This is a genomic window from Tenacibaculum adriaticum, from assembly GCF_008124875.1.
In the GTDB taxonomy this organism is placed as follows: domain Bacteria; phylum Bacteroidota; class Bacteroidia; order Flavobacteriales; family Flavobacteriaceae; genus Polaribacter; species Polaribacter adriaticus.
In genome coordinates this window covers 1-57,671 of sequence record NZ_VNIA01000004.1, presented here as the reverse complement: position 1 = coordinate 57,671, position 57,671 = coordinate 1, and the positions used below count along the sequence as shown (strand labels likewise).

Annotated in this window: 49 protein-coding genes and 2 tRNA genes (1 of these 51 running past the window's edge); 15 read left to right on the top strand and 36 right to left on the bottom strand. The window is 30.1% G+C overall.

The annotated features are described in order from the left end of the window. Nucleotides 1-243 carry the 5' portion of a tyrosine-protein phosphatase gene (locus tag C7447_RS11780; protein ID WP_148870721.1) on the bottom strand. 498 nt of this gene lie to the left of the window's left edge, so 243 of the gene's 741 nt are visible here — the first part of the coding sequence; its start codon is at nucleotides 241-243; its stop codon lies off the left edge, out of view. Between the two features lie 150 nt (nucleotides 244-393). Here C7447_RS11780 and C7447_RS11775 point away from each other — a divergent pair, with 150 nt between their 5' ends. Beyond that, nucleotides 394-1,245, top strand: a complete 852-nt coding sequence (locus C7447_RS11775) for an N-acetylglucosamine kinase (protein ID WP_148870720.1) — start codon at nucleotides 394-396, stop codon at nucleotides 1,243-1,245. Here C7447_RS11775 and C7447_RS11770 read toward each other — a convergent pair. Together C7447_RS11770 and gldJ are read right to left on the bottom strand one after the other, a co-directional pair. Then, nucleotides 1,238-2,494 (bottom strand): UDP-N-acetylmuramoyl-tripeptide--D-alanyl-D-alanine ligase, encoded by a 1,257-nt coding sequence (locus C7447_RS11770; protein WP_148870719.1) that lies wholly within the window; start codon nucleotides 2,492-2,494, stop codon nucleotides 1,238-1,240. The genes C7447_RS11775 and C7447_RS11770 overlap by 8 nt on opposite strands. Before the next feature lie 66 nt (nucleotides 2,495-2,560). Then, complete coding sequence (gldJ, locus tag C7447_RS11765) at nucleotides 2,561-4,264, bottom strand: gliding motility lipoprotein GldJ (RefSeq protein ID WP_148870718.1); 1,704 nt, start codon at nucleotides 4,262-4,264, stop codon at nucleotides 2,561-2,563. 190 nt (nucleotides 4,265-4,454) lie between these two features. On the opposite strand from gldJ, the gene porU reads away from it, so the two are divergent. The 7 genes from porU (at nucleotide 4,455) to C7447_RS11730 (ending at nucleotide 14,570) form a co-directional block, all read left to right on the top strand. Beyond that, entirely contained in the window at nucleotides 4,455-7,838 is a 3,384-nt protein-coding gene (gene porU / locus C7447_RS11760) for a type IX secretion system sortase PorU (protein WP_148870717.1), read from the top strand. A 39-nt stretch (nucleotides 7,839-7,877) separates the two neighbouring features. Next, a complete protein-coding gene (gene porV, locus C7447_RS11755) occupies nucleotides 7,878-8,957 on the top strand; it encodes a type IX secretion system outer membrane channel protein PorV (protein WP_148870716.1) in 1,080 nt (359 codons plus the stop codon). Between the two features lie 79 nt (nucleotides 8,958-9,036). Next, nucleotides 9,037-9,519, top strand: coding sequence for a cytidine deaminase (cdd, locus tag C7447_RS11750; protein ID WP_148870715.1), 483 nt, complete (start codon nucleotides 9,037-9,039; stop codon nucleotides 9,517-9,519). Beyond that, on the top strand, nucleotides 9,520-9,900 hold the full coding sequence (locus C7447_RS11745; protein WP_148870714.1) for a group III truncated hemoglobin: 381 nt from the start codon (nucleotides 9,520-9,522) through the stop codon (nucleotides 9,898-9,900). Between the two features lie 167 nt (nucleotides 9,901-10,067). Beyond that, complete coding sequence (locus C7447_RS11740; RefSeq protein WP_148870713.1) at nucleotides 10,068-11,132, top strand: 3-oxoacyl-ACP synthase III family protein; 1,065 nt, start codon at nucleotides 10,068-10,070, stop codon at nucleotides 11,130-11,132. Between the two features lie 52 nt (nucleotides 11,133-11,184). After that, nucleotides 11,185-12,720, top strand: a complete 1,536-nt coding sequence (gene guaA, locus C7447_RS11735; RefSeq protein WP_148870712.1) for a glutamine-hydrolyzing GMP synthase — start codon at nucleotides 11,185-11,187, stop codon at nucleotides 12,718-12,720. A 5-nt stretch (nucleotides 12,721-12,725) separates the two neighbouring features. Next, nucleotides 12,726-14,570, top strand: coding sequence for a LysM peptidoglycan-binding domain-containing protein (locus C7447_RS11730; RefSeq protein ID WP_170246013.1), 1,845 nt, complete (start codon nucleotides 12,726-12,728; stop codon nucleotides 14,568-14,570). 54 nt (nucleotides 14,571-14,624) lie between these two features. Here C7447_RS11730 and rfbB read toward each other — a convergent pair whose 3' ends face one another. The 31 genes from rfbB to C7447_RS11580 all read right to left on the bottom strand — a co-directional run bounded on the left by rfbB (nucleotide 14,625) and on the right by C7447_RS11580 (nucleotide 42,223). Further along, nucleotides 14,625-15,674 carry a dTDP-glucose 4,6-dehydratase gene (rfbB, locus tag C7447_RS11725; protein WP_148870710.1) on the bottom strand — a complete coding sequence of 350 codons (1,050 nt, stop codon included), beginning with the start codon at nucleotides 15,672-15,674 and terminating at the stop codon, nucleotides 14,625-14,627. A 22-nt stretch (nucleotides 15,675-15,696) separates the two neighbouring features. Next, the gene (gene rfbA, locus C7447_RS11720; RefSeq protein ID WP_148870709.1) at nucleotides 15,697-16,572 is read right to left on the bottom strand and encodes a glucose-1-phosphate thymidylyltransferase RfbA; all 876 of its coding nucleotides are present in this window, start codon (nucleotides 16,570-16,572) and stop codon (nucleotides 15,697-15,699) included. Nucleotides 16,573-16,625: 53 nt separating this feature from the next. After that, nucleotides 16,626-17,216 carry a PglD-related sugar-binding protein gene (locus C7447_RS11715; protein WP_148870708.1) on the bottom strand — a complete coding sequence of 197 codons (591 nt, stop codon included), beginning with the start codon at nucleotides 17,214-17,216 and terminating at the stop codon, nucleotides 16,626-16,628. Continuing rightward, a complete protein-coding gene (locus tag C7447_RS11710) occupies nucleotides 17,213-18,151 on the bottom strand; it encodes an MraY family glycosyltransferase (protein WP_170246011.1) in 939 nt (312 codons plus the stop codon). The genes C7447_RS11715 and C7447_RS11710 overlap by 4 nt, the downstream gene beginning before the upstream one ends. A gap of 22 nt (nucleotides 18,152-18,173) precedes the next feature. Beyond that, nucleotides 18,174-18,992 carry a glycosyltransferase gene (locus C7447_RS11705; RefSeq protein WP_148870706.1) on the bottom strand — a complete coding sequence of 273 codons (819 nt, stop codon included), beginning with the start codon at nucleotides 18,990-18,992 and terminating at the stop codon, nucleotides 18,174-18,176. Between the two features lie 21 nt (nucleotides 18,993-19,013). Beyond that, nucleotides 19,014-19,880, bottom strand: a complete 867-nt coding sequence (locus C7447_RS11700) for an alpha-1,2-fucosyltransferase (RefSeq protein ID WP_148870705.1) — start codon at nucleotides 19,878-19,880, stop codon at nucleotides 19,014-19,016. A gap of 11 nt (nucleotides 19,881-19,891) precedes the next feature. After that, on the bottom strand, nucleotides 19,892-20,671 hold the full coding sequence (locus tag C7447_RS11695; RefSeq protein ID WP_148870704.1) for a family 6 glucosyltransferase: 780 nt from the start codon (nucleotides 20,669-20,671) through the stop codon (nucleotides 19,892-19,894). A 12-nt stretch (nucleotides 20,672-20,683) separates the two neighbouring features. Further along, nucleotides 20,684-21,766 (bottom strand): EpsG family protein, encoded by a 1,083-nt coding sequence (locus C7447_RS11690; protein WP_148870703.1) that lies wholly within the window; start codon nucleotides 21,764-21,766, stop codon nucleotides 20,684-20,686. Nucleotides 21,767-21,771: 5 nt separating this feature from the next. Continuing rightward, nucleotides 21,772-23,310, bottom strand: coding sequence for a glucosamine inositolphosphorylceramide transferase family protein (locus tag C7447_RS11685; RefSeq protein ID WP_148870702.1), 1,539 nt, complete (start codon nucleotides 23,308-23,310; stop codon nucleotides 21,772-21,774). 1 nt (nucleotide 23,311) lies between these two features. Continuing rightward, nucleotides 23,312-23,824: an acyltransferase gene (locus C7447_RS11680; protein ID WP_148870701.1), complete on the bottom strand. Its 513-nt coding sequence runs from the start codon at nucleotides 23,822-23,824 to the stop codon at nucleotides 23,312-23,314. A 15-nt stretch (nucleotides 23,825-23,839) separates the two neighbouring features. Further along, the gene (locus C7447_RS11675) at nucleotides 23,840-24,127 is read right to left on the bottom strand and encodes a hypothetical protein (protein ID WP_211354925.1); all 288 of its coding nucleotides are present in this window, start codon (nucleotides 24,125-24,127) and stop codon (nucleotides 23,840-23,842) included. Next, the gene (locus C7447_RS15105) at nucleotides 24,118-24,243 is read right to left on the bottom strand and encodes an LbetaH domain-containing protein (RefSeq protein ID WP_394343763.1); all 126 of its coding nucleotides are present in this window, start codon (nucleotides 24,241-24,243) and stop codon (nucleotides 24,118-24,120) included. Before C7447_RS15105 ends, C7447_RS11675 begins: the two co-directional genes overlap by 10 nt. A 290-nt stretch (nucleotides 24,244-24,533) precedes the next feature. Then, a complete protein-coding gene (locus C7447_RS11670) occupies nucleotides 24,534-25,991 on the bottom strand; it encodes an O-antigen translocase (RefSeq protein ID WP_148870700.1) in 1,458 nt (485 codons plus the stop codon). A gap of 35 nt (nucleotides 25,992-26,026) precedes the next feature. Further along, nucleotides 26,027-27,139 carry a GDP-mannose 4,6-dehydratase gene (gene gmd, locus C7447_RS11665; RefSeq protein ID WP_148870699.1) on the bottom strand — a complete coding sequence of 371 codons (1,113 nt, stop codon included), beginning with the start codon at nucleotides 27,137-27,139 and terminating at the stop codon, nucleotides 26,027-26,029. 4 nt (nucleotides 27,140-27,143) lie between these two features. Further along, complete coding sequence (locus tag C7447_RS11660) at nucleotides 27,144-28,094, bottom strand: GDP-L-fucose synthase family protein (RefSeq protein ID WP_148870698.1); 951 nt, start codon at nucleotides 28,092-28,094, stop codon at nucleotides 27,144-27,146. Nucleotides 28,095-28,104: 10 nt separating this feature from the next. Beyond that, complete coding sequence (locus C7447_RS11655; protein WP_148870697.1) at nucleotides 28,105-29,121, bottom strand: mannose-1-phosphate guanylyltransferase; 1,017 nt, start codon at nucleotides 29,119-29,121, stop codon at nucleotides 28,105-28,107. A gap of 50 nt (nucleotides 29,122-29,171) precedes the next feature. Next, nucleotides 29,172-29,564 carry a hypothetical protein gene (locus C7447_RS11650; RefSeq protein ID WP_148870696.1) on the bottom strand — a complete coding sequence of 131 codons (393 nt, stop codon included), beginning with the start codon at nucleotides 29,562-29,564 and terminating at the stop codon, nucleotides 29,172-29,174. Between the two features lie 2 nt (nucleotides 29,565-29,566). Continuing rightward, entirely contained in the window at nucleotides 29,567-30,889 is a 1,323-nt protein-coding gene (locus tag C7447_RS11645; RefSeq protein ID WP_148870695.1) for a UDP-glucose dehydrogenase family protein, read from the bottom strand. Continuing rightward, nucleotides 30,889-31,320: an adenylyltransferase/cytidyltransferase family protein gene (locus C7447_RS11640; RefSeq protein WP_148870694.1), complete on the bottom strand. Its 432-nt coding sequence runs from the start codon at nucleotides 31,318-31,320 to the stop codon at nucleotides 30,889-30,891. Before C7447_RS11640 ends, C7447_RS11645 begins: the two co-directional genes overlap by 1 nt. Before the next feature lie 46 nt (nucleotides 31,321-31,366). Then, nucleotides 31,367-32,299 (bottom strand): Gfo/Idh/MocA family oxidoreductase, encoded by a 933-nt coding sequence (locus C7447_RS11635; protein ID WP_148870693.1) that lies wholly within the window; start codon nucleotides 32,297-32,299, stop codon nucleotides 31,367-31,369. Then, nucleotides 32,299-33,582, bottom strand: coding sequence for a nucleotide sugar dehydrogenase (locus tag C7447_RS11630; protein WP_148870692.1), 1,284 nt, complete (start codon nucleotides 33,580-33,582; stop codon nucleotides 32,299-32,301). The genes C7447_RS11635 and C7447_RS11630 overlap by 1 nt, the downstream gene beginning before the upstream one ends. Before the next feature lie 102 nt (nucleotides 33,583-33,684). Further along, a tRNA-Val gene (locus tag C7447_RS11625) sits at nucleotides 33,685-33,759 on the bottom strand. Nucleotides 33,760-33,789: 30 nt separating this feature from the next. Beyond that, nucleotides 33,790-33,864: transfer RNA gene (locus C7447_RS11620), tRNA-Val, on the bottom strand. A 70-nt stretch (nucleotides 33,865-33,934) separates the two neighbouring features. Beyond that, complete coding sequence (locus C7447_RS11615) at nucleotides 33,935-35,143, bottom strand: bifunctional folylpolyglutamate synthase/dihydrofolate synthase (RefSeq protein WP_148870691.1); 1,209 nt, start codon at nucleotides 35,141-35,143, stop codon at nucleotides 33,935-33,937. 7 nt (nucleotides 35,144-35,150) lie between these two features. Further along, a complete protein-coding gene (locus C7447_RS11610; protein WP_148870690.1) occupies nucleotides 35,151-36,161 on the bottom strand; it encodes an NAD-dependent epimerase in 1,011 nt (336 codons plus the stop codon). A gap of 24 nt (nucleotides 36,162-36,185) precedes the next feature. Next, nucleotides 36,186-37,049 carry an energy transducer TonB gene (locus C7447_RS11605; protein WP_148870689.1) on the bottom strand — a complete coding sequence of 288 codons (864 nt, stop codon included), beginning with the start codon at nucleotides 37,047-37,049 and terminating at the stop codon, nucleotides 36,186-36,188. Nucleotides 37,050-37,090: 41 nt separating this feature from the next. Further along, complete coding sequence (locus C7447_RS11600; RefSeq protein WP_148870688.1) at nucleotides 37,091-37,483, bottom strand: ExbD/TolR family protein; 393 nt, start codon at nucleotides 37,481-37,483, stop codon at nucleotides 37,091-37,093. Beyond that, nucleotides 37,483-38,169, bottom strand: coding sequence for a MotA/TolQ/ExbB proton channel family protein (locus C7447_RS11595; RefSeq protein WP_148870687.1), 687 nt, complete (start codon nucleotides 38,167-38,169; stop codon nucleotides 37,483-37,485). Before C7447_RS11595 ends, C7447_RS11600 begins: the two co-directional genes overlap by 1 nt. Nucleotides 38,170-38,275: 106 nt before the next feature. After that, entirely contained in the window at nucleotides 38,276-39,748 is a 1,473-nt protein-coding gene (gene nhaB / locus C7447_RS11590) for a sodium/proton antiporter NhaB (protein WP_148870686.1), read from the bottom strand. A gap of 30 nt (nucleotides 39,749-39,778) precedes the next feature. Further along, nucleotides 39,779-41,005: a Glu/Leu/Phe/Val dehydrogenase dimerization domain-containing protein gene (locus C7447_RS11585; protein ID WP_148870685.1), complete on the bottom strand. Its 1,227-nt coding sequence runs from the start codon at nucleotides 41,003-41,005 to the stop codon at nucleotides 39,779-39,781. 144 nt (nucleotides 41,006-41,149) lie between these two features. Beyond that, entirely contained in the window at nucleotides 41,150-42,223 is a 1,074-nt protein-coding gene (locus C7447_RS11580; protein ID WP_148870684.1) for an anhydro-N-acetylmuramic acid kinase, read from the bottom strand. 90 nt (nucleotides 42,224-42,313) lie between these two features. Between C7447_RS11580 and C7447_RS11575 the strand changes: the two genes are divergently transcribed. The 4 genes from C7447_RS11575 (at nucleotide 42,314) to C7447_RS11560 (ending at nucleotide 47,038) form a co-directional block, all read left to right on the top strand. Then, nucleotides 42,314-43,456, top strand: a complete 1,143-nt coding sequence (locus C7447_RS11575; protein ID WP_148870683.1) for an acyl-CoA dehydrogenase — start codon at nucleotides 42,314-42,316, stop codon at nucleotides 43,454-43,456. Between the two features lie 118 nt (nucleotides 43,457-43,574). Next, complete coding sequence (locus C7447_RS11570; RefSeq protein ID WP_148870682.1) at nucleotides 43,575-44,528, top strand: glycosyltransferase family 2 protein; 954 nt, start codon at nucleotides 43,575-43,577, stop codon at nucleotides 44,526-44,528. Next, nucleotides 44,521-45,381 (top strand): lysylphosphatidylglycerol synthase transmembrane domain-containing protein, encoded by an 861-nt coding sequence (locus tag C7447_RS11565; protein ID WP_148870681.1) that lies wholly within the window; start codon nucleotides 44,521-44,523, stop codon nucleotides 45,379-45,381. Before C7447_RS11570 ends, C7447_RS11565 begins: the two co-directional genes overlap by 8 nt. A 10-nt stretch (nucleotides 45,382-45,391) precedes the next feature. Then, nucleotides 45,392-47,038 carry an ArnT family glycosyltransferase gene (locus C7447_RS11560; RefSeq protein WP_148870680.1) on the top strand — a complete coding sequence of 549 codons (1,647 nt, stop codon included), beginning with the start codon at nucleotides 45,392-45,394 and terminating at the stop codon, nucleotides 47,036-47,038. Here the strand turns inward: C7447_RS11560 and C7447_RS11555 are convergent. Both C7447_RS11555 and C7447_RS11550 read right to left on the bottom strand, forming a co-directional pair. After that, complete coding sequence (locus C7447_RS11555) at nucleotides 47,035-47,823, bottom strand: tRNA pseudouridine synthase A (protein ID WP_148870679.1); 789 nt, start codon at nucleotides 47,821-47,823, stop codon at nucleotides 47,035-47,037. The genes C7447_RS11560 and C7447_RS11555 overlap by 4 nt on opposite strands. 18 nt (nucleotides 47,824-47,841) lie before the next feature. Then, entirely contained in the window at nucleotides 47,842-48,777 is a 936-nt protein-coding gene (locus C7447_RS11550) for a hydrogen peroxide-inducible genes activator (protein ID WP_148870678.1), read from the bottom strand. 189 nt (nucleotides 48,778-48,966) lie between these two features. On the opposite strand from C7447_RS11550, the gene katG reads away from it, so the two are divergent. The 3 genes from katG (at nucleotide 48,967) to C7447_RS11535 (ending at nucleotide 57,511) form a co-directional block, all read left to right on the top strand. Continuing rightward, nucleotides 48,967-51,168, top strand: a complete 2,202-nt coding sequence (gene katG / locus C7447_RS11545; protein WP_394343762.1) for a catalase/peroxidase HPI — start codon at nucleotides 48,967-48,969, stop codon at nucleotides 51,166-51,168. A gap of 370 nt (nucleotides 51,169-51,538) precedes the next feature. Then, nucleotides 51,539-56,047: a glutamate synthase large subunit gene (gene gltB / locus C7447_RS11540; protein ID WP_148870676.1), complete on the top strand. Its 4,509-nt coding sequence runs from the start codon at nucleotides 51,539-51,541 to the stop codon at nucleotides 56,045-56,047. Nucleotides 56,048-56,050: 3 nt separating this feature from the next. Next, nucleotides 56,051-57,511 (top strand): glutamate synthase subunit beta, encoded by a 1,461-nt coding sequence (locus tag C7447_RS11535; protein ID WP_148870675.1) that lies wholly within the window; start codon nucleotides 56,051-56,053, stop codon nucleotides 57,509-57,511. Nucleotides 57,512-57,671: the final 160 nt, after the last annotated feature.

The window sequence follows — 57,671 nt, the reverse complement described above, 5'->3', positions numbered from 1 at the left end:
CTGTACTTCTTTTACTTTGTTTTTAATTGTTTCAGAAGAATTTGGGTAAACATCTCCTAAAACATGCGGTGTCGTAATAAAATTTTTAATCCCATAAGATCTCATTTTAGAAATTAACTCTATAGAATGTTGTATGTCTTTCGCCCCATCATCAATTCCAGGTAATAAATGAGAATGTATATCAACGAAATCATCAGAAAAGATATCTGTTAACGGAATTTCTTTCTTTTTTAAAAAAATCATATATAAATTTAATTAATACAAATTTAAAATATTAAGTACAATAGTAATACAAAATACATACCAAAACAAGCACGAAATCGATTGAGTTTTACCTTGCTATTGTGTAATAATATTTGAAAACATATATTTGGTATACTTAATAAATTAAAGATGATATTAATTGCAGATGGTGGCTCAACAAAAGCTGATTGGATTGCCTTAGATAACAATAAAAATGAAATTTTTAGAGTAAGAACTTTGGGGCTAAATCCTGCTGTAATTCCTCAAGAAGAACTTACAAATAGGATTGTAAACATGTTTCAACTCATCAATGTAAAAGATGAAGTTACTGAGGTTCATTTTTACGGAGCAGGTTGCGGTACACCAAAGCCTGTTGAAATTCTTCATGAGGTAATGCAAGAAATATTTAGTAACGCAGAAATTAATATTGCAGAAGACATGTTAGCAGCAGTCTATGCAGCAACCGGTAAGAACCCTGCAATTGTTTGTATTTTGGGTACTGGATCAAACAGTTGTTATTTTAATGGAAATGAAATAGAAATGTTAGTCCCTTCTCTAGGATATACTGTAATGGACGAGGCTAGTGGTAATTACTTTGGTAAACAACTACTACGTGATTATTTTTACAAAAAAATGCCTAAGAAAATTTCTAAAAGCTTTGAAGAACAATATAACTTAGATGCTGATTTTATTAAAATGAATTTATATAGGCAACCTAACCCTAATATGTATTTAGCTTCATTTGCCAAGTTTATGTTTGATTTTAAAGATGAAAAATATATTAAAAAGGTAATTAAAAAAGGATTTCAAGAATTTTTTAGCTGCCGTATCTTACCATACAATAAAACTGCTGAAACTCCAATATACTTTATTGGTTCAATAGCTTACTATTTTAAAGATATTCTAGAAAAAGTAGCCAATAAACATAATTTAGAAGTTACAGGCATCATTCAAAGACCTATAGATAATTTACTCGATTACCATAAAGAAAATATTAATTAATAAATTCTAAAGTTCGTTCTAAGGCCATTCCTCTAGATCCTTTAATCAGGATAAAATTATTTTCAATGGGATTTCCTTTAAGATGCTCTTTCAACTCATCAAATGTTCTAAATTGAAGATGATTTGTAATAGATTTAAAGAAGTTTTCTCCAACAAAAATAACTTTATCTAATTGATATTGACTTGTAAAGTCTACAATGCTTTGATGTTCTTCTTTGCTATCACGACCTAACTCAAACATATCTCCCAAGATTAAGGTTTTATGTTTTGCTGTAAGTAAACTAAAATTTTCAATAGCAACCTTCATACTTGTAGGGTTTGCATTGTAAGCATCTAAAATAATTTCATTCTGGTTTGTTTTAATAATCTGAGAACGATTATTATCAGGTACATAATTCTCAATAGCTTCTTTAATTATTTCATCTGACACTCCAAAATACTTCCCTATAGTAATAGCTGCTGCAATATTATTAAAATTATACTTTCCTATAAGGTTACTTTGCATTTCAATTCCATTATATAAAAGTTTTACAAAAGGGTTTATTTCAATAAACTCAATGGTATCGTTAAATAATATTCTATTAGCTTCTTTTGTTTTTTCTACCTGAATTTCATCACCTGGATTCACAAAAATCTTTTTATTATTTGAAATCAAGAAGTCGTACAATTCGGATTTAGCTTTAATAACTCCTTCAACTGATCCAAAACCTTCTAAATGTGCTTTTCCAAAATTCGTAATGTAACCATAATCGGGTTTTGCAATATTTGATAAAAAAGCTATTTCATTAAGGTGATTTGCTCCCATTTCTACAATACCAATTTCAGTACTTTTATCCATAGATAGAAGTGTTAATGGAACACCAATATGGTTGTTTAAATTACCTTTTGTTGCGGTAGTTTTATATTTCTTTGAAATAACAGCATTAATCAGTTCTTTTGTCGTTGTTTTCCCATTACTACCAGTCAATCCAATTATTGGGATATTAAGTTGCTCTCTATGATAACTTGCTAAGTTCTGTAATGTTTTTAATACATCATCTACTAAAATTATATTAGAATTGGTTTGATATTTCTCTTCATCTACCACACAATAAGAAGCCCCTTTAGCAAGTGCTTCTACAGCAAACTTATTTCCATTAAAATTATCTCCTTTTAAAGCGAAAAAAATTGTGTTTTGACGTATTCTTCTAGTATCAGAATCTACTAGATAATACTTAATATATAATTGATATAACTCTTCTATATTCATAAAGTAAAAATAAAAAACCTCGCTAATAATAACGAGGTTTAATTTATATAATGTAAACTATTTTAGTTATTTTCTAACATATTTAGGTGTAGCAGTCTTTTTTTCATTCATCATCATCGGTCCTACTTTATCGGTAGCACATCTAAATCCAATAAAATTTGTAGCTATATATTGTGGAAAATATCTTCTTTGAGCTGGATCTAACCAATACTCTCTATCTGCCCAAGAACCTCCTTTATACACTCTCGTTTTATCACTAATTAAAGTTGTTCTTCTTTTACTATCGTACTCTAATTTATTTATTACATTCCCTAGTGAATCTAGTTCTTCTTGAGGTTTTGTAGGCGAATTATACATTCTTGGTCTTCCAATTAATTGGTCTTTCTCCAATTCAAAATCTTTCGAAGAATTTTTATCACCATCATTCAGAGAAGAATTATCTGCTAATAAATAATTTCTTCTCATAAAGGTGTCATCTTTGGTAATAGGAATATACTTAACACTACCAGGTAAATCTTTAGGTACAACTATACCATTAACAAGTGTATCATATTCTACTTCTCCATCTCCAACAATAACAACTTTACCATCTTGATTAATTAATTTTTTAGTGAATATATTTCCTCTAAAATAATTAAAGTCATTTGCTTCAGAATCTATAATTGGGCGGTAAACATCCGAAACCCACTCAGCTACGTTACCAGACATATCAAATAAACCAAAGGCATTTGGAGGGTAACTTTTTACAGCGTTAGGAATATCAGAACCATCACTACTCCATCCTGCTATACCACTATAGTTACCTGTCCCTTGTTTGAAGTTAGCTAACTGATCTCCTCTTTTTGCTCTACTCTTATTTCTAGTGTATTTACCTGACCAAGCATATTTTTTTCTACCACGAATATTATTATACTCTCTATTTTCAAAAACTGCTTTTGCTGCATATTCCCATTCAGCTTCAGTTGGTAATCTAAATTTTTGAGACAAAATACCATCTGATGACGTTACTTGTCTTCCTGAAAAAGCATCTTTGGGTGGTTTGGGGTCACCTTTTTTACGTGGTACAGGTAATCCTTTTTTGTATATAGTAGAATCTCCATCAAATAATGCATAAGGGTTTGTTAAATATGCATCTGTGTCAAAGTTATTCTTCCCTTTGAAACTTAAAGAATCTTCTTTAAAGATGTTTTTAATAACACCTTTATCCATTAATATTTTTAAATTAACTGCATTTGTTCTCCATTTACAGTACTTATTTGCTTGAATCCAACTAACACCTACAACAGGATAATCTGCATACGCCGGGTGTCTTAAGTAATTTTCAGATAATAAATTTGTATTCCCCAAACCTTTTCTCCACACCAAAGTATCTGGTAATATTGATGGATAAATATGTTTAAATTGAGGGTCTTCTGGTGGAAATACATCTTTAGTGTATTGTAAAAATAAACCATATTCTGCATTAGTGACCTCAGATTCATCCATATAAAATGAACGAACATGCATTTGTTTTGGAGTCGTATTCCAATCAAACATTACGTCATCTTGTACTAACCCCATAGTATAGGTTCCTCCTTCAATATGTACCATTCCTGGAGGAACGTTACCATCTTTAAATTTTCCTTTCAAATACCCACCATAACTAGGATCGTTAAAATTCCATCCGGTTAAATTAGATTTACTAGAACCACTACTTCTTGAACTTTTACAAGAAGTAAAAAGTATGCTAGCGAGGATAAAAAAACTAAATAACTTTAATGTACTTTTCATCTATTATTTACTATTTAAGGGAGCGGCAATTTACAATATTTATGATTTATTACAAGACATTTATAATAAATTATTTCTTTTTGCCGTTCAATAACAAAATTAAAAACGATTGTTTTTTTTCTTTATTATAATTAATCTTGCAAAAGATTAAAATAACACCTTTATTTAAACGTTATTGTATCTAAAATTTATGAAAAAAAAGATACTATATATTTTTCTATTAACTACTGTCCTTGTTAAAGCTCAAAATACAAACTCGGTTTTATCTACTGGAACATGGTATAAATTTGCTATTGACACCACTGGTGTCTTTAAAATTGATGCTCCTTTTTTACAACACTTAGGGGTTAATATTAATTCAATAAATCCTAAAAATATTAAAATTTATGGAAACGGAGGAGATTTATTACCAGAAAGACTAAATAATATACGATTTTCTAATTTACAAGAGAATGCAATTTATGTTAAAGGAGAAGATGATATTGTTTTTAACAGTGATGATTATATTTTATTTTACGCTAAAGGCCCTCATAATTGGGACGTAAGCGTAGTAAATAATACGGTAAGTCATATTCAAAATATTTATTCCGATAAAGCATATTACTTTTTAACAATTGATAATGGTCTAGGAAAAAGAATTACGCAAAAAAATCCTGTTACAGGAAGTACATCAACTATAATTAATGAATTTGAAGATTATATTTTTTATGAAAAAGAAGAAACCAACCTACTTGCTTTGGGAAGATTATGGTTTGGTGAAAGCTTTAATATAGAAAATAATCGAACCTTTTCGATTCCTTTTCCCAATGCTGTGCCTAACTCAACTCTTTCAATAAAAATTGCTGGAGTTACTCAATCGACTACTTCTTCGATTATGGATGTTACTGCTAACGGTCAAGTTTTAACGACACTCTCCTTTCCTTCTGTTTCTGGTTCTCCAACCTCAGGATTGGCTCGTCGTGAAGAAAATGAAGGAACAATAAATACGAGCAATAATGTTAACATCAATATTAATTATAATAATAATGGAAATCCATCCGCGAAAGCATACCTAGACTTTATAGAAATCTTCGGAAAAAAACAATTACTAGCTTTAGGAAATCAATTTTCTTTTAGAAGTTTTTTAGCCGCAAACACTACTGGACTTATAGAATATCAAATTTCTAACAACTCTAATATTTTTCAAGTTTGGGATGTTACCGACAACATAAATCCACAAAACATCTCAAATGAAAGCTCCTCAAGCAATTTTATATTTAATGATAACGGAGGGGATTTAAAAGAGTATATAGTGCTGAATGAAAGTGATTTTTATACTCCTCTACAAATAGAAAATCCAAGAGTAAGTAATCAAAATTTACATGCACTTAAAAACATTCAATATTTAATTATTACAAATGGAGAGTTAAGTAGAGAAGCAAAAAGGTTAGCCGATTACCATCAAACTAACTCTAACTTAACAACTCAAGTTGTTGAGCTCTCAAAAATTTATAATGAATTTTCTTCTGGTGCGTCAGACATCGTTGGAATACGAGATTTTATAAAACATTTGCACGACAATTCTTCCTCAACAAGAAAACTAAAATATGTTTGCTTTTTGGGTGACTCTTCTTATGATTTTAAAGATAGAATTACAGGTAACAATAATGTTGTTCCAACTTTTCATGCTATACAAAGTTTTGACTTAGTTAATTCCTATGTTACCGATGATTTTTTTGTTATGATAGATGATACTGATGGTGGAATGACAGGCCTGGACTCAATTGATATTGCTTCAGGAAGAATTCCTGTCACCACTACACAAGAAGCTAAAGTCGTAATCGATAAAATTTTGAGTTATTACGATAAAAAATCATTCGGAGATTGGAGAAACACCATCACACTTCTCGCTGATGATATTGATGCTAGTTCTGATACAACTTTACAGAGCGGATTAGAAGAAGTTGCCGATACTATTAAAAAGTACAAACCAATCTTTAATATTAATAAAATCTATGCGGATGCTTATCAACAACAAACCTCATCAGGAGGTGAAAGATATCCACAAGTTAATGAAGCTATTACCAACACTATTGAAAAAGGAACATTGGTTTTCGATTATTTTGGTCATGGAGGTGAAGATGGTTTAGCAAGTGAACGTATTTTAGAAACCCCACAAATACAAGGTTTTAATAATTCAAAGGTATTACCTCTTTTTATTACAGTCACTTGTGAGTTTTCAAGATTTGATAATCCTCTTCGAAATACTGCTGGAGAACAATTATTTTTAAATCAAAATGGTGGTGCAGTAAGTATGATTACTACTACGCGTGATGTATTCATAAACATTGGGGAAAAATTTAATGAAAAGCTCACTCCTTATGTTTTAGATTTTAACGAAAGTGATAATTCTATTGCAGAAAATTTAGTAAAGACAAAAAACGAGACAACAAGTAATCAGCGTTTTTTCATATTTTATTTTGGAGATCCTGCAATGAAATTAGCTATACCAAAACCTAATATTCGCATCAATAAAATGAATGGTGTTGATATCACCCAATCAATTGATACTTTAAAAGCATTATCTAAAGTTAGTTTTGAAGGAATAATTACCGACAATACAAATACTCTTTTACCTAATTTCAACGGAACAGTCTCAACGACTATTTTTGACAAACCTATCGATAAACAAACATTAGATAATAATAATTTTGGAATTATAAATACTTTTGATTCTCAAGAAAGTAAACTTTTTAAAGGAAAATCATCAGTGCAAAACGGTGCTTTTCAATTCGAGTTTATTGTTCCTAAAGATGTTAAAATTGCCTATGGAAAAGGAAAAGTAAGCATGTACGCCGATAATCAACAAATAGATAAATCAGGGGCTAATTTTGACATAACAGTTGGAGGAATTAATGAAAATGCACCTGAAGATACTATTGGACCAGAAGTACAAGCTTTCATGAATGATGAATCGTTTATTGATGGAGGGAATACCAATACTTCTCCTAACCTAATTATTAAATTATCAGATATAAGTGGAATCAATACTTCAATTACTGCAGTTGATCATGATATTGTGGCTATTTTAGATGGAAATCAATTAGAACCAATCATTTTAAATGATTATTATGAAACGGAACTTGATGATTTCACAAAAGGTCAAGTCACATATCAACTCAGGAACTTACCTGTTGGAGATCACACACTTACAATAAAAGCATGGGACACTTACAATAACTCATCCGAAGTAACGTTAACTTTTGTGGTTGTTAGTGATACAGGTTTAACATTAGATAATGTATTAAATTACCCAAACCCATTTGTAAACTATACCGAATTCTGGTTTAACCACAACAAACCTAACGAACCTTTAGAAGTACAAGTTCAAATATTTACTGTATCAGGGAAGCTGATTAAAACGATTAATCAATTAGTGCAAACTACTGGCGGATTATCACGTTCAATAAATTGGAATGGTTTAGATGATTTCGGAAACAAAATTGGTAAAGGGGTTTACGTTTATAAACTAAAAGTTACATCAAATACCAACAATTTATCATCAGAAAAATACGAAAAATTAGTAATCCTTTAATAAAATTATATATTTACCGAAATAATGTTAAAAAATACAATGAAAAAATTAGTTTTCCTTAGCCTACTTATAGCTTATGGATTAAAATCTCAAGCACAATCAACGTCTTCTATGCCTTTCTTATTAATTACTCCAGATGCAAGAGCTGGTGGTATGGGAGATATAGGTGTTGCAACATCCTCTGATGCTTTCTCGATATATCATAACCCATCTAAAATAGCTTTTAACGAAAATCAGATAAGTATAGGTGTAAACTACACACCTTGGCTACGTAATTTGACAGATGATATTTTTGTAGGAGGAGCTTCATTTGTTAATAGATTTGATGAAAATTCTGCATGGGGTGTAGATTTAAAATATTTTTCTTTAGGTGAAATTATTTTAACAGATACTGGTGGCACTGAAATTGGGACAGAAAACCCAAGTGAATTTGCAATTACCGGAACATATGCTTTAAAATTAAGTGAACATTTTTCTATGGGTGTTGGTCTAAAGTATATAAACTCTAACTATAAAATAAATAGTTCTGATACAAATTTAGAAGCTGTAAACACATTTGCTGTAGATGTTTCTGGTTATTATCGGTCTGAAGAAGAAAATTATGGAACATTTAATGGTCGTTATCGTTTAGGTTTTAATATAGCGAACATCGGTCCTAAAGTAGAATACACACCAGGTGTAGAAAACTTCATTCCAACCAATGCCAAAATCGGTGGTGGTTTTGACTTTATTTTAGATGACTTTAATACTGTAGGAGTTAATTTAGAATTTACAAAACTATTAGTCCCTTCTAGCCCTAATTCTTCAAGAGGTTGGTTCGAAGGAATGTTTACTTCTTTAGGAGATAGAAGTTTTAGCGAAGAATTAAAAGAAACAACTTGGGCATTGGGAGCCGAGTATTTATATAACGATGCATTTGCTTTAAGAGCTGGGTATTTTCATGAAAGTGAAACAAACGGAAATCGTCAATATTTCACTTTAGGAGCAGGTTTTGAGGCCAAGGCCTTTTCTTTGGATTTATCTTACTTAATGAATTCATCTGATGTAAACAACCCATTAGAAAACACATTACGTTTCTCGTTAGCCTTTGATTTAGGAGAAATTTATGAAGATTACTAGGAATTCATTTTTTTTTAGTAATTTCGAATCAACATAACAAGCAGTCATATTCGACTGCTTTTTTTGACTCAATATTTAAATGAAAAAAATAGAAGTAACAACTTCAGCAAGCATATTCGATAACATTTCACAATTATCTTCGGATGATCAATTACTTATGGAAAAAGCTGTGGAAGCCCGTAAAAAAGCTTACGCGCCTTATTCTAAATTTAGTGTTGGGTGTGCCTTATTGTTAGACAATGGGAAAATTATTTTAGGAAATAATCAAGAAAGTGCAGCATATCCCTCAGGTATGTGTGCCGAAAGAGTTGCTATTTGGAAAGCAGGTTCTGAATTTCCGAATATGGTTGTAAAAAAAATAGCAATTACTGCAGCCTCTTCACAAACAGAAGTAAATAAACCTGTTGGTCCTTGTGGCGCCTGTCGTCAAACACTTTCTGAATATGAGATTAATCAAAAAGAACCAATTGAAATATTATTTATGGGTGAAGTTGGTCAAATTATAAAAACAGAATCACTACTTTCTTTGTTACCTTTCTCCTTCGATAGCTCATACCTATAAATGAAATCCGATATAACCTCAAGAGAAGACATCCTATTAATTATCACTAAATTTTATGATCAGTTAATTGATGATGATACTATGTATCCTTTCTTTAAGGAGTTTGTTCAACAAAAAACATTAGCCCATCATTTGGATGTTATCACAGATTTTTGGCAAGACATTCTATTCGACACCACAACCTATAAAAGCAATGTGTTACAAAAACATGTAGATAAAAATGTTTTTATAGCCTTTAAAAAAGAGCATTTTTCTATTTGGTTACAATATCTCTTCTCAACTATAGACATCCATTTTTCTGGGTTAAAATCTGAGTTAATGAAAAATAGAGCCCAATCTATAGCTACAGTTATGCAGTTAAAAATGAACCTCTATAACTAGCCTTATTTAATATAATCTTTGTTTTTAATGTAATTTTTTATTAATTTTAGAATTAAATTCTTCTATTTTAAGAATATAATAAATCTTAAATTTTTTACTGAAAATTAATAGGTTACAGATAATAAAACTTGTTTTTTTGCTGTTATCGTACTTTAAATTTTAACAAAATGGTAAACTCTGTAATAACAGGAACAGGTTCGTATATTCCAACGATAAAAAAGGAAAATGAAAAATTTGCTAATAGTCGATTTTTAAACGCTGATGGAACATGTTTTCAATCTGAAAACCCTTTAATTATTGAAAAATTTAAAACTATAACAGGAATTGAAGAACGGAGATATGCCGAAAGTCATTTTAATGCTTCCGATCTTGGGTACTTCGCCGCTGAAAAAGCAATTGAAGATGCTGGCATTAATTCTGAAGAATTAGACTATATTATTTTTGCACATAATTTTGGAGATGTAAAAAGTGCTGCAATCCAGAGTGATATTTTACCCAGTTTGGCTACCAGAGTAAAGCATTTACTTCGTATAAATAACCCTAATTGCGTTGCGTATGATATTTTATTTGGATGTCCTGGTTGGATAGAAGGTGTTATACAAGCGCAAGCTTTTATTAAGGCTGGGATCGCAAAAAAAGTATTAGTTATAGGTGGAGAAACTTTATCAAGAGTTATTGATAAACACGATCGCGATTCGATGATTTATAGTGATGGCGCAGGTGCTTGTATAGTAGAAGCATCCGAGAACTCAGAAAGTGGAATTCTAAGTCACGCTTCACAAACATTTGCAAAAGAAGAAGCTTACCATTTATATTTCGGAAATTCTAACGATAAAAATGAAGATCCAAATATTCGCTATATAAAAATGTATGGGCGAAAAATTTATGAATTTGCTTTAACAAATGTACCTAATGCAATGAAAATTGCCTTGGACAAGAGTGGAATTTCTATTGATGAAGTTAAAAAAGTATTTATCCATCAAGCTAATGAAAAAATGGATGAAGCAATTATTAAACGATTTTATAGACTCTACAAAAAACCAACTCCTGAAGGTATAATGCCAATGAGTATCCATAAGTTGGGGAATAGTTCTGTCGCTACTGTACCTACTTTATTAGATTTAGTTATTAAAGGACAAATAGAGAATCAAAAAATAGAGAAAGGTGATGTAATTATCTTAGCATCTGTAGGTGCAGGTATGAATATTAACGCTATTGTGTACAGATATTAAAATCTATTAAAAAAACATCCGCAAATATAAAATCAAACTATTATTTTTGCGGATGCAACAACACAACGTACTTATTTTAGATTTCGGATCGCAATACACTCAACTTATTGCTCGCCGTGTAAGAGAGTTAAACATTTACTGTGAAATTCATCCTTACAATAAAGTTCCAGAAAACTTAAACAGTTTTAAAGCAGTAATCTTATCGGGAAGCCCTTCTTCTGTCCGTTCAGAGGTAACTCTTCATCCAGATTTATCAGAAATTAGAGGTAAAAAACCTTTATTGGCAATTTGCTATGGAGCACAATATTTAGCCCATTTTTCTGGTGGATTGGTAGCCCCTTCAAATACTCGAGAATATGGAAGAGCAAATTTATCTTTCATCAAAAAAGAAGAAGAGTTCTTTAAAAATATTTCTGAAGGAAGCCAAGTTTGGATGAGTCATTCAGATACGATTAAAGAATTACCAACCAATGGAATTTTACTTGCCAGCACTCATGATGTAGAGAATGCTGCTTATAAAATTGAAGGCGAAAACACTTATGCTATTCAATTTCATCCAGAAGTATACCATTCTTCTGATGGAAAACAATTATTACAAAATTTTTTAGTTACTATAGCTGGAGTAGCGCAAACATGGACTCCAGATTCTTTTGTTGATGAAACAGTTTCTGAACTAAAAGAAAAAATAGGCAATGACAAAGTTGTTCTAGGGTTATCAGGGGGAGTAGATTCTACAGTAGCCGCAGTTCTTTTACATAAAGCTATTGGAAATAATTTGCATTGCATTTTTGTTAATAACGGTTTGCTTCGTAAAAATGAATACGAAAATGTCCTTACACAATACGAAGGGATGGGTTTAAACGTTAAAGGTGTAGATGCTTCGGCACGTTTTTTGGATGCTCTTGCAGGATTATCGGATCCTGAGGCTAAACGTAAAGCTATTGGTAAGATTTTCATTGATGTTTTTGATGATGAGGCTCATCAAATTGAAAATGCAAAGTGGTTGGCTCAAGGAACTATTTATCCTGATGTGATTGAATCTGTTTCAGTAAATGGAGGTCCATCTGAAACAATAAAAAGTCATCATAACGTAGGTGGGTTACCTGATTTTATGAAATTAAAAGTAGTAGAACCCTTACGTATGATTTTTAAAGACGAGGTTCGTCGTGTAGGGGCTTCTATGGGAATAGATAAAGAATTATTAGGGCGTCATCCTTTTCCTGGTCCTGGTTTGGCAATTAGAATTTTAGGAGATATCACCTCAGAAAAAGTTCGTATTTTGCAAGAAGTAGATGCTATTTTCATCAACGGATTAAAAGAAAGTAATCTATATGATAGTGTTTGGCAGGCAGGAGCAATTTTATTACCAGTTAACTCTGTAGGGGTTATGGGAGATGAAAGAACTTATGAAAAAGTAGTCGCTTTACGAGCTGTAGAAAGTACGGATGGAATGACAGCAGATTGGGTAAATTTACCTTATGAGTTTTTACAAAAAACATCAAATAAAATAATAAATAATGTAAAAGGTGTAAATAGAGTTGTATATGATATTAGCTCTAAACCACCAGCAACAATAGAATGGGAATAAAATTTATGAAAAAATTCAAGCTTATCATCTTAACTAGTATTTTAACTATTGCTATTTCATGTGGTCAACAAAAAAGATATATTACATATAAGGTTAAGGAAGGAGAAACTATGCGTGATATTGCAGATCGTTTAGATATACGTACTAAAGACTTGTTACGTTTAAATCCAGACGTTGGTAGAAGACCCAATGCAAATACTATGATTATTATTCCTAACCCTAAAGTAAAGGTTAATAATCCTTCAATTGGGGAATCTACTGAAGAAACTGAAACTACACCTGAAATTGATATTGAAGAAACTGTTGAAGATACAACAACCGAGACCGAAAATGAAATAGCTTTAGACACCACTCAAGTTGTTAGAGTAACTTATGAATATGTAACACACGAAGTAAAAGCTAAAGAAACTGTATATGCTTTAACTAAAATGTATAATGTTTCTAAAAATGACTTGTTAAAATGGAATCCGGAGTTTCCAGATTTAAAAGACAATAAGTTAAGTATTGGCCAAGTATTAAAAGTTCAAGCTATTGAAAACAAAAGTTATATTTCTTTAGAGGAAGATTTAAAAAATCATGTTACTCATGAAGTAAAACCAAAAGAAACCATGTACGGGTTAACCCGTTTCTACAATATTTCTAAGGAACAGTTAATCCGTTTAAATCCAGAATTTCCAGACTTAAAAGATGATAAATTAGGAATAGGACAAGTTTTAAGAATTAGACCAATTGAAGAAAAAATAGATACAGACGACAAAAAATTCTATCTCGATACAATTTCTGAAAATGCTTCTGTAAAATTAGCTATTCTCTTGCCTTTTAAAGCGAATGAATACGACTCTATTAGAACTGTTGATGTTTTTAAAAACAATAAGCTAGCAAATATGGTCACGGACTTTTATATGGGTGCAGAAATTGCTATAGACTCTATAAAAACTCAGGGAGTGCATATTGATGTTTCAGTTTATGACACAGGAAATAGAGGGAATAATATTCCTACCATTTTAGACAATAATCAATTAGATGATGTTGATGTTATTATTGGTCCTTTTTACTCTGACAAAGCAGAAATGGTAGCAAACAAAGTAAGTGCTCCTGTCGTTTTTCCTCATTTCTCTAAAAATCAAGATGAATTTTCTTCATCAAAATTGATAAAAGCAGAACCAGATATGGAAACTCATACTAGTTATTTAACTAGGTATTTGATAGAAAAATATAATGGTGAAACTATTTTTGTAGTGGGTGATGAAAAATCAGAAAACCAAATTAAAAAAGTAGTTTCTGACTTACAAAAACATGATTCTATTAATAAAATTCACGTATTAAAACCAGAAAATGGATATATTAAAAAAGAGCGCTTTACCGATGAAATGAAACCTAACACGCATTGTTGGATTATTATGACTTCAGAGGACAATGTTGTAGTAGCAGACGCATTGAATAGCATGGTTGTTTTGCCTGAAAATGTAACTGCTCAAGTTTTTGCTATTGATAAAAATAGTGCTTATGACAATATTGACAATAATAAACTTGCTAGAATTCAATTCGGGTATGTAACTAACACCTTCTCTGACGAAAACGCAGAATCTACAAAAATTTTTAATGCTAAATATAGAGCCAAAAATTACGCCATCCCTTCTGAATATTCAATTAAAGGGTTTGATGTAACGTATGATGTTTTAATGCGTTTAGCTTCCGGAGAAAAATTATCAACTACATTTAAAGAAGGGGCTTCTATACGATTAGAAAGTAAATTTGATTACAATAAAAAAATGTTTGGAGCAACTAATAACAACGGATTGTTTATAGTAAAATACAATAAGGACTTAAGCTTAGAAAGATTGAAATAGTACTTCTCTAAGGTTTATTAAAATAAAAAGGACGCTGAAATTTCAGGGTCCTTTTTATTTAGTATACATTTCATCATAATACTTCTTATAATCTCCAGAAGTAACGTGTTTAACCCATTCTTTATCTTCTAAGTACCATTTTATCGTTTTTTCAATTCCTTCTTCGAATTGTAATGAAGGTTCCCAACCTAATTCATTTTTTAATTTTGATGAATCAATCGCATAACGATAATCGTGGCCTGCTCTATCATTTACAAAAGTAATTAAGCTTTCTGAGCTGCCTTCTTCTCTACCCAACAGTGTGTCAACTGTTTTAATTAATATTTTTATTAGATCTATATTTTTCCATTCATTAAATCCACCAACATTGTAAGTCTCCCCTATTTTTCCTTGATGAAAAATTACGTCAATTGCGCTAGCATGATCTTCAACATATAACCAATCTCTTACATTTTCTCCTTTTCCGTACACCGGAAGTGGTTTGTTTTTACAGATATTATTAATGAATAATGGAATTAACTTTTCTGGAAATTGATTCGCCCCATAGTTATTTGAACAATTAGAAATAATAATTGGCAAACCATATGTGTCATGAAAAGATCTTACAAAATGATCTGAGGAGGCTTTAGATGCCGAATACGGTGAATGCGGATCATAAGCTGTATCTTCTGTAAAGAAACCATTTTCTGTTAGGCTACCATATACCTCATCCGTAGAAATATGATAAAACAATTTATCTTTATAATTGTCTTTCCAAAATTCTTTTGCTGCTTGCAGTAAACTTAAAGTCCCCATTATATTAGTTTGTGCAAAAGCAAAGGGATTTTTAATTGATCTATCTACATGCGATTCTGCAGCCAAATGAATAACTCCATCGATTTTATACTTAGAAAAGATCTCTTTAACAGCATCATGTTCACAAATATCACCTTTAATAAAAGTATAATTAGATTTATTTTCAATATCCTTCAAGTTCTCAAGATTCCCCGCATAGGTTAAAGCATCTAAATTAATGATGTTATAATTAGGATACTTATTTACAAATAATCGTACCACATGAGAACCTATAAATCCTGCCCCACCTGTTATTAAAATATTTTTCATGGATAATAATTCTAGAAAAGTTTTATTTCTTAGCTAAGTTTAATAAATATTGTCCATAATCGCTCTTTTTTAAAGGTTGAGCTAATTTTTCAACTTGATTTGCATCAATGTATCCCATATAATAAGCTATCTCTTCCAAACAAGCTACTTTTAAACCTTGCCGTTTTTCTATAGTTTCTATAAACTGACCAGCTTCCATTAAAGAATCATGAGTCCCTGTGTCTAACCATGCAAAACCTCGTCCTAATAACTCAACTTTTAAAGATTCCTTTTTTAAATATTCTTGATTCACTGAAGTAATCTCTAACTCCCCTCTATGAGAAGGTTTTATTTTTGTAGCAACTTCTACAACACTATTCGGATAAAAATATAATCCTACAACAGCATAATTAGATTTTGGTTTTTTCGGTTTCTCTTCAATAGATATAACATTCCCTAAGTTATCAAACTCAACAACACCATACCTTTCAGGATCTCTAACATTATATCCAAACACAGTTGCTTTCTGTTCTTTTGTAGCATTTAACACAGCCTTTTTCAACATTTCTGGAAATCCATGGCCATAAAAAATATTATCCCCTAAAATTAAACAAACATCATCCTTTCCTATAAACTCTTTACCTATAATAAAGGCTTGTGCTAATCCATCTGGAGAAAGCTGTTCTTTATAACTTAACTGTAAACCTAACTCTTCACCAGTACCTAACAATTTTTCAAAATTTGGTAAATCATATGGAGTGGATATAATCAAGATCTCTCTAATGTCCGCTAACATTAATACCGATAATGGGTAATAAATCATTGGTTTGTCATAAACAGGTAGTAACTGTTTAGATATTCCTTTTGTAATAGGGTATAATCTTGTTCCTGAACCTCCTGCTAATATTATTCCTTTCATTAAAAACTAATTGATTATAAAACTTGTTAAATATACTAACAATGATTGAGAAATTAGGGAGAAGACAAGATAGAACCTGCTTTAATTATAGTATCATCTTCTATTTCTATTGGAGAATCAATTTTCACACCATTACCGAGATACACACGTTTACCGATTTTAGCTCCTGTAGAAATAGATACTGTTGGCATAATCATACTATAATCGCCAATAATTGTATCGTGAGATATTACTGAAGAAGTATTTAAATAAACATAGTTACCGATTGAAATATTTACGGTTAAAACACAATTGGCTCCGATAACAACACCTTCTTTTCCTAACTTAACATTTTCAAATGAATAAATAACTGCTGAAGGATGTATTAAATTTGGAAAGATAATTTTAGGATTTGTTATTTTTTCCTTAATCTTTTCTTTAATTGATGGATTTCCTATACCGATGATTACATGTACATTCTCCTTTGTAAAATTTAATGAGTCTATATTTCCTATAACTGAATGTCCGTTTACGGATTTAGAAGAAGCATTATCATCATAAAAACCTATAAAATCCCAAACTTTATTTATGCTATTAATACATTCAATAATTCCAAGAATTTCTCTTCCTAATCCTCCAGCACCAATTATTGCTATTTTTTTCATGTCGTTAAAACTTTCCTCTTCTCAATTACTCTAAACAGATAAACATATATTAGAACAAACACAACTATACAAGAGAACAATATAATAAGTTGATTCCTCAAACTCAATTGATATCCGAAATAAACAATAACATTTATAATGGCTTGTGTTATAGCATAAAATAAAGAAACTTTTAAGTGTGGTAATTTTAAAGTATGAACCAATTTTTGATAAATATGTTTTCTATGCGGCTCTGTTATTCTTTCTCCTATCGATTTTCGGTATCCTAGTGTTAGAATTGCATCAGCTCCATAAACAAGAATGAATAATAAAATTAATGGTGATTTTAATTCTTTAATTAAATAGGATCCTATAAAAAACAAAAGAACCGCTATTGATATACTACCGATATCTCCGGCAAACATTCTTGCTTTTTTTCTGAAGTTGTAAAATCCAAAAACCACCAATGAAATTAAACTGTAAATGATTAAATCAATACTAACTATATTTTCCTTTAAATTGATAAATAACATTCCTAATAAAACAACAATACTGTACATTCCTGTTATTCCATTAATACCATCCATAAAATTATAGATATTAATAAACCCTACTCCTGCTATTAATAAAGGAATTAGTATCAAAAAATTATTTAATGTAAAACCTATTTGCAATAAACACAAACCAATAGCTATGAATTGAAAAGGTAATCTAACATTAGAACTCAAGGTAACAATATCATCTACAAAACTAACAATAGCAATAAGAGAAACTCCAATTACAAAATATGGATATTGAAATCCTGAAAGAATAAAATAAATTAAAATTGCTAAGAAGAATAAAATCCCCCCGCCTCTTATAGTTGGAGTTGTATGAGAACTTCGGTGATTAGGTTTGTCTATAATATTAAATTTATCAGCAATTTTTAGATAAATTAATGATATAGTTAATGTCAAAATAAAAATCTTTAAATACATTTTATCTTGATAATTTAAAGTACAAAAATTTAAATAATTTGAATGGTAAAAACCTCAGAGGTATCTTAAATAATACAGCTTTTATAAAATGACTTTTTGAATAAAAACCAATATCGAGAAATTTTTTATATAATTTGAATTCATTTATAGCATACTTTTTTCCCCATCTCCTTTTAATCGCTTCAGATAAGTTTTCTCCTAAACGAAACCACAGTACGTTCTCATCTATATTCCCCATCTTAAACCCTCCTAAATATACCCTTACAAAAAAATCATAATCTTCAGGAAAAATATTAATATCATATCCTTTAAGACTTTTAAAAACTTTTTTCTTAAATAAAATTGTTGGATGACTAAAAGCAGCTCTATATTTCATGAAATCTATTATATCTTCATGCTTTAAAGGTACTCTTCTATATGAAACTATATCTTCTAAATTTTTTCCAAATTCAATCATTTGCCCACCAACAAAATCTAAATCATTATCTATTAGAAACTTCATTTGCTTTTCAAATCTATCTTTGAAGCAGATGTCATCGGAATCCATTCTTGCTATGAGCTCATGACTAGAACTTCTAATTGCTATATTAAGAGCATTCGCCAATCCTTGATTATTTGATAGCTTTATGATAATAATTATATCGTTGTTATTATATTTTTTTATAACTTCTTCTAATTCTTTTGATACACAGCCATCAACAACTATAACTATTTCTGAAGGTTTATAGGTTTGATTTAATAAACTTTCAACAGCTTGTTCAAAATGTATTGCATTATCGTTGTAATACACGGACATTACAACACTTATTTTATTATTCATCTGGGATATTTATAACTGAGTTTAAATTTTTAACCAAGTATTAGGAATTAAGTCTTTTGATGATTTAATTCCTTTCATCCATATTTTTGGCGCTATAACTAACTTATCTTCATTATTATTTAACCATGCTCCCCACCAACTGAAAGTACTATTAGCTATAATATTATGATTACACTTGCTCATCAATATCAGTTCTTCTTCTGCTTTATTAGTTTTATCAGATGACACATAAATAACTCTACCAGAAATATTCAAATTTTTATCAACCCATTCTATATCGTCTGAAAACACAAAAAAATATGGCTTTTCAAAATTATTGTTAATTTCATTAATAGCTTTCTCATAATAATCTAAACCTATTACATTATAAATCTTATTATTCTTAGCATTATTAATATAATCACCCCTTCTAATATGAATAGATACAGAATTATCTGAATTTTCAATTTTATTTAAAATGCTTAAATTCTCTTCAGATAAATCATCTTTTAATGAAAATTCTTTTAAAATTATATCTCTTATTGACTCAAAATATTTAAAGCTCTGCCAATAACCTTTAAAATATGCTTTTTTATTACTAAAAACAGATTGATCGTAGCAAAATTCTTTTTTTTCATAAAATTTATTTCCTGTATATAAACCAAATTTATTTATTTTTTTTTCTAATGCTTCTTTATATTTATTAGATTTATATTTTTCTGATATATAATCTTCACATTTTTTTGCAGAAATATTAAATTTATTAAGAGAAAAATCTCTCAAATTATAATTATTCATTTTATGTAAATCGAATTTAAATTCGGAGTTAGTTTTTAATGAAATGCTCAATCCTAATGCATATTGAAACATTTGATTACCTAAACCTCCATGTATACTGCTATAAATCATATATATTTTTTTTACCAAGTAATAGCTTTATAAATTTGGTTCAAGTATCTTAAAACTCTACCTATAAAACGTTCTTCTCTATATTTGTTAAAAAAGTTACTTATTTTTGTTTTATCTCTAATAATTATTTTGGGTTTAAAAGGGTATTTCGCTCCTTCTTGAAAACCATAAGCTGTCGATAGACTATGAACTTCATTCTCTGAAAAATATTTATTCATATGTGACTCATCGTGAAAAATAGCAACTATATTATTTTTATAATCATGATGAATATTCTTACTACATTCTTTTACCATCTTATAATACTCTTCTGTTGATCCTCCGTTAACACCCCCCATAAAATACTCATATTTTTTTTTCTCTTTCTTTATATACGCTCTAGATTTTTTATTTCTCTCATATGTATACATAGAAGGAAATTTTCTATATTTAAATCCCATAGGATGAATAACCCCTATTAACCCTTTAAAATTTTTATTAGGGAAAATTTCATATGATACTTTTTCTACAAAAAGCATGTTAGCATTGAAAAAAAAAACATAGTCGTAAGATTTAACTTCATTTTCTATTTTCAAAAACATATCAAATCTAAATAATGAATCAAGAGGAAAGCCTCTACAATTTTCTTTAATTAAAGTGGTGTTGTGTTTTTTGTTAATATCTAAATCATCAGTGAAAACAAAGTAATGTTTGTCTTGTTCTTTAAAAAAAAATTTTTCACAAGAAGCATAAAAATCCTTCCAAAAAATGCTGTATTTACCAGTACATATATATAGTATTGCTATTCTCATTTATATTTAAAATTATTTTTCCCAGAAAAACTTATATGGGTAAAAATTATACCATTCTGGTTTATTATATAAAATTATCATTATAAAAACTAAAGAAATTAAAAACCAAAATTTTAAAGCAATATTCTTGCTTCTTTTATTTTGCATGAAATTAATTACATTAGGTAAAAGGATTATTGAAAATATTCCAAAATAATAATAAAACCTAATTAATATACTAAATTTTATTGCTAGAACATTTATCAAAAAGGCTAAATAAATTGACCAAAACTGTATTCTAAAAACTTTATCATTTTTATTTTTTTTGAAGTAATCAGATTTATAAACGAATATTAAAATTATGAATGATAAGAGCATTATAAAAATAGCTCCTAATCGTTGATAAAAATTATTTGCTAACCCTTGATCGATATAATCTTTCCCATAATCTAAAACAGAAGAGAAAATTTCTATAAAATAACCTAATGTGCTAAAAACAATCATAGATATACCGCCAAAAAATAATATTTTTTTAACGCTTGGTTTTATTTTACTTAAAACAGGCAGTATCAAAAATACTAAAGCAGAATAATGAAATGAAAAAGCTAGTAAAACACTAATAAAAAATTTGTTAAGTTTTCCTCTTTTTAAATATTCATAACTATACATGCAAACACCCAATGCCATACCTTGCCTTATTGCACTAACTGAAAAAAAATAAAATCTTAGAGTTATTAGTAAAAAAACAGAAAACCATAATATTCTACTATTTTTAAATATAAAATCTATTAAAAAAAATTGGATAATAAAACTTGTTATAATAAAATATACATAAACTTCATCAGAAATGTAAAACTTAATAAATTTAGTTAAGTATTGAAAACCAAATTCAAAACGTCCTTCAAAATCCCAAAAAGAATTAAAGTACTCAATATCAATAAAACTTGTTGCATAAGCTAAACTATCGTTTGCAATATCAACATGTCTTAATCCTGCAATTAAAAACAATACTAAAAAGAAAAAAAGCATCTCAACTTTATTAAAAACTTTACTTTTAGTATTTAATAAAAAAGAGAAAAAAGGAATGGATATTATAGATAAAAATATTTGAAGCATAATTTTTAATTTAGATAACAATCAAAAACAAATATTTCATCTAAAAAGTGGAAATGATGCACACGTTTGTATTTTTTAAAACTATTGTTATGGATTTTAATATTTTCTTCTTTATATTCTTCTATATTCAATACTTTTATTTGATTAAAATTAATGTTGTATCCATAGATACCATAACTATTATTTTGCGATGGTCTGATTAGTTTATTATTAAGCTTAAGTATTGCTCCTGCATTTCTAGATTTTCTACAATCAGCAAAAATTGGGTTTTGCTTATGATTAATTACCTTATTTAATTTTAGTGAATCTATTTGATAAATGTATAATTCAGAACAGTTATCATTTAAATTATTGTTTGTTTTACTTAAAAACAGCCATTTATTATTGTTCTCATCCTTATAGTATATAGTATCAACTACATATTCACCATCAAAAGCATAAGAGTATAACTCCCATTGATTAGGAAAGTTTATACACTTATATATCTCTAATCTTCTCTTTTCACTTATTTCTGGTATCATGTAAATTTCTCCTTCCTCTTCAAAAACATTAGGATACGACAAATGATAATCTGTTATTAGAACATCTTCAATATCATTAATTTCACCATTCACAAGTTTACCACATGAGATAATTCCTCTACCTATTTTATTTATGTATTTTTCAAAAAAAACATAATATTCTTTTTTAAATTTAAATAAAAAAGGATCTGCCCAAAATTCATCCTTTGGTAATACTACTGGTTTTAAATTTTTAAAAAATTTATTTTTACTATAATTATTTCCAAAAACTAATGTCCAATTATCCTTTTTTCTATTAAAAAACTTATATAATAAGGATTTATAAAATCTTTTAAAAATCATTAAATAGAATTTAATTATGTAAATAAATTGAGTGTATATAGAAATTCTTTCTTCAAAATTTTCTGTTTTATTTTTACAAATATTGTATTCTCTTTCATTTATTATATATATATTTATATTTTTAATTAAAAATTTAGAAACTCTAACACTTAAAGATGCTAAATTTTTACTTCCTTTCCAATCATAGGTAAAAAACATGTCCTCAATAAAAACACCTTTATTTATTTTTTTATTGTAAACTTTTAATTTAAGGTTTACGCAGGGCATCTTTTTAACTACCTCGTTAATACACAATAAATTGTACTTATATATTAAAAAACTATCTTTAAAAACTTCTAACAATCCTATATTAGCTTTTTCAATTAAAATTTCTTTTTTTATGTTATGACTAAAATTTACTATAAAATCAAAATTATTCTCTTTTAAAAATGATTTTTTGATTTTTTGATTTTTTGATTTTTTTGAAAATGTTTTTAATACAATATTTTCTATTTTAATTTGAAAGTGTAATAGTAAAAACTTTAATGCACTAGTTTTTTTATTAGTCTTCTTCTCAAATTTTACTTCATTCTTTATCAGAATAACATTAAAATTTTTTTCTCTTGAGATTTCATCTAAAATAATATTCTCCCAGACATCGCTATTTTTATAATCATTAAGATACACTCCAACATTTATCATTCTAATTCTTCTTTATATATTTAATAACTCTTGCTGGATTCCCAACCGCAATTGTATATGGTGGTATATCTTTAACGACTAAAGAATTAGCCCCAACCACAGCACCCTCACCAATAGTTACACCAGGTAAAATAACAGTTCTCATACCAATAGAAGCATTTTTACATATTTTAATATACGCTTCCTTCATAGGTAAAGAGTTTTGTAAATTAAAACCGGTATATTTACTCATATCTCTTTTGTGTAACAGAAACAAACATTCAGACGCAATTAAAACATTATCTTCTATTATTAATCTTTTGGCAGAAGGTACATCTAAATAATTACCATAATTTATTTGCACTTTTTTACCAATTTGCACACCTATTAACCTCCAAAAGAAAGAACGTCCTTTTGTAAACATTAATGTAGGAAACATTGGGAAATAAGAAGAAAAATACCACAATAAGTGTAGTATAGTTTCTCTATAAAGATATTTAAATACCTTAATTATAAATCTAATTATTTTTTTCATTTATATTCGCTTTAATTAGAAACTCTTCAAATCCATTAAATATAGCTTATGTTCATTTACATAATTATTAAATGAATCTCCATATTGTGATTTTATTGGTAATACACTTGTATATTTATAACTTTTATTCCCATCAACAAATAAAGGAAACTCTTCATAGAAATCAGATATTTTAGGCTTTCTTTTAAAAACTTCTTTAATACTTCTTGCGTATTCAAAAGCTTCTTCCATATATAAACTTTTTCTTTTTTTATAATATTCATCAATTGTACATACTACTTTTGCTGGTATACCTACAGCCAACAATTAGATGGTATGTCCTTTGTTACTATAGAACCAAAACCAATAAAAACATTGTCTCCTATTGTGCACCCTTTTAAAATACTCACATTTCTCCCAAAAGCTACATTGTTTCCAATCTTAACTTTACCTGTAGAAGAAACATATAATCATGATAAATATTAAGAAATACGTGAGAAACATAATCGTGGGTTAGCAAACTAAACCCTCTATTAATAAATACATTATTACCGATCTCAACTAAAGATGGTTTATGTAAATCAATATCTAACGTTTTTCTATTAGTAAACAAAACATTTTCTCCTACTTTAATACCTTTACGTCTTAAATAATTTGTAAAACTTTTATTAGTAAGCAAAGCCAGTTTATACTCTATTGAATCAACAGTTTTTTTTAAAAAATTCATAATTTAATCATTTTTAATTTTCAAAAAAGAGAAAATATTAATACCCATCTCTTTATTTAAAGTATTAATAATCCATATTATATTTAATATCAATAATAGCCCTCCAAAAAAGTAGAAATACATACCTGAAACATAAAATGTTAAAAACCAAGAAATTAATATAATGGAAATACTACTTAAAAACACCTTTCTTAATAGTGTTGAAATTTTGAATTCCCTGTAAGTAAAAAAATACAGAATTAACACGTATAAAACATAAGCCAAAAGATAATTAATCCCTAATGCTTTAACCCCAAAATATTCTACTAGAATAACTAATAAAATATAGTTACCCAACCACATAGTTGTTTGAACAATAATATACTTTACCGTTTTCTTTTTTATAATTAAGAGGTACCCTAAAGGAAAAGCTAATACACGTAAAAAGACACCTAAAACTTGCCATCTAATTATTTCTTTTCCTAAAATAAACTTATCAGAATATAATAAAGATAATATAAAAGGAGAGAACATTATAACAATTATTACACCTAAACTTGATATCAAAACTCCTAATTCCATTTGATTATTAAGTAAACTATCTACTTCTTTCTTATTTTGTACAACCTTTGATAGCCTAGGCATTAAATCAACCCCCATTGCACTTAAAATTACACCTATATATATATTAGATATTGTAAAACTAGCATTATAAATCCCTAATATTTCTAGCCCAAACTTTCGTCTTAAATAAACTTGAATTAAATAAGTTGTAATAGCTACCAATACTGCAGAATAAGCAATCCCTATGCCTACAGAAAATAATGAATAAAATTCTTTTCTAAATTCAGTGAAATTCGATTTAACATTTTTTATTTTATGTTTTCGCAAAAAAATACCCGAAAAAAAAACTGTAGCCAAACTAACGATAAGAATAAAAAAAGGTATTCCTTTTTCCTTATAAAAAGTTACAAAAACTACTGCAAAAACACCTCCTAAAACTACTCCAGAAATTTGACTCTTAGCTATACTTTTTATATCTCTTAATCCATTTAAAATAGATACTTGACATTGAGAAACACTATTAAAGAAAATAGCAAAAGACACAACAATAATACCTTCAAAATAATTCTCATTTCCAAATAAAAGTTTACTAATATATTTTGACTTAAAAATAACAAAAATTGTAAATAATGAAGACACTATATAAATAGTAATCCTGAAAACCCATATAATTTTATGTACTTTAGTTTTATCATCTCCTTTTTCTGCAATTTGCTTAACACCTGCTTGATCCATTCCTAAGGTAGAAAAAGATGAAACTAATTGAACAAAAGAATTATATAGCCCCCAAATACCTATACCAGAAGGACCTAATAAAACGGCTAAAACTTTATTCTGTGCAAAACCAAAAAACAACTTGAATACTTGTACTAAACCAATTAACCCTGTTGTTTTTACAATTTTTTTGTAAGAATTCATTAACTCAAAAGTTTTAGTAAAAAAAATTATAGTAATTACTCAAAATAGTTTAGAGTAGTATATCCACCTTCTTTTAAGTATTGATCTTTCTTCATCAACTTAACATCACTTTTCATCATATCTTTTACTAATGATGCTAAATCATGTTCAGGAACCCAACCTAACTTTGTTTTTGCTTTTGTAGGGTCTCCAATTAGCAAATCTACCTCTGTAGGTCTAAAATACTTGGGATCAACTGATAAAACCTCCTTACCTATTTGAATTTGGTATTCAGACTTATTACAAGCTTTTACAAATGCTTTCTCATCAACACCCTCTCCTTTAAATTCTAATTCAATTCCAACTTCAGCGAAACTCATTTTCACAAAATCTCTAACTGTTGTTGTTTTTCCTGTAGCAATAACCCAATCTTCAGCCTCTTCAGCTTGTAATATCATCCACATCATTCTGACATAATCTTTTGCATGTCCCCAGTCTCTTTTTGCATCTAAATTCCCTAAATAAAATTTATCTTGTAATCCTAAAGCTATTCTAGACGTTGCTCTTGTAATTTTACGTGTTACGAAAGTTTCTCCACGTAAAGGAGATTCGTGGTTAAATAAAATTCCATTGCAAGTGTACATTCCATAAGCTTCTCGATAATTTACCGTAATCCAATAAGCATACATTTTTGCAACTGCATAAGGTGAACGCGGATAAAACGGAGTAGTTTCTGACTGAGGAACTTCTTGAACCTTTCCATAGAGTTCAGATGTTGAAGCTTGATAAATTCTAGTTTTCTTTTCTAAGCCAAGTAATCTTACAGCATCTAAAATACGAAGCGTTCCTAATCCATCAGCATTACCAGTATATTCTGGTGTTTCAAAAGAAACAGCTACATGACTCATAGCTGCCAAATTATAGATTTCATCTGGTTGAATTTCTTTAATCAAACGAGTGATATTAGTACTATCTGTCATATCTCCATAATGCAAAAAGAAATTACGATTGTCAACATGAGGGTCTTGATATAAATGATCAATTCTATCTGTATTAAATAAAGAAGATCTTCTTTTCATACCGTGAACTTGATATCCTTTTTTTAATAAAAACTCACTTAAATATGCTCCGTCTTGTCCAGTTACTCCTGTTATTAATGCTACCTTCATTCTTTTACAATTTTACTTCTTTAATTTCTTTAATATTACTTAAAAACCAGTCATAAGTTTTTTGAATTCCTCTTTCTAAATTTATTTGATGCTTCCACCCTAAAGAATGCATTCTCGAAATATCCATTAATTTTCTTGGGGTTCCATCTGGTTTTGTTTTATCCCAAATTAAATTTCCAGTATGGCCAACAACTTTTTGAATAGTTTCTGCTAATTCTTTAATTGTTAAATCTTCTCCTGTTCCCACATTGTATAAATAGTCTGGCAATTTATTCTCTAATGCAAAAACAACGGCCTCTGCCATATCATCAACAAATAAAAATTCGCGCATTGGTGTACCGCTTCCCCATAAAGTTACAGGTGCATTTCCATTTTCTTTGGCTTCATAAAATTTTCGAAGCATTGCTGGTAATACATGAGATGTTTCTAGATCAAAATTATCATGAGTCCCATATAAGTTAGTTGGCATTAAACTCACATAATCTTTATTAAACTGTTTTCTTATAGCTTGACAAGCTTTTACTCCTGTTATTTTCGCAATGGCATACCATTCATTAGTGGGCTCTAAAGAATCCGTTAATAAATACTCTTCTTTAAGCGGTTGTTTTGCTAACTTAGGGTATATACATGAACTTCCTAAAAATATAAATTTTTCAACTTCATTTTTTAAAGCAATATCTATTAAGTTATTTTGAATTTGCATATTCTCCATAATAAATTGATATGGATAATTATTATTTGCCAAAATTCCCCCCACTCTTGCAGCGGCATCAATTACTACATCTGGTTTTTCTTCTTCAAAAAAAGCTAAAACTTCTTGCTGGTTTCTTAAATCTAGTTCTTTACTCGTACGTCCTATAATATTTTTATATCCTTTAGAGACTAAAACTCTCCAAATAGCAGATCCTACCATGCCTTTATGCCCTGCTATATATATTTTATCTTCTTTTTTCATTTATTTAAAACTATTCTGTTAGTTCTATATTTTCAATCTTAATCTTGTTGTATATTTCTTTAACTGCATCTGTTTCATTTCTCTTTAAAACTAAAAGGCAATCATCTGTATCTACTATAATTAGATTGTCAATTGATGAAAATACTTTTTTCTTTGAAAAATTAAAACCAGACTCGTCTTCTGTTTTTGATAGACCATCTACTTGATTTGATTCTTCAAAATAGTTTATAATGGAATCAAAAGTTCCTAAATCAGTCCAATAAAAATTAGATGAAATTGTTTTAATTTTTTTGCTCTTTTCTAAAACGGCATAATCTATACTATCTGCAGGAATATTTTTCATGGCTCCTAAATCAATTAAACCATTCTCTATCGTTTTATAAGCCTCTACACAAGCTAAATACATTTCAACATTATACTTCTCCAGTTCTTGTAAAAAAACAGAAGCTTTAAAACAAAAAATTCCGCTATTCCAACTAAAGTTACCTTTCTTCAAAAATTCTTCAGCTGTCTTAAAGTCAGGCTTCTCTCTGAAACTCAATACTTCTTCATTTTCGTATTCAATATAACCAAAACCTGTATTTGGAGAAGTTGGTGTAATTCCAAATGTTACTAAGTAATCTTCTTCAGCAAGCTCTATAGCTCTTTTCATAGCTTTTTCATAAGAATTAGGATTGTTAATCATATGATCAGAAGGAGTTACAATCATAATATCATCTCCTTTTAAATCAAAAGCAGCCAATGCTATAGCTGGAGCTGTATTCCTTCCAATTGGCTCTATGATCTTTTTTGATATTGAAAAACCTATATCTTTAGATTGCTCTTCTGCTTCAACAATTTGCAATGAATTTGTTATTATCATATATTCATCAACGATATTACTATTTCTCTTAACTGTATGTTGAAACAAAGATTTTTTATCAAAAATCTTTAAGAATTGTTTGGGTTTACTTGCTCTAGATAATGGCCACAACCTAGTTCCTGAACCTCCACTTAAAACAACATTGATAATTTTATTTTTTTTCATAGTTGCTATATATAACCTTTCAACAAAGAAAATAATAGGTGTAAGATTACTTAATTTGCATTTAAAACGTACCGCATTTCTGTTTTCGAAAAAAACAGGTCTTTCTTTTGTTGACTTGTTTTTTGGGGGCAACTGAATAAATAAATTACCAGAAGCATTGATAAATTTGAAAAGTAACAGAAACTCACATCCAAATTGTTTGTGTTTTTTTTACCAACAAGATATGCTTTAAACTCTTTAATTAAATCTGTTAATTTATTAGCTACTAGTTTTCCTTTTGAAACTATAGAAATAAAATTTTTAACTCCTAAAATTTCCCTACTTTCTCCAACATTATCTCCTTCAGAAACCTTGTTAAATTCTAGTACTATTCTATTACCTTCACAAATCTTTTGTTGCAAAATAGGTGCTAATTTTAAAAAATAATTAAGTTCTCTAATCATATTTACTTACCTATCCTATAATACTGCACACCTTTCTCTTCAAGATTATATGCTATATATTGATTTCTACCATCAAAAATGACTGGTTCGATTAATTGATTCTTAATCTCCTCAAAATCTGGAGATCTAAACTCTTTCCATTCCGTTAATAAGACCAGAGCATTACTATCTTTCAAAACTTCATATTTTGTTTGAAAATATTCTACGTTTTCAACATCCTTTAAATAAAAATGCTTTGCTTCTTCTATCGCTTTAGGGTCATATGCTTTTATTTTCGCCCCTCTTTTTACTAATTCTTTAATTACATATATGGCCGGAGCTTCTCTCATATCATCCGTTCCTGGTTTAAAAGCCAATCCCCAAACAGCAAAACTCACTCCTGTTAAATTCTCCCCAAAATGCTTTATAATTTTATCAGCTATAACTAACTTTTGTCTATCATTAACCTGTTCTACAGCTTTAATTAATTCTGCATTGTAATTATTCTCTTCTGCAATCTTCTTTAATGCTTTTACATCTTTAGGAAAACATGACCCTCCATAACCAGCTCCAGGATATATAAAACTATACCCAATCCTAGAATCCGATCCGATACCAATTCTAACTTGATTAGCGTCAGCTCCAACTCTTTCACAAATATTAGCAATCTCATTCATAAAAGAAATTTTTGTTGCTAACATAGCGTTCGCCGCATATTTTGTCATTTCTGCAGAACGTATATCCATCGCTATAAATCTTTCATGAGACATCGTAAAAGGAGAATATAATTGTCTCATCTTATCAAATGCATATTCACTTTCGGCTCCAATCACAACTCTATCTGGTTTCATAAAGTCATTAATAGCTGCCCCTTCTTTTAAAAATTCTGGATTTGAAACTACATCGAAATCAATTGTAACTCCCCTTTTATTAAGCTCTTCCTGAATCGTTTCCTTTACTTTATCTGCAGTCCCAACAGGAACAGTAGACTTATCAACAACAACTAACCTATGTTGCATCTTTTGACCAATTTCTCTCGCTACCGATAAAACAAATTTTAAATCAGCTGAACCATCACTCCCCATTGGAGTTCCTACTGCTATAAAAACAATTTCTGAATCTTTTATAGCATCTTCTAACTTTGTTGTAAAAAAAAGATTTCTATTCTCTACATTCTTTAAAACCATTACCTCTAAACCTGGTTCATAAATTGGAATAATGCCTTCATGTAGTTTATCTATTTTATGTTGATCTATATCTACACAAGTTACTCTATTTCCCATTTCTGAAAAACAGGTGCCCGATACTAATCCTACATACCCCGTTCCTACAACAGTTATATTCATTATTTATCTTTATTTTTTAAATTTTCTTTTTCTTGAACCTCCTTACGCAAACCACTGCTTGAAAAACGGTGTTCTCTTTTATTAAAATAAAGTTTTATTCCTTTTTTCTCACAATAATCTCTACCTGTAAACTGTTTATTTGCATACTCATCTCCAATAACTCTAACGTCTATTTTAAATGAACGCAAAACATCTTCTAAGTCTTGTTCTGTCGCATAAGGCACAATCTCATCTACATACCTACACCCTTTTAATTGAATGTATCTTTCAACAACAGATTGAACGGGTCTATTTTTTTCTGGTCTATCTAAGGTAGGGTCAGTTTGGAGTGCACAAATTAAATAATCACATTGTCTTTTTGCCTCTTCTAACATTTTTATATGACCTGCATGAAGTAAATCGAACGCACTAAATGTTATTCCTATTTTCATTTTATTTCTTTTTTTCTTCTTTTTGACTGCAAATATATTCTTTATCTTATAAAAATAAATGCTTTTCTCCTTTAATCTCTAGCTTCTTGTTTCGTATTGTATGTGCAATTTCAATAGATTGCTTAGCATCTTGCAAGCTAAAACCGTTTCCTTTTAAAATTTCTTGATAGCTTTTTGTATGTAAATCAGTAAAGCCTCCACTAAACTCAATCTCATCTCCATCAACTGTTATAGAACGATAGGTTCTTTGTCCTTTTTGTTTAATTTCATTCGGCAATGTCTTTTCATCAATAGATAAAAACCAACGCACTCTCGCATGTTCAAACTCTAAATACCCAGCAGATTTATCTTTTTCTCTCAAATGCACAATGTTTTCTTGTACATCTCCAAAAACCCAAGATAACATATCAAAGAAATGAATTCCAATATTTGTGGCTATTCCTCCTGATTTACTTTCGTCTCCTTTCCATGAAACATCATACCAATTCCCTCGTGAAGTGATATACGTCAAATCAACATCGTACTTTTTATTTTTATTCTCTAAATCAACTTTTCTTTTTAACTCAATAATACTAGGATGTAATCGTAACTGTAAAATTGTATTCACCTTACTATAAGACTCCTTCTCTATAGACTGAAGTGCTTCTAAGTTCCACGGATTTAAAACTAAAGGCTTTTCACAAATTGCATCTGCTCCTCTTCGTAGTGCCATGCGTATATGGGAATCATGCAAGTAATTCGGAGTACAAATACTTACATAATCTAACTGTATGTTCTGCTGGCGCTTTAGCTTTTCTATATGACGATCAAAACGTTCAAACTCAACAAAAAAATCAGAATTCGGAAAAAAACTATCTAAAATACCAACACTATCAAACTTATCTAACGAAGCAATTAAATTATTGTTAGTATCTTTAATTGCTTTCAAATGTCTTGGAGCTATATATCCTCCTACTCCTAAAAGTGCAAAATTCTTCATTATAATGCTTTATCTCTCTTATCCTTTGCTAATACGTTTTTAACATCATAAACTATTGATTCCTCTTTTCTTAAAAGATCTAAATTCAGGTCTTTAAATTCATTATGAGCAACTGCCAAAACAATTGCATCGAATTTTTTTTGTGGAATTTCTTTAGATGACAAAACCTTATATTCATTCATTACCTCTTTTTCATCTGCCCATGGATCATAAACTTCAACATTTGCACCATATTCTCTCAATGAAGAAATAACATCAACCACTTTTGTATTTCTTACATCAGGGCAGTTTTCTTTAAAGGTAATTCCTAATATTAAAACGCTAGCGTTTTTAATTTTTAAATCTTTATCAATCATCAACTTAATAACCTGAGAAGCTACATATTCCCCCATTCCATCATTCAACCTTCTTCCGGCTAAAATGATTCCTGGATGATACCCAAACTCTTGAGCTTTTTGAGCTAAATAATACGGATCCACACCAATACAATGCCCTCCCACTAACCCTGGCTTAAACGGTAAAAAATTCCATTTTGTCCCAGCTGCTTCTAAAACATCGTTTGTATTAATATTCATCAATCCGAAAATCTTAGCTAATTCATTAACAAAAGCTATATTGATATCCCTTTGAGAATTCTCAATTACTTTTGCCGCTTCTGCTACTTTTATACTTGGTGCTAAATGAGTACCTGCTTTTATAACAGATTTATATAACTCATCGACTTTAACCGCAATCTCTGAAGTTGATCCTGATGTTACTTTTAAAATGTTTTCGACCGTATGCTTTCTATCTCCTGGATTAACCCTCTCAGGTGAATACCCTACAAAAAAATCTTTATTAAATATTAACCCAGAAACATTTTCAAGAACAGGAACACATTCTTCTTCTGTCACTCCTGGATATACAGTAGATTCATATATTACCAAATCTCCTTTTTTTAAAACTGATCCGACAGCTTTACTTACCTTTAGTAAAGGTTTTAAAACAGGTCGATTATTTTTATCTATAGGCGTAGGTACTGTAACTATATAAATATTACAATTTTTCACATCTTCTAGCACTGATGAACAAAACAGCCCTCTACTCGAAGTGTTTTTTTTATTTAAAACACTTTTAAGCTCCTTACTGGATACTTCCAGTGTAGAATCTATTCCTGACACTAATTCAGCTATACGCTCTTGATTAAGATCATAACCTACAACAGAATATTTTGTTGCAAACAATCTTGCTAATGGCAACCCCACATACCCTAATCCAATAACTGCAATTTTATTGATATTCATTAATTTTTATGAATCTATACGAACCTCGAAATTACAAAAAACAACATTAAAACAATACTATTAAACAAAAAAATCCTCATCGTTTTGATGAGGATTATCCAGTGGGCGCGAAGGGATTCGAACCCCTGACCCCTTGGGTGTAAACCAAGTGCTCTGAACCAACTGAGCTACGCGCCCTTTTTCGCAATTAACATTAAGGTTTCTTAGTGGGCGCGAAGGGATTCGAACCCCTGACCCCTTGGGTGTAAACCAAGTGCTCTGAACCAACTGAGCTACGCGCCCTTAATTGTTAATTGCGGATGCAAATATATAACAGTTTTAGATATTAGCAATAACTTTTTTCTACTTTTTTCTACAAAACCTCAGCAACGACAAAAGTACTCCCTCCAATAAAGACAACATCGCTTTCTTTTGCTGATGACAAAGCTTCTTCAAGTGCCTGATTCACAGATTCGAAAACCTCTCCAAATAAGCCAAACTCTTTTGCTTTTTCTTGTAAAATAATTTCTGATAATCCTCTTGGAATATCTGGTTTACAAAAATAATATGAGCTTTTTTTTGGAAACATTGGTAAAATTTCATCTAATTTCTTATCCGAAACGACCCCTAAAACGATATGCATCCTCTCAAATTTTTCTTTTTTTAATTGTTGTATTACATACTGCAACCCTTCTTTGTTGTGCGCTGTATCACAAATTATTTTCGGATTTTCTTGTAAAATTTGCCATCTCCCTTTTAGGTTTGTGTTTTTTACAACATTCAATAATCCTTTGGTTATATTTTCTTCAGAAATTTTAAATCCTTCTAATTTTTGAATAGCTGCAACCGCTGTTTTCGTATTGTTTTTTTGGTAATCCCCTAATAAATCTGTTTTATATACCCAATTATCATCCGAAGCAAAAGTAATTTCAGCATTATTTACAATTGCTTTTGTTTTAAATACCCCTTCTATTTCTGATTGTCTTTCTCCTATTACCACCGGAACATTTTCCTTAATAATTCCTGCTTTTTCAACTGCTATTTCAGGCAACGTTTCTCCTAGAAACTGTGTGTGATCTAATCCAATATTTGTAATTACAGAAACTTCTGGTGTTATAATATTTGTAGAGTCTAATCTACCTCCTAAACCTACCTCAACTACCGCTATATCAACTTTTTCCTCTGCAAAATAATCAAACGCCATACCCACGGTCATTTCAAAAAAGGATAAACCTTGTTTTTTAAGAAATGTTTTATTTTCTGTGATAAATTCTACTACTTTTCCCTGCGGAATTTCTTCTCCGTTTATTCGAATTCTTTCAGTAAAATTTTTAAGATGTGGCGATGTGTACAATCCCACTTTACAACCTGCTTCTTGTAAAATGGAAGCTATCATATGGCTTGTAGAACCTTTTCCGTTGGTTCCACCTACATGAATACTTTTAAATTTCCTTTCAGGGTGATTTAATTCTTTAGAAAAAGCTAAAATATTGGTTAAGTCTTTTTTGAATGCGGTTTTACCTTGTCTTTGATACATAGGAAGCTGAGCAAACATCCAATCGAGTGTTTTTTGATAAGCCATTGATTTTTTATTCGTAGTTTTTAAACCAATCTATAAATTGTTTTACACCAGTTTTTACATCTACTTTCGGACTATAGTTATAATCCTTTTGAAGTTCAGAAACATCTGCCCAAGTTCTCTCAACATCTCCTTGCTGAATTGGCATCATGTTTTTTTTACTTTTTACTCCTAAATTTGATTCAATTTCTTCAATAAAATCCAACAATTTAATTGGACTACCATTTCCGATATTATACAGTTTATATAATTCTCTTTCAGTTACAGGTTTTTCAAGAACTCTTTTTACGCTTTCAACTATATCATCAATATAGGTAAAATCGCGTTCCATTTTACCATAATTAAAAACATTGATAGGTTTGTTTTTGCTGATTGCTCTTGCAAATAGAATTGGCGCCATATCAGGTCTACCCCATGGGCCATACACAGTAAAAAATCGCAACCCTGTAGTAGGAATTTTATACAAGTGGCTATAAGTATGTGCCATTAATTCGTTACTTTTTTTAGTTGCAGCATACAAACTTACAGGATTATCAACCCTATCTTCTACTTCAAAAGGGATTTTGATATTTGCTCCATAAACACTTGAACTACTCGCATACACCAAATGCTTAATTTTAAAACTTCTTGATACTTCTAAAATATTTAAAAAACCAACAATATTACTTTGTATGTATACATCTGGATTTTCAATACTGTAACGAACTCCCGCTTGAGCAGCTAAATTACAAACTACATCAAACTTTTCGTTTTCAAATAACAAAAACAACTCTTGTTTATCTTCTAAATTCATTCGGATAAACTTAAAAGAGTCATTATAAATATTGCTCTTTGTTAGTGTATGATATTTTTCTGCTTCCTTTTTATCAATTCCTAGCTGATTTAATCTATTATATTTTAAACTAACTTCGTAATAATCATTAATATTATCTAATCCGATTACTTCATGGTTTTCATTCAATAATTTTTCAACTAAATGATACCCAATAAATCCTGCAGCTCCTGTAACTAATATTTTCATTATTTAACAAATATTTACCCGTTGTTATTTTGACAAAGAAAACTTATAAATTATAGTCCCTCGTTGTTTTTCTGGGGCTTTACTGTCGGCATTCCATTTAGTTTTCAATGCCGCTTGTTTTGCTGCCTTTTTTAAACATGAATGTGTATTCGTTGACCCTTTTACACCTGGATCTGCTTTAATTACTTTTCCATTATTATCCACCTCAATACTTACCACAACTGTCCCTTCTTCTTCGCAATCGGGTTTTTGTATAGGTTTTGATAATGCTTTCCTTCCTGCTAAATTATAGTTTCCTCCAGAACCACTTCCTGAATTCCCATAGTATTTATTAGAGTTAGGATCCCCTTTTTCATTTCCTTTTGCTCCTGGTTGTTTATCGTCTCCTTCCCCTTTTGGTTGTCCTTCGGAAGAATTTCCATTAAGCAAGCTATTTAAAGCATCGGTAGTTGCCTTAGATGGTTTTGGTTTTTCTTTTTTTTGCTCAACTTTTTTAGGAGTTTCTTTTACGGACTCAGTCTTTTTGGGTGCTGATTTTTTAACTACAGGTACTTCCTTAGAAGTTTCTTCAGTAATAACTTCTTCTTTAATTATTTCTTTTGGAGCATCCTCAGCTTTCTCTTCAATAACTTCTTCTGATTTTTCTTCGGAAGTTTCTTCTTGCTGCTCTTCTACAACTTTTTCTTTAAGTTGGGATGCTGTTTTAGTGTTTTCCACTGATTCTCCACTACCCTCTTCAGAATTTCCAAAATTAATCGCTAAACCATATTCTACTGGTGGATCAAGGTATTTCATTCCATAGTTAAAAATCCATAGTAGAAATAACAATAGAATGGCAGCTGTTATAATTGCGGATTTACGTTTATGTTGTGTATCTAAAACCTTCATTTATTGATAAATCTCTGTTTACACAGGAATGACAATTTTATTTATTGACCTTTAACAGCCAAAATCATTTTAAGTTTATTCTTATTTGCGATATCGATAACTTTCATCACATTTTTATAAGCAACATTTTGATCGCCTCGAATGACAACCGTTTTCTTTTTATCGGTCCCTACTTTAGACAGCAATTCTCGTTCCAAATTGCTTGAACTTACTTTCGTTTTATCAATATAAAATGAAGAATCTCCAGTAATAGTTACCGCTACTGAAGTTTGATTCTCTGTTTTCCCACCCGCTTTTGGTAATAAAACATCTATTGCACTTACCGTTACCAAAGTAGATGTTAACATAAAAAAGATAAGTAGCAAAAAAACAATATCCGTCATAGACGACATATTGAAAGTAGGATCAACTTTATTTCTTCCTCGTAAATTCATTATACTGGCTCGTTTAATAAATCTAAAAATTCTACTGATTTAGCTTCCATTTGATAGACAACTTTATCGGTACGAACTACCAAATGATTATAGGTTACATAAGCAATAATACCAACAATTAAACCTGCAACTGTAGTGGTCATTGCCGTATACAATCCATCAGAAAGCATTTTAATATCTATTTGACCTCCTGAATTAGCGATTTCGTGAATCGCTACAATCATTCCGATTACCGTTCCTAGAAAACCAATCATGGGCGCTGCTCCTGCTATTGTTGCTAGTACAGAAACATTTCTCTCTAATTGATAAACTTCTAACTTCCCAGCATTTTCAATTGCTTTATTAATATCATCTAACGGCTTTCCTATTCTAGAAATTCCTTTCCCAATTAATCTAGCTGTCGGAGTATTGGTATTATCACATAACGCCTTAGCCGCTTCTAATTTTCCACTAGAAATATGATCACGGATTTGATTCATAAAATTTTTATCTACTTGAGAAGCTGCTTTAATAGCAAAGAAGCGTTCAAAATAGATATATAACGCAACTGCTAATAACACAAACAACAACGCTATAATAATTTGCCCTCCTAAACCACCATCCATAATTAGATTATAAATAGACAATGTTTTTTCTTGAGATACTTCCTCGATTAAATCTGTAGTTTCTTGAAAAGGTATAAACATTAAAAATTGATTTAAAGTTTTTAATTAAACGACTGGTTTTATTTTAAATTGTTTCAAAAAAAATCCTGAACGCTAATTCAGGATTTAATATTTTAATTGAATTCGCTTACGATAATACAAATTTAACCATTATATAGCCTAGTCCACCCAAAACTATTGTATAAGGCAAAGCCATTTTTACCATTTTCCCATAAGAAAGGTTTATTAATGGCGCTAATGATGATGTTAATAAGAATAAAAATGCTGCTTGACCGTTTGGCGTTGCTACACTTGGTAAATTTGTACCTGTATTAATCGCTATTGCTAATTTTTCAAAATGTTCTTTTGTAATTGCTCCACTTTTAAATGCTTCTTGTACTTCCCCAATATAAACAGTTGCTACAAAAACATTATCACTAATAGCTGATAACAACCCATTTGCTATATAAAACAATCCTGGTTGAGCTTCTGGATTTTGTTGTAATGCCCAATGAATTATAGGTCTAAATAAATGCTGATCATGAATCATTGCTACAATTACAAAGAACACTACTAATAAACCTGTAAAAGGTAATGCTTCTTCAAAAGCATGACCTAACTGGTGTTCTTCAATAATACCCATAAATGCTGTTTGTACAATAATTAGGGCTAAACCAATAAAACCTACAGGTGCCAAATGCAATGCTAAACCTATAATTAATAAAACAGCAGATACTCCTTGAATAATTAATCCATATTTTTCTTTATCAGAACGATTGGCATCTTGTTCAACTGTATAACTTTCTATAATGGTTCTGGCAACTTCAGGTAATTTTGCCCCAAAACCAAACCATCCAGTATACTCTAAGACAACAGTTGTTAACAAACCAGCTGCCAAAACAGGAATTGTTATTGGCGCCATATGTGTGAAAAATTCAATAAAATCCCACCCCATTCTTTCTCCAATTAATAAGTTTTGCGGCTCACCTACTAAAGTACAAACTCCACCAAGTGCAGTACCTACAACCCCATGCATAATTAAGCTTCTTAAAAAACCACGAAATTGCTCTAAAGTTTCTCCACTTAACTGCTTTCTATCTAACGTTCCGCTTTCATCATAATCTGCATCACTAGAATGTATTTTATGGTACACGCCATAAAAACCAACAGCAACACTAATTAATACAGCTGTTACTGTTAATGCATCTAAAAATGCTGATAATATTGCTGCTAAAAAAACAAACAATAATGATAAAACTACTTTTGATTTTATTTTAGTAAACACCTTACTGAAAATATACATCAATAAAGGCTTCATAAAGTAAATACCTGCAACCATAAATACTAAAAGTAATACTACTTCCAAGTTTTGATCTACTTCATGGTATGCGTTTTTTGGTGTAGTTAGTCCAAGTATAATTGCTTCAATTGCTAATAACCCTCCAGACTGAAGTGGATAACATTTTAATGCCATTGCCAACGTAAAAATAAATTCAGCAATAAATAACCAAGCTGTAATTGTTTTTCCTAACACAAAAATTGAAAAAACGTTAAAAATTAAAAAACCAATCATGGTCATTTTAAACCATTTCGGTGTATTTCCTAAAAAATATTTGAACATGTTTTTAATATATTATTATTGTTATTATTTTTAAACTAACTCTTTCAATGCAATTTCAAAAGCTGTCTCGCTAATTTTAGTTTTTGATGCGCTTCTCGCAAAAGTTCTTTGTAATGCTTTTTTTATGGTGTTAGATGTATCTTCAAATATCGCTTCATCAGTCATTTCCACACGACGTTCCATAAAGTAAGCAAATACTCTAGCCATTCCGCAATTTGAAATAAAATCTGGAATTAAGCTTACTTTTTTATCAGTATCTTCCATAATAGAACCGAAAAAGATTTCCTTATCAGCAAAAGGCACATTTGCTCCGCATGAAATTACTTCTAACCCTGTTGAAATCATTTGGTTAATCTGATCTTGCGTTACTAATCTTGATGCTGCACAAGGTGCAAAAATTTCACAAGGTAAATTCCAAATTTTTTCGTTTATTTCTTCAAACGAAATCATGTTTTTAGCAACTAAAGTGTTACCTTCTTTATGTAAAAAGAGATCCTTAATTTCTTCAAAAGTAAACCCGTCTTTACTAATAACTCCACCAACCCTATCAATTATACCTACAACTTTGGCTCCCATTTGAGCTAAATAATATGCAGCTGCAGAACCTACATTACCAAATCCTTGAACAATGGCTCTTTTTCCCACAACTGTTCCTCCGTAAATATCATAATAGTGACGAACAGCTTCTGCAACACCATAACCAGTAATCATATCGGCAATTGTGTATTTTCTTAATACTGATGGTGAGAAATTTTTATTTTCAATAACCTTTATAACTCCATGACGCAATTGTCCAATTCTATTAATCTTATCTGCTTCCGTGGGTTTAAAGTGACCGTTAAAAACACCTTCTTGAGGATGCCAAACTCCTACATCTTCTGTCATAGGAATTACCTCATGAATTTCATCTACATTTAAATCACCACCTGTTCCGTAGTAATTTTTTAGTAATGGTGCTACTGCTTTATACCAACGCTCTAAAACGCCTTTTTTTCTTGGGTCTTGTGGATCAAAGTTAATTCCTGATTTTGCGCCACCTATAGCTGGACCAGAAACTGTAAATTTTACTTCCATCGTTTTTGCTAACGATAAAACTTCATTCATATCTAATCCTTCACGCATTCTTGTTCCACCACCAGCTGCTCCACCACGTAAAGAGTTTATCACAGTCCATCCTTCGGCTTCAGTTTCAGGATCTTTCCAATTAAAAATAATTTCTGGTTGCTTATTCTCGTACTTTTTAAGTAATTCTTTCATGATATTATAATAATGTTAACTCTATTCTTTCTCTTTCATCCAATATATTTTCTAATATCATGTAAGTTAAAGTTGTGTCATTATTTATAGTTTTTAATGAATTATTTAAACATTTGTAGTTGCTACAAACTTACTGTAAAAAAATCATTGGCTTTTAAAAACTGGATAAAAAATTTCACCAGAAGAATGATTTTTTTTTGCTCCTGTTACACTTTTTAAACAATTTACTTTTTCTTCACTTTTTAATAATCCTAAAAACGCGAAGATCAATGCTTCTTTAAAATCTATTATTTCCTTAGAAGGCAACTCTATTTCTAACCCTAAATATTCTTTTATTTTTCGGATTAAAAAACCATTAAAAGCTCCGCCGCCAGTAATTAATATTGATTTATTTTTTTCTAAAACACTACTTATCTGTACAGCACAATGTTCTACAAATGTTCTTAAAACTGTAGGTATATCAGTCTCTAAATTGTTAATTATAGGAAAAATTTCTTTTTTAACCCATTCTAAACCTAACGATTTTGGAGGCTCTTTTTTATAAAAATCTAAAGAATTAAGTTCGGCTAACAATTCATTATTTATTTTTCCTTCGCTAGCTATTTTCCCATCATCATCATAAGCAAACCCTAATTTTTGCATATAATGATTCATAACAATGTTCACTGGACAAATATCAAAAGCTATTCTTTCATTACCTCTTTTAAATGAAATATTTGCAAATCCACCGAGGTTTAAACAATAATCATAATCTGAAAAAAGTAATTCATCCCCTATTGGAACCAACGGAGCTCCTTGCCCACCTAATAAAACATCTTGAGTTCTAAAATCACAAATAACTTTGTTCTTGGTAATATTTGCTATTTTTTGTCCGTTTCCTACTTGAAGTGTAATTCCTTTTTCTGGTTGATGAAAAATCGTATGGCCATGAGAAGCTATAAAGTTTACCTTCTCAATATTAAGTTCATTAATAAAATTATTAATGGTTTCTCCTAATAAAATACCATACTCAATATCCAATTCACTAATTCTTTCTTTCGAAAAAATAATAGCATTTTGAAGATCACTTTTCCATTCAGCAGAATACCCGATTGTTTTAGCTGATATGATTTTAAAGTCTTTATAGTTAGTCTTGTTAAACTCAACATAAACTAAATCGATACCATCTAGTGATGTCCCAGACATCAACCCAATCACATAAATTAATTCATTCTTCATACTGTAAAATTACTAAAACACTGTTGAAAATTTGTTATTAAAGAAGTATATTTGGGCACATTTTTTACGAATTTAACAAAAATTATATAGATGGATTTTAATCTTACAGAAGAACATTTAATGATTCGTGATGCAGCACGTGATTTTGCTCAAAACGAATTGTTACCTGGGGTTATAGAAAGAGACAATAAACAAGAATTTCCTAACGAATTAGTTCGTAAAATGGGAGACCTTGGTTTTATGGGAATTATGGTTGACCCGAAATATGGAGGAAGTGGAATGGATGCTATTTCTTACGTATTAATTATGGAAGAATTATCTAAAATAGATGCTTCTGCTTCTGTAATGGTTTCTGTAAACAACTCATTAGTTTGCTATGGTTTAGAAGCTTACGGAAACGAAGAACAAAAACAAAAATACTTAACAAAATTAGCAACTGGCGAACAAATTGGTGCTTTTTGTTTAAGTGAGCCAGAGGCTGGATCTGATGCTACTTCTCAAGCTACAACTGCAGAAGATAAAGGAGATTACTATTTATTAAACGGAACAAAAAACTGGATTACTAACGGTGGTCGTGCAGGTATTTATTTAGTAATTGCACAAACTGATAGAGCTAAAGGACACAGAGGAATCAACGCTTTTATTGTTGAAAAAGGCATGGAAGGTTTCCACGTTGGTCCAAAAGAAGATAAATTAGGAATTCGTGGTTCTGACACGCACACGTTACAATTTAACGATGTGAAAGTTCCTAAAGAAAATCGTATTGGTGAAGATGGTTTCGGATTTAAGTTTGCCATGAAAACATTATCTGGAGGTCGTATCGGTATTGCTGCACAAGCTTTAGGTATTGCATCTGGAGCTTATGAATTGGCTTTAAAATATTCTAAAGAGCGTAAGGCTTTTGGTACCGAGATTTGTAATCATCAAGCTATTGCTTTTAAATTAGCAGATATGTACACAGAAATTTCGGCAGCACGTCATTTAGTAATGAAAGCGGCTTGGGATAAAGATCAAGGTAACAACTACGATCAATCTAGTGCAATGGCTAAATTATACGCATCTAAAGTAGCGATGGAACATACTGTGGAAGCTGTTCAAATTCACGGTGGAAACGGTTTCGTTAAAGAATACCATGTAGAGCGTTTAATGCGTGATGCAAAAATTACTCAAATATACGAAGGAACTTCAGAAATTCAAAAAATTGTTATTTCTCGTAGTTTAATAAAAGGTTAGGTTGAAATAACTGATAACATCCTAAAAGTCCATTATTTTTAATAATAGTGGACTTTTTATTTTTAATAAGGTCTACCATATACAATAATTAGTATTTTTGCTTCAATATATATTTCTTATGCAATTTAATAAAAACTCGTTCGGATTAATTTCTATTGTAATTCCAGTATATAACGAAGAAGACAATGTAACCCCTTTAACTCAAAAAATTGACGAAAGTTTAGAAGGCTTTGATTATGAAATAATCTATGTGGATGATTTTTCTACTGATAATACCAAAATAAACATCAATAAGATGAACAACCCCAGAGTTGTTCTTATTGAATTACGTAAAAATTATGGACAAAGTTTAGCGCTTGCTGCTGGTTTTGATTATGCTAAAGGAGATTATATTGTTACTCTTGATGGAGATATGCAAAACGATCCTTCTGATATTGAGCATATGTTGGAGAAAGCTAAGAGCGAAGATTGGGATGTTGTTACGGGTATTAGAGCAAAAAGAAAAGATTCTTTTATAAGAACTTTTCCTTCTAAAATAGCAAACTTTTTAATTCGTAAAGCTACTCGCTTAGATCTAAAAGATCAAGGCTGTGCCATAAAAGTATTTACGAGAGATATTGCTAAAGATTTAAATTTATATGGCGAAATGCACCGTTTTATAAATCTGTTAGCACATTTAAACGGAGCAAGAATTACTCAAGTTCCTGTAAAACATCACCCAAGACAATTTGGACAATCTAAATATGGTTTGGGTAGAACAATTAAAGTTATTAATGATATTATTTTAATAATTTTTCAACGTAAGTATTTACAAAGACCCATACACTTATTTGGTAATTTTGGCTTGTTCTTTTTAGTCGCAGGATTATTAATAAACTTGTACTTATTTGCATTAAAACTTTTAGGGCAAGATATCTGGGGTAGGCCTTTGCTTATATTTGGTGTAATATCTATAATAATTAGTTTGCAATTTTTTACCGTTGGTATTATTGCCGATTTACTGATGAGAACTTATTATGAGTCTCAGAAAAAAAGACCATATGCAATTAGAAAAATTCATTTAAGTGAATAAAAAGCAGTTTAAAACTTTTGCTAAAATTAGTATAAGTCTTTTACTCTTATACTTTGTTTACACAAAAATTGATTTAAGTCAGATTATTGATTTATTTAAAAAATCAAATCCTTTTATCATTGCATTAGGAATTCTATTTTTTGTTTTTTCTCAGTTAATATCATCTTTAAGATTAAATTATATTTTTCATCAAAATAATTTTCACATAGATCATCTGAGCAATTTAAAGTTATACTTTGTTGGAATGTTCTATAATTTTTTTATTCCTGGTGGTATTGGTGGTGATGCTTATAAAGTCTTTGTTTTAAACAAACAATTTAGTTGGAATGTGAAAGATGTAACCAAATCTATTTTTTATGATAGACTAATTGGTCTGTTGGCAATTATTTGTTTATTACTTTTTGTTGGAGTGTACATTTTTTCTCCTCGTATTGTAATGCTTTTAGTTGGTTTGACATTATCAATAATTTTCTTCTTTATAACAAAGTTGATTTTAAATCGTTTTTTTAAAAGTATAGACTCAATATATACTAAAAGCTTTATTTATTCTTTAATCATTCAATTGTTACAAATAGCTAGTATAATCTGTATTATTATAGCTTTTAATCTTGATGTCGTTAATTACCTAAATTATTGTTTTACCTTTCTAGTTTCATCCATATCATCAGTAATTTCGTTTGCTGGTTTTGGAGCTAGAGAATATGTGTTTTTAAAAGCTTCAACTTTTTTATCAGTTAAACAAACTATTTCTGCGAGTATTGGGCTTTCATTTAATATAATTACTGCAATAATTTCATTAATTGGACTTCTATTTTTAAATACTAAATTGAAGTTAGTAGGCAACCAAACATAAAAATTAACTCATGGACTTCTTCTATAAAAAGAAAAATATCAAATATTTATACATACTTATTGCCATTGTTTATGCTATCGGATTATTTATTCCTCTGATGGAAAATGATTCTGCTCAACATGCTGTAATGGCTATGAGAATGTACCTAAATGATAATTTATTTGAGTTTTATAAAGGTCCAAATCCATATTTAGATAAACCTCATATGCATTTTTGGTTGGCTGCTATTTCATATAAAATTTTTGGTTTACAAGAGTGGGCATATAGATTGCCAGCTATATTATTTACCGTTTTAGGCGCTATTTCAACTTATCATTTAACTAAAAAATTATATGATAAAAGCATTGCTCATTATGGATCATTAATCTTTTTAACAAGTCAATCTATAATTTTAGCTAATCATGATGTAAGAACAGATGCTGTTTTAACAGGTGCTGTAATATTTTCTATATGGCAATTTTTTGAATATCTTTTGACTAAAAAAACACTTCCAATTATTTTAGGAGCTGTTGCTATGGGAATAGCTTTTTCTACTAAAGGTTTTTATGGTGTTGCAATCATTTGCTTTTCTTTATTTGCACATATTATTTATAATAAAAAGTTTTCTTTTATCTTTTCTTACAAAATATTAATTGCTTTTGTTGTATTTTTTCTTTCCATCACTCCTATTCTATATGCGTATTATGTTCAATTTGGTTGGGATGGAGTTGAATTTATTTTATGGAAACAAAACGTTAATAGGGCTACTGCAAGTGGGTTTAAACAAAACAGTCCCGATTATGCTTTCTTCTTCCATTCTCTTCTTTGGGTATTTTTACCTTGGGCATTTTTAATGTATTTTGGATTATTTTACCAAATTAAAAAATGGGTAAAAAATGGCTTTAAAAAAACAAAAGGAGTTGAATTTTTAACCATAGGAGGAATCTTAATAATTCTTGTAATAATAAGTTTTTCTAAATTTAAATTACCTCACTATTTAAATCCATTAATTCCGTCTTTATCAATTTTTACCGCAGGAGTCTTGTATAACTTAAATGTAGATGGTAAACAAAAAACCTTAAAAGTTTTCTTAGGTTTTGTGTACTTCTTCGTTTTAGTTCTTGCAATTGCTTCTTTTTTAATTTTATTTTTCACATTTAACACACCAACTATACTTACAGTAATATTGGCCTTGTTAAGCTTTATAATATTAATTTTAACTCTTGTTAAAAAGGAAGAGATTTCAAATAAAATACTAGTGAATTCCGTTCTTTTAATGATTTTTGTTAATGTAGTACTCAACTCATATTTTTACCCTAAACTATTACAATATCAAGGGGGAATGAATATTGCTAAAATTATAAAAGAAAAAAACATCAATATTGATGATATTTATATTTATGAAAACAATTATTCTTGGAGCTTAGACTTTTATACTAAAAAAAATATTCCTTGGATCTCTACTGATGAAATAAAAGATATAAAGGATGAAATTTGGCTTTTTACAAAAAAGAAAAATGATATTGAAAATCTTAAAAAACAAGAATTCATTATTACTGAGAAAATAGAGGCTGAAAATTTTAGAGTGACACGACTTAATTTAAAATTCTTAAACCCTAAAACGAGAAGTTCTAAAACAGGTAAAGTCTATCTTGTAAAAATAAAAAAGGAAGTTTAATCTTTCTTAAATTCAATCTTGTATAAATGTAATCCTGAAGCCGGTGCAATGGTTTTTAAAAAATCAATATCACTTTCAGGATTTAAACTATCTTTTATAAAATCCAAATCATAATTACCTTTTCCAAGTTCTGCTAGAGATCCCATAATTAATCTAATTTGATTTCTTAAAAACCCTTCTCCCCTTATAATTAATACATAACTTTTCTCTGGAAAAAACGAAGCTGATAATTCCATATTAACTTCAATTTTACATTCTTCGATAACTCTAACTATTTTTGTTTCTGCGGAAGGCTTAGTACAATACCGCTTAAAATTATGAGTTCCTTTAAATAATTCTGCTGCTTCTTGCATCAATTCAATATTTAATTCGTCTAAATATCCCGTTAGCAATGCAGCACAATACGGATGGTTTTTTTCGCCGAAAGAAAAATAATATCTGTATTCTTTAATTTTTGGTTGCTGAATAATATTAAAATCATCATCTATAATTCTCTCCAGAGAAAGAACTCTGATATCCGAAGGGGAATTAACATTAAAATCTTTAACAAAAAAATCCTCGTCTAATTCTTTATCAATAAACAACTGATAATAATAATCTATAGAAGAAACTTTAGCGTCTGTTCTTCCAACTCCTACCGTTTTAAAACGGATTCCTTTGCAAACAAACTTTAAAGTTTTGTCTACAAAAAAATGAACCGTTTTTAAATTAGGTTGCTTTTGCCAACCATGTAAACGAAAACCTAAATATTGAAATCTAACTAAATACGAAAATTGATAACTCATACAGCAAAACTAAGAAGATTATATAGGCTTTAAAACCCTATAATCATCTGTTTTTGGAATATAATCAGATACGGAGTTTTGTATTACTTCTATTAATTTATTTAACAATTTCTTTTTAACAAAAAACTTGTAGGTAATTAAACCAACTTGCCTAACAGGAACCGGTGATTCAAATTCAACAATTTTTTTAGCTGTTTCATCAGTTAAATTAATTGAAGCTAAATAAGGTAAAATTGTCATTCCTTTTCTTGCTTCCGTAATTCTTAATAAACTATCCATAGAGCCAGATTCAAACTCAAAATTTACATCTGTTTTAGAAAACTTGTTAGACAAATCACATATTCTCTGAACCTGTGTTCTTAAACAATGTCCTTTTTGTAAAAGGCATAATTTTGAATAGTCTAACTTATTAATAGATACTTTTGTATTTAATATTTCATCAGAACAATCATACAATAAAAAAGGTTCTGAGTATAAATTAAACTCATTTAAATCGTCATCTTCTAAAGGTAATGCTAATACACCAACATCTATGGTTCTAATTTTTAAACTTTTCTGAATTTCTGAAGTAGTCATTTCTTTAATTATCATCTTAACTTTTGGAAAAACACTTGCAAAATTGGTAAGAAACAGTGGTAACAAATAGGGTGCAATAGTTGGAATAATCCCTATTTTTAACTCACCTACCATTTCTCCTTTAAGTTCCTGAACCAGATTTTTTAAAGAATCTATTTCATTTAAAATAATTCGCAACCTCTTAATAAGCTCCTCTCCTTCTGCTGTAATTGAAACAGGTTTTGTTTTTCTATTAAAAATTTTTATTTCCATTTCATCTTCAAACCTACCAATCATTGTACTTAAAGTAGATTGTGTTACAAAACACTTTTCTGCAGCTGCTTCAAAATTTTTTAAATCAACAACTGCTAACACATATTGAAACTGTTGTATGTTCATTATTAAAATATTACAAATTAATATCTATACTGTAGATATTAAGTTCAAATATATCGTTTTTATAAATAAAAATGTTAAACGTTCTTTGCATTAATTAACAAATTAAGAATTAACATGAAATTACAATTACTCAGTGGGTTATTAGTTCTTTTATTTATCTCTTGCAATAGTTCTGAAAACAAGCAAGAAATGAAAGAAAAAGGAGGATGCCCTTTTGGTTTTGACAAAAAGCCAACAACAGGTCAAACTTTAAAAAGTGAAGGAAACACAAATAAAAATTGGTGGCCAAATCAGTTAGACCTTAGTGTTCTTCGTCAGCATTCATTATTATCTAACCCTTTAGGTGAAGAATTTGATTATAAAAAAGAATTCGAAAGTTTAGATTACTATGCTTTAAAAAAAGACATCGCTCACACCTTAAAAGAATCTAAAGATTGGTGGCCAGCAGATTATGGAACTTACGGAGGTCTTTTCATTCGTATGGCGTGGCACAGTGCTGGTACTTACAGAACGGGAGATGGTAGAGGTGGTACAAGAGAAGGGCAACAACGTTTTGCGCCTCAAAATAGCTGGCCAGATAATGCTAACTTAGATAAAGCTAGAAGATTACTTTGGCCTATAAAGCAAAAATATGGACAAAAAATTTCTTGGGCAGATTTAATGATTTTAGCTGGGAATGTTTCGCTAGAAGAAGCTGGTTTTAAAACCATTGGTTTTGCTGGTGGTAGAGAAGATGTATGGGAACCTGCCACAAATGTATATTGGGGTGCTGAAAAAGAATGGCTTGGTAATAAAGAACGATATGCTGAAGATGGCGAGTTAGAAAAACCATTAGCAGCTGTTCAAATGGGATTAATTTATGTAAACCCAGAAGGTCCAAATGGAAACCCTGACCCAATAGCATCTGCCAAAGACATTCGTATTAGTTTTGGTAGAATGGGTATGAACGATGAAGAAACGGTTGCTTTAATTGCTGGAGGACACACCTTAGGTAAAACCCATGGTAAGGCAAGTGGAGAGCATTTAGAAGCTTCTCCTGAAGGGGCAGGTATTGAAGAACAAGGTTTAGGCTGGAAAAGTAACTATAAAAGTGGTAAAGGTGAAGACGCTATAACTTCTGGCTTAGAAGTTATTTGGACCGTAACTCCAGCAACATGGAGCCAAGGTTTTTTTAAAAATTTATTTGAAAACGAATGGGAACTTACTAAAAGTCCAGCAGGAGCACATCAATGGAAAGCCAAAAATTCAATTATTAAGTTTCCAGACCCATTTGATAAAACTAAATTTCATGCTCCAACAATGTTAACTACAGATCTTGCTTTAATTAAAGATCCATCTTATGAAAAAATTTCTCGTAGATTTTATGAAAACCCAGAAGAATTTGACAAAGCATTCGCAAAAGCTTGGTTTAAGTTAACGCATAGAGATATGGGACCAAAGTCAACCTATTTAGGACCAGAAATACCTAAAGAAGAGTTTATTTGGCAAGATCCTATTCCTTTGGCTAAATCTACCGTTATTAATACTAATGATATTCAAACTTTAAAAAAACAAATTTTAAAATCTGGCTTATCAAAAGGTGAATTAGTTTCTACAGCATGGTCATCTGCTGCAACTTATAGAAATTCTGACAGAAGAGGAGGTGCTAATGGTGCGAGAATTAGATTAGAACCTCAAGTTAATTGGGAATCTAATAATCCAACACAACTAAAAAAGGTATTAGCTGTCTACGAAAATATCCAGAAAGAATTCAACAATAAATCTTCAAATAAAAAAGTTTCTATCGCAGATTTAATTGTTTTAGGTGGTGGGACTGCTATTGAAGATGCTGCTTTAAAAGCTGGTTTTAAAGTTAATGTACCTTTTACTCCTGGAAGAATGGATGCTACACAAGAACAGACTGATGTTGAAGGGATGGCTTATTTAGAGCCAATGGCAGATGGTTTTAAAAATTACCAGAAAACTGATTATACATTAACTGCAGAACAATTATTAGTAGACAAAGCTCAACTATTAACCTTATCTGCTCCTGAAATGACTGTGTTAGTTGGTGGAATGAGAGCCCTAAATGCTAATTTTGATGGTTCTAACACTGGCATACTTACCCATAATCCTGAAGTATTAACAAATGACTTCTTTGTAAATTTGTTAGATATGAAATATAAATGGGAAGCTATTTCTGAAAATAAAAATAAGTTTAATATTAAAGACAGAAAAACCAACGAAATTGTGTGGACAGCAACAAGAGCTGATTTAATTTTTGGCTCTAATTCTGAATTACGTGCTTTAGCTGAAGTTTATGGTAGTGAAGATGCTAAAGAAAAATTTATCAGCGATTTTATTAATGCTTGGGAAAAAATTATGAATCTTGATAGATTTGATAGTAATTAATCTATTTTTTTTCATAAATATAACAGTGATGTAGAAAATTTTCTACATCACTGTTTTTTTTAGATAATATTAACAATTACATCTTATATACCTTTATTAAAATATTTTATACAATTAATATTAAGCTATTTAGCCAACTTTCGTATTTAAATTATAAGGAATAAAACCCAAATTCATTAAATTATTTTATCGTTTTGAATAAAAAGCCTAAGTGAAAAAATATCAAATACATAATATTTTCTTGATAAATTCAACTATTGATAAAAAAAAATCAAATAATTAAATTAATTATATTTTTAATGTATAATTTTTTATTTCAATAAAGAAATCATAACTTATTGAGCTTTTTATTAAAAAAAACACAATAAAAATGAACTCTAAAGGACTCTATTTAAAAGAATTTGAAACCGCTAATTGTGGTGCTGGTTTTATATGTAACCTACATGGAAAAAAATCACATAGTATTATACATGATGCTCTAGAAATTTTAGTAAAACTAGAACATAGAGGTGCTGTGGGATCTGATGGAAAAACGGGAGATGGAGCTGGTATTTTAATCGATATTCCTCATAATTATTTTAAACGTGTTTGTTCTTTTAACTTACCTAAACCTTCTGAATATGCTGTAGGGATGCTGTTTTTACCTAAAAGTAGAAATCAGTTTGAATATTGTAAAGAAAAATTAGAAACAGAACTAGCAAAACAAGATTTACAGGTTTTAGGTTGGAGAAGAGTTCCTGTTAACACCTCTTATTTAGGTAAAATAGCAGCAAAATCAGAACCAAATATTTACCAGTTATTTATTACTAAAAAAGATACTACTTTAACAAATTTACAATTTAATGCAAAACTCTATGCTGCCAGAAAAATAGCAGAACATCAAATAGAAAAATCTAAGCTCTCTGAAAAAAAATATTTTTATTTCTCTAGTTTGTCAACTACTACCATAATTTATAAAGGCCTTTTGGTTCCAGAAGACATCGGTAGATATTATACGGATTTACATCAATCAGATGTAGTTACACGTTTAGCCTTAGTGCATCAACGTTTTTCTACCAACACCTTTCCTTCTTGGGATTTAGCTCAGCCTTTTCGTTATATGTGCCACAATGGAGAAATTAATACGCTTAAAGGAAACATTAGTAGAATGCGTGCTCGTGAAGAATTGATTAAAAGTGATTTATTTGATAATGATACCCTTAAAAAGTTATTTCCTATTGTATTAGAGGGAAAGTCTGATTCGGCTTCTATGGATATGGTCGTTGAATTATTATTATTAACAGGAAGGTCTTTACCCGAAGTTTTAATGATTATGGTTCCTGAAGCTTGGGAAAAAGATATTTCAATGCCTGCTGATAAAAAAGCTTTTTACGAATACCATTCATGTATTATGGAACCTTGGGATGGTCCCGCTTCTATACCTTTTACAGATGGTAATTACATAGGAGCTTTATTGGATAGAAATGGTTTACGCCCATCAAGGTATACAGTTACAAAAGATGGATATGTCATTATGTCTTCAGAAATTGGTGTTATTGAAATTGCTCCAGAAAATGTAGTAAAACATGGTAGATTAGAACCAGGAAAAATATTTTTGGTTGATATGATTAAAGGTCGCATAATTGAAGACCAAGAAGTAAAAGATAAAATCATTTCTAAGCATCCTTATAAAGCTTGGGTAAAAGAGCATACTTTACCATTAGCCAAAGTTCCATACACAAATAATCTTACTCCAACCGAACAAACTGATTATACAACAAGACTAAATGTTTTTGGGTATACTTCTGAAGATATTTCAACGATAATTACTCCTATGGCTACAAAGGCAAAAGAAGCTATTGGTTCTATGGGAACAGATACTCCTTTGGCAGTTTTATCAGATAAACCTCAATTACTTTACAACTATTTTAAGCAATTATTTGCACAGGTTACCAACCCTCCTTTAGACGGAATTAGAGAGGAAATAATCACCGATATAAGTCTAGCGATAGGAGGAGACAGAAATATCTTTGATATTATTCCTGAACAAGCTAAAAAATTACGTATCCAAAATCCTGTAATCTCAAATAATGACTTAGATAAAATTAAAAATATAAATCATCCCGATTTTAAAGCGGTTTCTATTCCAATTTTATACGAATTTGAAAAAGGAGTTAACGCATTAGAAAGAGCATTGGATAATATATTAATCAAAGCTGAAAAAGTAATCAACAACAATACAAATATTATTATTCTGTCAGATAGAGGTGTTGATGCTCAAAATGCTCCTATACCAGCTTTATTAGCTTGCTCATACCTGCATCATTCTTTAAATAAGAAAGGAAAACGCTCAAAATTCGGTATTGTTATTGAAACTGCGGAAGCAAGAGAGCCTCATCATTTCGCTACTTTATTTGGCTATGGAGCTAGCGCTATTAATCCTTATCTAGTAAATGAAATTATAAGAAGTGAAGTAAAAGAAGGAAATATAAAAAACATCAATAAGGAAGAAGCTGTGGAAAATTTCAATACCGCTATTGGTAAAGGAATTTTAAAGATTATGAATAAAATCGGAATTTCTACACTCCATTCTTATAGGGCTTCTCAAATTTTTGAAATTTTGGGTTTAAAAAAATCTTTTACTAATAAATATTTTCCAAATACTCCTTCTCGTATTGGCGGAATCGGTTTATATGTTATAGAAAAAGATATTTTTAAACGCCATAATAATGCTTTCCCTAGTATAAAAATTGATGGTAATTTACAACTTCCTATTGGAGGAGAGTATAGGTGGAGAAGAAATGAAGAAAAACATATGTTTAATCCAAATTCTATTGCAAAACTTCAACAGGCAGTTAATACAAAAAGTAAAGAAAGTTATGCTACTTATTCTAAACTAATTAATGAGCAAAGTGAAAATTTAATGACTATTAGAGGTTTATTTGAATTTAATAATCTCGACCCTATTTCTATCGATGAAGTAGAGCCTTGGACAGAAATTGTAAAACGTTTTAAAACAGGCGCAATGTCCTACGGTTCTATTAGTAAAGAGGCTCATGAAAATTTAGCAATTGCAATGAACCGGATTGGAGGTAAAAGTAATTCAGGAGAAGGTGGTGAAGATCTAAATAGATTTAAAAAACTTCCAAACGGAGATTCTAAAAATAGTGCAATCAAGCAAGTAGCATCTGGTAGATTTGGGGTAACAAGTAACTATCTAACGAATGCTAAAGAAATACAGATTAAAATGGCACAAGGAGCTAAACCAGGAGAAGGCGGACAGTTACCTGGTGAAAAAGTACTTCCTTGGATTGCTGAAGTTAGAAATTCAACTCCTTACGTTGGCTTAATCTCTCCTCCTCCCCATCATGATATTTATTCTATTGAAGACTTAGCTCAACTAATTTTTGATTTAAAAAATGCCAATCGTAAAGCTCGGATAAATGTGAAACTCGTATCAAAAGTTGGTGTGGGTACTATCGCTGCAGGTGTGGCAAAAGCCAAAGCAGATGTAATTCTTATCTCTGGTTTTGATGGAGGAACAGGTGCTTCCCCTCTCACCTCTTTAAAACATGCGGGGCTGCCGTGGGAATTAGGTCTTGCAGAAGCTCAACAAACTTTGGTCCTTAACAATTTAAGAAGTAGGGTCGTTTTAGAATGTGACGGACAATTAAAAACAGGTAGAGATGTTGCTATTGCCGCACTATTAGGTGCTGAAGAATTTGGTTTTGCTACTGCTCCTTTGGTTGCCTCTGGTTGTATTATGATGCGTGCATGTCATTTAAACACATGTCCTGTAGGTATTGCTACTCAAGATCCTGAATTACGTAAAAACTTTAAAGGTACGCCTGAAAATGTTATCAATTTTATGTATTTCGTAGCTGAAGAACTTCGAGAAATAATGGCACAATTAGGGTTTAGAACCGTTAAAGAAATGGTTGGCCAAGTACATAAAATCAGTGCTAATAAAGCCATAAATCATTATAAAGCTAAATCTATTGATTTGTCTGCTATACTATATCAAACAAAAGAAGAAGAAAAAATATTACACAATACAGAGAAACAAGACCATCAATTAATTAATGTCTTAGATATAAAAATTTGTTCTGACGTTAAAAATGCAATTCAAAATAAAAAATCGACCAGTCGTAATTATAAAATAAAAAATACAGATCGAGCCGTTGGAGCCATAACCTCAAATGAAATTTCTAAGGTTCACGGTATTAATGGTCTTCCAGACGATACCATTAAATTAAATTTCAAAGGATCTGCAGGACAAAGTTTCGGTGCTTTTGCCACAAAGGGACTAACCTTAATTGTTGAAGGAGAAACTAATGATTACCTAGGAAAAGGATTATCTGGAGCAAAAATAATTATAAAAAAACCTCAAAAAGCAACTTTCGTTGCAGAAGAAAATATAATTACAGGTAATGTTAGTTTTTATGGAGCAGTAAGCGGTGAAGCTTATATTAATGGAATTGCTGGCGAACGCTTTGCTGTTCGTAACTCTGGAGTTACTGCCGTTGTTGAAGGTGTTGGAGATCATGGTTGTGAATACATGACTGGTGGAAAAATAGTAGTATTAGGAAAAACGGGGAAAAATTTTGCAGCAGGAATGAGTGGAGGAATTGCTTATGTTTATGATAAAAATAAACAGTTCTCAAAAACCTTATGCAATTTAGAAATGGTTGAATTAGAGACTTTAATGCATTATGATGTAGAAGAATTAGAAGAGCTAATACAAAAGCATGCTACTTATACTCAAAGCAAGTTAGCAAATAAATTATTAAATAATTGGGCTCATGAATCTACTAATTTTATAAAAGTTTTTCCTACTGATTATAAAAAAGCATTAGAAAATTTACAATCAGAAAATCAAGTACAACAATTAACAGTTTAAGATATGGGACAAATAGAAGGGTTCAAAATACATAAAAGAGAAAACGAATCAACAACACCTGTAAAAGAACGTATAAAAAATTTTCAAGAATTTACTATTCCTTTAAAAAATGATTCCCTAAAAAATCAAGGGGCACGTTGTATGAGTTGTGGTGTACCATTTTGTCACAGTGGTTGTCCATTAGGCAATCTAATACCTGATTTTAATGAGATGGTGCATAAAGGTGAATGGAAAAAAGCGTTAGATATTCTACATGCTACCAATAATTTTCCAGAATTCACAGGAAGACTTTGTCCAGCTCCTTGTGAAAAAGCATGTGTATTAGGTATAATAAATGAACCTGTTTCTATAGAGAATATAGAAAAATATATTATTGAAAAAGGATTTTCTGAAGGATGGATACTTCCTAACCCACCAATTCAAAGAACAGGAAAGTCAGTTGCTGTGATAGGTTCTGGTCCTGCTGGTTTAGCCACGGCACAACAATTAAACAGAGCTGGTCATACAATTACAGTTTTTGAAAGAGATGATGCTATCGGTGGATTATTACGTTATGGAATTCCTAATTTCAAAATGGAAAAAGGAATTATAGATCGTCGTGTTGCTATTTTAGAAGCAGAAGGGATAACTTTTAAAACCAACGTAAATGTAGGTGTTAACTTTCATGTTGAACATTTAGATTCATTTGATTCTATAGTACTTTGTGGTGGTGCTACAGAAAAAAGAAGTTTACCAACTCCAGGTATTGATGCTGATGGCGTGGTACAAGCAATGGATTTCTTAACCCAACAAACAAAAGTAGTATTTGGTCAAGAAATTAAAGATCAAGTAATGGCTACGGATAAAAATGTAATTGTTATTGGTGGTGGAGATACAGGTTCAGATTGTATTGGAACCTCTAACCGACATGGAGCAAAATCGATAATTAATTTTGAAATTATGCCAAAACCACCTGAACATCGTTCTCCAAAAACCCCTTGGCCTTATTGGCCTTTACAATTAAAAACTTCTACTTCACATAAAGAAGGAGTTGAACGTAATTGGTTAATAAATACAAAAGAGTTTATTAAAGATAAAAACGGAAAATTAACTGCTTTAAAAACAATAAATGTAAAATGGAAAATGATTCCTGGTGAACGTCCTAAATTAATAGAAATTGAAGGTACAGAAAAAATATGGCCCTGTGACTTAGCATTATTAGCCCTAGGTTTTACAGGTCCGGAAAGTACACTTGCAGATAAATTAGGTGTAGAAACAAATGTTCGTTCTAATTATAAAACTGAGTATGGTAAATACCAAACAAATGTACCAAAAATATTTACAGCGGGTGATATGCGACGAGGACAATCCTTAATTGTCTGGGCAATCTCCGAAGGAAGGGAAGCAGCCAAAGAGGTTAATAAATATCTATCAGAAAAGGATGTTTTACCTACCAAAGGTAAAGGGGATTTATTGAGTGCCTAGTTTAAATTAAGTTTTCACAAAATATAAGCTAGTTAACCAGATTTAGATTAAGAAGTCAAAAAAATTAGCAAGTATTATAAACAAAAAAAACCCAATCTTATATAAGATTGGGTTTCTGTATAAAGAAAGGCGACGACCTACTCTCCCACCATTGGCAGTA

Bases quoted from the DNA above. Each gene is read 5' to 3' on its own strand.
- C7447_RS11775 (WP_148870720.1), top strand. From the start codon at position 394: ATGATATTAATTGCAGATGGTGGCTCAACAAAAGCTGATTGGATTGCC.
- C7447_RS11770 (WP_148870719.1), bottom strand. From the start codon at position 2,494: ATGAATATAGAAGAGTTATATCAATTATATATTAAGTATTATCTAGTA.
- gldJ (WP_148870718.1), bottom strand. From the start codon at position 4,264: ATGAAAAGTACATTAAAGTTATTTAGTTTTTTTATCCTCGCTAGCATA.
- porU (WP_148870717.1), top strand. From the start codon at position 4,455: ATGAAAAAAAAGATACTATATATTTTTCTATTAACTACTGTCCTTGTT.
- porV (WP_148870716.1), top strand. From the start codon at position 7,878: ATGAAAAAATTAGTTTTCCTTAGCCTACTTATAGCTTATGGATTAAAA.
- cdd (WP_148870715.1), top strand. From the start codon at position 9,037: ATGAAAAAAATAGAAGTAACAACTTCAGCAAGCATATTCGATAACATT.
- C7447_RS11745 (WP_148870714.1), top strand. From the start codon at position 9,520: ATGAAATCCGATATAACCTCAAGAGAAGACATCCTATTAATTATCACT.
- C7447_RS11740 (WP_148870713.1), top strand. From the start codon at position 10,068: ATGGTAAACTCTGTAATAACAGGAACAGGTTCGTATATTCCAACGATA.
- guaA (WP_148870712.1), top strand. From the start codon at position 11,185: ATGCAACAACACAACGTACTTATTTTAGATTTCGGATCGCAATACACT.
- C7447_RS11730 (WP_170246013.1), top strand. From the start codon at position 12,726: ATGAAAAAATTCAAGCTTATCATCTTAACTAGTATTTTAACTATTGCT.
- rfbB (WP_148870710.1), bottom strand. From the start codon at position 15,674: ATGAAAAATATTTTAATAACAGGTGGGGCAGGATTTATAGGTTCTCAT.
- rfbA (WP_148870709.1), bottom strand. From the start codon at position 16,572: ATGAAAGGAATAATATTAGCAGGAGGTTCAGGAACAAGATTATACCCT.
- C7447_RS11715 (WP_148870708.1), bottom strand. From the start codon at position 17,216: ATGAAAAAAATAGCAATAATTGGTGCTGGAGGATTAGGAAGAGAAATT.
- C7447_RS11705 (WP_148870706.1), bottom strand. From the start codon at position 18,992: ATGAATAATAAAATAAGTGTTGTAATGTCCGTGTATTACAACGATAAT.
- C7447_RS11700 (WP_148870705.1), bottom strand. From the start codon at position 19,880: ATGATTTATAGCAGTATACATGGAGGTTTAGGTAATCAAATGTTTCAA.
- C7447_RS11695 (WP_148870704.1), bottom strand. From the start codon at position 20,671: ATGAGAATAGCAATACTATATATATGTACTGGTAAATACAGCATTTTT.
- C7447_RS11690 (WP_148870703.1), bottom strand. From the start codon at position 21,766: ATGCTTCAAATATTTTTATCTATAATATCCATTCCTTTTTTCTCTTTT.
- C7447_RS11685 (WP_148870702.1), bottom strand. From the start codon at position 23,310: ATGATAAATGTTGGAGTGTATCTTAATGATTATAAAAATAGCGATGTC.
- C7447_RS11680 (WP_148870701.1), bottom strand. From the start codon at position 23,824: ATGAAAAAAATAATTAGATTTATAATTAAGGTATTTAAATATCTTTAT.
- C7447_RS11670 (WP_148870700.1), bottom strand. From the start codon at position 25,991: ATGAATTCTTACAAAAAAATTGTAAAAACAACAGGGTTAATTGGTTTA.
- gmd (WP_148870699.1), bottom strand. From the start codon at position 27,139: ATGAAGGTAGCATTAATAACAGGAGTAACTGGACAAGACGGAGCATAT.
- C7447_RS11660 (WP_148870698.1), bottom strand. From the start codon at position 28,094: ATGAAAAAAGAAGATAAAATATATATAGCAGGGCATAAAGGCATGGTA.
- C7447_RS11655 (WP_148870697.1), bottom strand. From the start codon at position 29,121: ATGAAAAAAAATAAAATTATCAATGTTGTTTTAAGTGGAGGTTCAGGA.
- C7447_RS11650 (WP_148870696.1), bottom strand. From the start codon at position 29,564: ATGATTAGAGAACTTAATTATTTTTTAAAATTAGCACCTATTTTGCAA.
- C7447_RS11645 (WP_148870695.1), bottom strand. From the start codon at position 30,889: ATGAATATAACTGTTGTAGGAACGGGGTATGTAGGATTAGTATCGGGC.
- C7447_RS11640 (WP_148870694.1), bottom strand. From the start codon at position 31,320: ATGAAAATAGGAATAACATTTAGTGCGTTCGATTTACTTCATGCAGGT.
- C7447_RS11635 (WP_148870693.1), bottom strand. From the start codon at position 32,299: ATGAAGAATTTTGCACTTTTAGGAGTAGGAGGATATATAGCTCCAAGA.
- C7447_RS11630 (WP_148870692.1), bottom strand. From the start codon at position 33,582: ATGAATATCAATAAAATTGCAGTTATTGGATTAGGGTATGTGGGGTTG.
- C7447_RS11615 (WP_148870691.1), bottom strand. From the start codon at position 35,143: ATGGCTTATCAAAAAACACTCGATTGGATGTTTGCTCAGCTTCCTATG.
- C7447_RS11610 (WP_148870690.1), bottom strand. From the start codon at position 36,161: ATGAAAATATTAGTTACAGGAGCTGCAGGATTTATTGGGTATCATTTA.
- C7447_RS11605 (WP_148870689.1), bottom strand. From the start codon at position 37,049: ATGAAGGTTTTAGATACACAACATAAACGTAAATCCGCAATTATAACA.
- C7447_RS11600 (WP_148870688.1), bottom strand. From the start codon at position 37,483: ATGAATTTACGAGGAAGAAATAAAGTTGATCCTACTTTCAATATGTCG.
- C7447_RS11595 (WP_148870687.1), bottom strand. From the start codon at position 38,169: ATGTTTATACCTTTTCAAGAAACTACAGATTTAATCGAGGAAGTATCT.
- nhaB (WP_148870686.1), bottom strand. From the start codon at position 39,748: ATGTTCAAATATTTTTTAGGAAATACACCGAAATGGTTTAAAATGACC.
- C7447_RS11585 (WP_148870685.1), bottom strand. From the start codon at position 41,005: ATGAAAGAATTACTTAAAAAGTACGAGAATAAGCAACCAGAAATTATT.
- C7447_RS11580 (WP_148870684.1), bottom strand. From the start codon at position 42,223: ATGAAGAATGAATTAATTTATGTGATTGGGTTGATGTCTGGGACATCA.
- C7447_RS11575 (WP_148870683.1), top strand. From the start codon at position 42,314: ATGGATTTTAATCTTACAGAAGAACATTTAATGATTCGTGATGCAGCA.
- C7447_RS11570 (WP_148870682.1), top strand. From the start codon at position 43,575: ATGCAATTTAATAAAAACTCGTTCGGATTAATTTCTATTGTAATTCCA.
- C7447_RS11560 (WP_148870680.1), top strand. From the start codon at position 45,392: ATGGACTTCTTCTATAAAAAGAAAAATATCAAATATTTATACATACTT.
- C7447_RS11555 (WP_148870679.1), bottom strand. From the start codon at position 47,823: ATGAGTTATCAATTTTCGTATTTAGTTAGATTTCAATATTTAGGTTTT.
- C7447_RS11550 (WP_148870678.1), bottom strand. From the start codon at position 48,777: ATGAACATACAACAGTTTCAATATGTGTTAGCAGTTGTTGATTTAAAA.
- katG (WP_394343762.1), top strand. From the start codon at position 48,967: ATGAAAGAAAAAGGAGGATGCCCTTTTGGTTTTGACAAAAAGCCAACA.
- gltB (WP_148870676.1), top strand. From the start codon at position 51,539: ATGAACTCTAAAGGACTCTATTTAAAAGAATTTGAAACCGCTAATTGT.
- C7447_RS11535 (WP_148870675.1), top strand. From the start codon at position 56,051: ATGGGACAAATAGAAGGGTTCAAAATACATAAAAGAGAAAACGAATCA.